The organism is Arthrobacter sp. alpha11c (genome assembly GCF_054149985.1).
The window spans coordinates 858,979-914,583 of sequence record NZ_CP196747.1 but is presented as its reverse complement, the minus strand read 5'-3'; the positions used below and the strand labels follow the sequence as shown (position 1 = coordinate 914,583).

General features: G+C 62.5%; 53 protein-coding genes (1 of these 53 only partly in view). 17 read left to right on the top strand and 36 right to left on the bottom strand.

What is annotated here, in order from left to right; all coding sequences use genetic code 11:
- Positions 1–7: 7 nt before the first annotated feature.
- The 7 genes from ACTAQJ_RS04235 to ACTAQJ_RS04205 form a co-directional block, all read right to left on the bottom strand.
- Entirely contained in the window at positions 8–1,684 is a 1,677-nt protein-coding gene (locus ACTAQJ_RS04235) for a thiamine pyrophosphate-binding protein (protein ID WP_498700944.1), read from the bottom strand.
- Complete coding sequence (locus ACTAQJ_RS04230) at positions 1,681–2,502, bottom strand: cyclase family protein (protein ID WP_498700942.1); 822 nt, start codon at positions 2,500–2,502, stop codon at positions 1,681–1,683. The genes ACTAQJ_RS04235 and ACTAQJ_RS04230 overlap by 4 nt, the downstream gene beginning before the upstream one ends.
- Positions 2,503–2,535: 33 nt before the next feature.
- The gene (locus ACTAQJ_RS04225; protein ID WP_498700940.1) at positions 2,536–4,107 is read right to left on the bottom strand and encodes a phytoene desaturase family protein; all 1,572 of its coding nucleotides are present in this window, start codon (positions 4,105–4,107) and stop codon (positions 2,536–2,538) included.
- Between the two features lie 16 nt (positions 4,108–4,123).
- A complete protein-coding gene (locus tag ACTAQJ_RS04220; protein WP_498700939.1) occupies positions 4,124–4,852 on the bottom strand; it encodes a flavin reductase family protein in 729 nt (242 codons plus the stop codon).
- Positions 4,801–5,898, bottom strand: coding sequence for a styrene monooxygenase/indole monooxygenase family protein (locus tag ACTAQJ_RS04215; RefSeq protein WP_498700936.1), 1,098 nt, complete (start codon positions 5,896–5,898; stop codon positions 4,801–4,803). Before ACTAQJ_RS04215 ends, ACTAQJ_RS04220 begins: the two co-directional genes overlap by 52 nt.
- Before the next feature lie 50 nt (positions 5,899–5,948).
- Entirely contained in the window at positions 5,949–7,226 is a 1,278-nt protein-coding gene (locus ACTAQJ_RS04210; protein ID WP_498700934.1) for a styrene monooxygenase/indole monooxygenase family protein, read from the bottom strand.
- A gap of 110 nt (positions 7,227–7,336) precedes the next feature.
- The gene (locus ACTAQJ_RS04205) at positions 7,337–8,131 is read right to left on the bottom strand and encodes an SDR family oxidoreductase (RefSeq protein ID WP_498700932.1); all 795 of its coding nucleotides are present in this window, start codon (positions 8,129–8,131) and stop codon (positions 7,337–7,339) included.
- Positions 8,132–8,536: 405 nt separating this feature from the next.
- On the opposite strand from ACTAQJ_RS04205, the gene ACTAQJ_RS04200 reads away from it, so the two are divergent.
- Complete coding sequence (locus ACTAQJ_RS04200) at positions 8,537–9,487, top strand: AraC family transcriptional regulator (RefSeq protein WP_498700930.1); 951 nt, start codon at positions 8,537–8,539, stop codon at positions 9,485–9,487.
- Between the two features lie 145 nt (positions 9,488–9,632).
- Here ACTAQJ_RS04200 and ACTAQJ_RS04195 read toward each other — a convergent pair whose 3' ends face one another.
- The 6 genes from ACTAQJ_RS04195 to ACTAQJ_RS04170 form a co-directional block, all read right to left on the bottom strand.
- Positions 9,633–9,824 (bottom strand): hypothetical protein, encoded by a 192-nt coding sequence (locus ACTAQJ_RS04195; protein ID WP_431115115.1) that lies wholly within the window; start codon positions 9,822–9,824, stop codon positions 9,633–9,635.
- Between the two features lie 143 nt (positions 9,825–9,967).
- Complete coding sequence (locus tag ACTAQJ_RS04190) at positions 9,968–10,942, bottom strand: LysR substrate-binding domain-containing protein (protein WP_431115116.1); 975 nt, start codon at positions 10,940–10,942, stop codon at positions 9,968–9,970.
- 60 nt (positions 10,943–11,002) lie between these two features.
- Entirely contained in the window at positions 11,003–12,619 is a 1,617-nt protein-coding gene (locus ACTAQJ_RS04185) for an ATP-dependent acyl-CoA ligase (protein WP_498700928.1), read from the bottom strand.
- Positions 12,616–12,933, bottom strand: coding sequence for a zinc ribbon domain-containing protein (locus ACTAQJ_RS04180; RefSeq protein WP_498700926.1), 318 nt, complete (start codon positions 12,931–12,933; stop codon positions 12,616–12,618). Before ACTAQJ_RS04180 ends, ACTAQJ_RS04185 begins: the two co-directional genes overlap by 4 nt.
- A complete protein-coding gene (locus tag ACTAQJ_RS04175) occupies positions 12,930–14,069 on the bottom strand; it encodes a thiolase family protein (protein WP_498700924.1) in 1,140 nt (379 codons plus the stop codon). The genes ACTAQJ_RS04180 and ACTAQJ_RS04175 overlap by 4 nt, the downstream gene beginning before the upstream one ends.
- Before the next feature lie 49 nt (positions 14,070–14,118).
- Entirely contained in the window at positions 14,119–15,447 is a 1,329-nt protein-coding gene (locus ACTAQJ_RS04170) for an MFS transporter (protein ID WP_498700922.1), read from the bottom strand.
- Positions 15,448–15,787: 340 nt separating this feature from the next.
- Here ACTAQJ_RS04170 and ACTAQJ_RS04165 point away from each other — a divergent pair, with 340 nt between their 5' ends.
- From ACTAQJ_RS04165 to ACTAQJ_RS04155, 3 genes are all read left to right on the top strand, one after another.
- A complete protein-coding gene (locus ACTAQJ_RS04165; RefSeq protein WP_477513279.1) occupies positions 15,788–16,600 on the top strand; it encodes a cyclase family protein in 813 nt (270 codons plus the stop codon).
- Positions 16,597–18,312: a thiamine pyrophosphate-binding protein gene (locus ACTAQJ_RS04160; RefSeq protein WP_498700920.1), complete on the top strand. Its 1,716-nt coding sequence runs from the start codon at positions 16,597–16,599 to the stop codon at positions 18,310–18,312. Before ACTAQJ_RS04165 ends, ACTAQJ_RS04160 begins: the two co-directional genes overlap by 4 nt.
- 124 nt (positions 18,313–18,436) lie before the next feature.
- Positions 18,437–19,048, top strand: a complete 612-nt coding sequence (locus ACTAQJ_RS04155; protein ID WP_431115123.1) for a dihydrofolate reductase family protein — start codon at positions 18,437–18,439, stop codon at positions 19,046–19,048.
- Here the strand turns inward: ACTAQJ_RS04155 and ligD are convergent, their stop codons facing one another.
- A complete protein-coding gene (gene ligD / locus ACTAQJ_RS04150) occupies positions 19,049–20,293 on the bottom strand; it encodes a non-homologous end-joining DNA ligase (RefSeq protein WP_431115124.1) in 1,245 nt (414 codons plus the stop codon).
- 103 nt (positions 20,294–20,396) lie between these two features.
- On the opposite strand from ligD, the gene ACTAQJ_RS04145 reads away from it, so the two are divergent.
- Positions 20,397–22,145 carry a pyruvate dehydrogenase gene (locus ACTAQJ_RS04145; protein WP_498700916.1) on the top strand — a complete coding sequence of 583 codons (1,749 nt, stop codon included), beginning with the start codon at positions 20,397–20,399 and terminating at the stop codon, positions 22,143–22,145.
- A gap of 54 nt (positions 22,146–22,199) precedes the next feature.
- Here the strand turns inward: ACTAQJ_RS04145 and pdxR are convergent, their stop codons facing one another.
- Entirely contained in the window at positions 22,200–23,597 is a 1,398-nt protein-coding gene (pdxR, locus tag ACTAQJ_RS04140; RefSeq protein WP_498700912.1) for a MocR-like pyridoxine biosynthesis transcription factor PdxR, read from the bottom strand.
- Positions 23,598–23,757: 160 nt separating this feature from the next.
- On the opposite strand from pdxR, the gene ACTAQJ_RS04135 reads away from it, so the two are divergent.
- Together ACTAQJ_RS04135 and ACTAQJ_RS04130 are read left to right on the top strand one after the other, a co-directional pair.
- Complete coding sequence (locus ACTAQJ_RS04135; RefSeq protein WP_498700910.1) at positions 23,758–24,612, top strand: dihydrodipicolinate synthase family protein; 855 nt, start codon at positions 23,758–23,760, stop codon at positions 24,610–24,612.
- Entirely contained in the window at positions 24,609–25,880 is a 1,272-nt protein-coding gene (locus ACTAQJ_RS04130; protein ID WP_498700908.1) for an MFS transporter, read from the top strand. Before ACTAQJ_RS04135 ends, ACTAQJ_RS04130 begins: the two co-directional genes overlap by 4 nt.
- On the opposite strand, the gene ACTAQJ_RS04125 is transcribed toward ACTAQJ_RS04130, so the two are convergent.
- The 3 genes from ACTAQJ_RS04125 to ACTAQJ_RS04115 are packed head-to-tail and all read right to left on the bottom strand — an operon-like array spanning position 25,846 to position 28,436.
- Entirely contained in the window at positions 25,846–27,063 is a 1,218-nt protein-coding gene (locus ACTAQJ_RS04125) for a trans-sulfuration enzyme family protein (protein WP_498700907.1), read from the bottom strand. The genes ACTAQJ_RS04130 and ACTAQJ_RS04125 overlap by 35 nt on opposite strands.
- A 46-nt stretch (positions 27,064–27,109) precedes the next feature.
- Positions 27,110–27,841 (bottom strand): B3/B4 domain-containing protein, encoded by a 732-nt coding sequence (locus ACTAQJ_RS04120; protein ID WP_498700905.1) that lies wholly within the window; start codon positions 27,839–27,841, stop codon positions 27,110–27,112.
- Positions 27,834–28,436, bottom strand: coding sequence for a helix-turn-helix domain-containing protein (locus ACTAQJ_RS04115; protein WP_498700903.1), 603 nt, complete (start codon positions 28,434–28,436; stop codon positions 27,834–27,836). The genes ACTAQJ_RS04120 and ACTAQJ_RS04115 overlap by 8 nt, the downstream gene beginning before the upstream one ends.
- A gap of 199 nt (positions 28,437–28,635) precedes the next feature.
- On the opposite strand from ACTAQJ_RS04115, the gene ACTAQJ_RS04110 reads away from it, so the two are divergent.
- Entirely contained in the window at positions 28,636–29,091 is a 456-nt protein-coding gene (locus tag ACTAQJ_RS04110) for an Lrp/AsnC family transcriptional regulator (RefSeq protein WP_498700902.1), read from the top strand.
- 124 nt (positions 29,092–29,215) lie between these two features.
- On the opposite strand, the gene ACTAQJ_RS04105 is transcribed toward ACTAQJ_RS04110, so the two are convergent.
- From ACTAQJ_RS04105 to ACTAQJ_RS04080, 6 genes are all read right to left on the bottom strand, one after another.
- Positions 29,216–30,631 carry an aldehyde dehydrogenase family protein gene (locus tag ACTAQJ_RS04105; RefSeq protein ID WP_498700901.1) on the bottom strand — a complete coding sequence of 472 codons (1,416 nt, stop codon included), beginning with the start codon at positions 30,629–30,631 and terminating at the stop codon, positions 29,216–29,218.
- The gene (locus ACTAQJ_RS04100) at positions 30,624–31,670 is read right to left on the bottom strand and encodes a homoserine dehydrogenase (protein ID WP_498700898.1); all 1,047 of its coding nucleotides are present in this window, start codon (positions 31,668–31,670) and stop codon (positions 30,624–30,626) included. Before ACTAQJ_RS04100 ends, ACTAQJ_RS04105 begins: the two co-directional genes overlap by 8 nt.
- A 121-nt stretch (positions 31,671–31,791) precedes the next feature.
- Positions 31,792–32,691, bottom strand: coding sequence for an EamA family transporter (locus tag ACTAQJ_RS04095; protein WP_498700896.1), 900 nt, complete (start codon positions 32,689–32,691; stop codon positions 31,792–31,794).
- A 37-nt stretch (positions 32,692–32,728) separates the two neighbouring features.
- On the bottom strand, positions 32,729–33,130 hold the full coding sequence (locus ACTAQJ_RS04090) for a RidA family protein (RefSeq protein ID WP_498700894.1): 402 nt from the start codon (positions 33,128–33,130) through the stop codon (positions 32,729–32,731).
- Between the two features lie 116 nt (positions 33,131–33,246).
- Positions 33,247–33,666, bottom strand: coding sequence for an alternative ribosome rescue aminoacyl-tRNA hydrolase ArfB (gene arfB / locus ACTAQJ_RS04085; RefSeq protein ID WP_431115136.1), 420 nt, complete (start codon positions 33,664–33,666; stop codon positions 33,247–33,249).
- 98 nt (positions 33,667–33,764) lie between these two features.
- Positions 33,765–34,427 (bottom strand): TetR/AcrR family transcriptional regulator, encoded by a 663-nt coding sequence (locus tag ACTAQJ_RS04080; RefSeq protein WP_498700892.1) that lies wholly within the window; start codon positions 34,425–34,427, stop codon positions 33,765–33,767.
- Between the two features lie 100 nt (positions 34,428–34,527).
- On the opposite strand from ACTAQJ_RS04080, the gene ACTAQJ_RS04075 reads away from it, so the two are divergent.
- From ACTAQJ_RS04075 to ACTAQJ_RS04065, 3 genes are all read left to right on the top strand, one after another.
- The gene (locus tag ACTAQJ_RS04075; protein WP_498700890.1) at positions 34,528–35,019 is read left to right on the top strand and encodes a nuclear transport factor 2 family protein; all 492 of its coding nucleotides are present in this window, start codon (positions 34,528–34,530) and stop codon (positions 35,017–35,019) included.
- A complete protein-coding gene (locus tag ACTAQJ_RS04070) occupies positions 35,016–35,897 on the top strand; it encodes an NAD(P)H-binding protein (protein WP_498700888.1) in 882 nt (293 codons plus the stop codon). Before ACTAQJ_RS04075 ends, ACTAQJ_RS04070 begins: the two co-directional genes overlap by 4 nt.
- Positions 35,898–35,964: 67 nt before the next feature.
- Positions 35,965–36,597 (top strand): dihydrofolate reductase family protein, encoded by a 633-nt coding sequence (locus tag ACTAQJ_RS04065; protein WP_498700887.1) that lies wholly within the window; start codon positions 35,965–35,967, stop codon positions 36,595–36,597.
- Here ACTAQJ_RS04065 and ACTAQJ_RS04060 read toward each other — a convergent pair.
- Together ACTAQJ_RS04060 and ACTAQJ_RS04055 are read right to left on the bottom strand one after the other, a co-directional pair.
- Positions 36,569–36,958 (bottom strand): hypothetical protein, encoded by a 390-nt coding sequence (locus ACTAQJ_RS04060; RefSeq protein WP_498700884.1) that lies wholly within the window; start codon positions 36,956–36,958, stop codon positions 36,569–36,571. The two genes, ACTAQJ_RS04065 and ACTAQJ_RS04060, sit on opposite strands and share 29 nt — an antisense overlap.
- A 2-nt stretch (positions 36,959–36,960) precedes the next feature.
- Entirely contained in the window at positions 36,961–37,383 is a 423-nt protein-coding gene (locus ACTAQJ_RS04055) for a DUF1801 domain-containing protein (RefSeq protein ID WP_498700881.1), read from the bottom strand.
- A 90-nt stretch (positions 37,384–37,473) separates the two neighbouring features.
- Here ACTAQJ_RS04055 and ACTAQJ_RS04050 point away from each other — a divergent pair, with 90 nt between their 5' ends.
- Positions 37,474–37,827: a TraR/DksA family transcriptional regulator gene (locus ACTAQJ_RS04050; RefSeq protein WP_498700880.1), complete on the top strand. Its 354-nt coding sequence runs from the start codon at positions 37,474–37,476 to the stop codon at positions 37,825–37,827.
- 52 nt (positions 37,828–37,879) lie between these two features.
- On the opposite strand, the gene ACTAQJ_RS04045 is transcribed toward ACTAQJ_RS04050, so the two are convergent.
- Positions 37,880–38,137 carry a hypothetical protein gene (locus ACTAQJ_RS04045; RefSeq protein WP_498700878.1) on the bottom strand — a complete coding sequence of 86 codons (258 nt, stop codon included), beginning with the start codon at positions 38,135–38,137 and terminating at the stop codon, positions 37,880–37,882.
- Positions 38,138–38,258: 121 nt separating this feature from the next.
- Here ACTAQJ_RS04045 and ACTAQJ_RS04040 point away from each other — a divergent pair, with 121 nt between their 5' ends.
- A complete protein-coding gene (locus ACTAQJ_RS04040; protein ID WP_431115144.1) occupies positions 38,259–38,843 on the top strand; it encodes a carboxymuconolactone decarboxylase family protein in 585 nt (194 codons plus the stop codon).
- Here the strand turns inward: ACTAQJ_RS04040 and ACTAQJ_RS04035 are convergent.
- The 7 genes from ACTAQJ_RS04035 to ACTAQJ_RS04005 all read right to left on the bottom strand — a co-directional run bounded on the left by ACTAQJ_RS04035 (position 38,831) and on the right by ACTAQJ_RS04005 (position 49,548).
- The gene (locus ACTAQJ_RS04035) at positions 38,831–40,087 is read right to left on the bottom strand and encodes an MFS transporter (RefSeq protein ID WP_431120226.1); all 1,257 of its coding nucleotides are present in this window, start codon (positions 40,085–40,087) and stop codon (positions 38,831–38,833) included. The genes ACTAQJ_RS04040 and ACTAQJ_RS04035 overlap by 13 nt on opposite strands.
- Before the next feature lie 116 nt (positions 40,088–40,203).
- Positions 40,204–41,400, bottom strand: a complete 1,197-nt coding sequence (locus ACTAQJ_RS04030; protein ID WP_431115145.1) for a VWA domain-containing protein — start codon at positions 41,398–41,400, stop codon at positions 40,204–40,206.
- Positions 41,397–43,646, bottom strand: coding sequence for a DUF5682 family protein (locus ACTAQJ_RS04025; RefSeq protein ID WP_498700875.1), 2,250 nt, complete (start codon positions 43,644–43,646; stop codon positions 41,397–41,399). The genes ACTAQJ_RS04030 and ACTAQJ_RS04025 overlap by 4 nt, the downstream gene beginning before the upstream one ends.
- Before the next feature lie 3 nt (positions 43,647–43,649).
- Positions 43,650–44,756, bottom strand: coding sequence for an ATP-binding protein (locus tag ACTAQJ_RS04020; RefSeq protein WP_431115147.1), 1,107 nt, complete (start codon positions 44,754–44,756; stop codon positions 43,650–43,652).
- On the bottom strand, positions 44,753–46,195 hold the full coding sequence (locus ACTAQJ_RS04015) for a DUF5691 domain-containing protein (RefSeq protein ID WP_498700872.1): 1,443 nt from the start codon (positions 46,193–46,195) through the stop codon (positions 44,753–44,755). Before ACTAQJ_RS04015 ends, ACTAQJ_RS04020 begins: the two co-directional genes overlap by 4 nt.
- Positions 46,192–47,490, bottom strand: a complete 1,299-nt coding sequence (locus ACTAQJ_RS04010) for an SWIM zinc finger family protein (protein ID WP_498700870.1) — start codon at positions 47,488–47,490, stop codon at positions 46,192–46,194. The genes ACTAQJ_RS04015 and ACTAQJ_RS04010 overlap by 4 nt, the downstream gene beginning before the upstream one ends.
- Before the next feature lie 105 nt (positions 47,491–47,595).
- A complete protein-coding gene (locus ACTAQJ_RS04005; protein ID WP_498700869.1) occupies positions 47,596–49,548 on the bottom strand; it encodes an FAD-binding monooxygenase in 1,953 nt (650 codons plus the stop codon).
- Positions 49,549–49,730: 182 nt separating this feature from the next.
- On the opposite strand from ACTAQJ_RS04005, the gene ACTAQJ_RS04000 reads away from it, so the two are divergent.
- Both ACTAQJ_RS04000 and ACTAQJ_RS03995 read left to right on the top strand, forming a co-directional pair.
- The gene (locus ACTAQJ_RS04000) at positions 49,731–50,678 is read left to right on the top strand and encodes a 5'-3' exonuclease (protein ID WP_498700867.1); all 948 of its coding nucleotides are present in this window, start codon (positions 49,731–49,733) and stop codon (positions 50,676–50,678) included.
- Between the two features lie 139 nt (positions 50,679–50,817).
- A complete protein-coding gene (locus ACTAQJ_RS03995) occupies positions 50,818–51,375 on the top strand; it encodes a hypothetical protein (protein WP_477513248.1) in 558 nt (185 codons plus the stop codon).
- Positions 51,376–51,498: 123 nt separating this feature from the next.
- Here the strand turns inward: ACTAQJ_RS03995 and ACTAQJ_RS03990 are convergent, their stop codons facing one another.
- Positions 51,499–52,587 (bottom strand): fatty acid desaturase family protein, encoded by a 1,089-nt coding sequence (locus tag ACTAQJ_RS03990; protein WP_498700865.1) that lies wholly within the window; start codon positions 52,585–52,587, stop codon positions 51,499–51,501.
- Positions 52,588–52,771: 184 nt separating this feature from the next.
- On the opposite strand from ACTAQJ_RS03990, the gene ACTAQJ_RS03985 reads away from it, so the two are divergent.
- Together ACTAQJ_RS03985 and ACTAQJ_RS03980 are read left to right on the top strand one after the other, a co-directional pair.
- Complete coding sequence (locus ACTAQJ_RS03985) at positions 52,772–53,191, top strand: YciI family protein (RefSeq protein WP_477513246.1); 420 nt, start codon at positions 52,772–52,774, stop codon at positions 53,189–53,191.
- 64 nt (positions 53,192–53,255) lie between these two features.
- The gene (locus ACTAQJ_RS03980; protein ID WP_498700862.1) at positions 53,256–54,518 is read left to right on the top strand and encodes an RNA polymerase sigma factor; all 1,263 of its coding nucleotides are present in this window, start codon (positions 53,256–53,258) and stop codon (positions 54,516–54,518) included.
- Positions 54,519–54,571: 53 nt separating this feature from the next.
- Here the strand turns inward: ACTAQJ_RS03980 and ACTAQJ_RS03975 are convergent, their stop codons facing one another.
- Positions 54,572–55,605, bottom strand: the 3' portion of a protein-coding gene (locus ACTAQJ_RS03975) for a DUF222 domain-containing protein (RefSeq protein WP_498700861.1). It continues 841 nt past the right edge of the window; only the last 1,034 of its 1,875 coding nucleotides appear in the window; the start codon falls outside the window, past its right edge; its stop codon occupies positions 54,572–54,574.

Below are 55,605 nucleotides of genomic sequence, written 5' to 3'. Positions count from 1 at the left end.
CCCGGGCTCAGTGTCCTTGGAAGGCCTCCGCCAGCCACCAGGAGCCACCGTCCGAGGCGATCTTGGCATCGATCACCAAGGGCCTGTCCTGTCCGCCATCTCTGAACGCCGCAACCCATTCCCGCACTGGTTGAAGGTCATCCAGCGTCCGGACGGTCACGCCGTCGGCTCCGTATCCCCGGGCGATCGCAGCAATATCCGTCTCCGGGAAGGACACGCTGCCCAATTCCTCTTGCGGGTGGTGCTCGGCGAAGTGGTGGACCTCAGCGCCGTACGCGGCATCGTTGTAGACGATGCAGACCAGCGGCAACTTCAGCCGGACGGCGGTCTCCAGTTCGCTGATACCCATCAGGAACCCGCCGTCGCCGGCGCCCAGCACCGGCAGCCGCTGTGGTTGGGCTATCGCAGCTCCGATTGCCGTGTACAGGCCAATGCCAATCGCCTGGAACGCTTGGGTAAAACAGAATCCGAATTCGTCCGGCACCGCCAGGTACTGGCTGGGATAGCCCATGAAGTTGCCCGAATCCACTGCGACGATCCTGTCTGCGGGAAGGATTGTATCCAGTTCCCGGCTGATCACCCGGGGGTCGATCGACGTCGCAGTGCCAAGGTCCGGAGTCTCCACGTCCCGCCACCGTGCACTCTGTTTGATGGCGAGGGCGTTCTGCTCGGTGCGGTACTTTTCCGCCGCTGCGGGCTGGATCGTCCTGAGGACGCCCAAAGCGTCCTCGGCGGTGAGGGCGGAATCACCCAGCACGCCCAGTGTGATCTGCCTGTTGGCGCCCAACGAGGAATCTTCGACGTCGATCTGGACTACTTTTGTTCCCGCCGAGATCAGCCGGCCGTGACGCATGGTCCACATATTCAGGGTGCAACCCCACCCGATAATGAGGTCCGCTGAGGTGATGAGTTCCGCGGTCAACGGCGAGGAGAACCCGCCGGAGATGCCCAAATTATGCGAATCGCCGTTGAACAGCCCATTGGCCACGGCCGAGGTCGCCACGAGCGCCCCCGTATGCCGGGCCAGGGCCAGGATGGAATCCCGCGCGCCCCTGCCACCGCGGCCCGCGACGAACACGGGACGTTTCGCGTTCGAGATCAGCTCCACCAGCTGGTTCACTGCGCTGGTATCCGGACGAAGCCGCGCCGGTACAGGCACGACGACGGTACTCACCGTGTCTGCGGCGGTTCCGCTTTGGACGTCCAGGGGCAAGCTGAGGACCACGGTCCTGCGCTCGTTCACCGCTGTTCGGAAGGCCCGGACGGTATCCGCTACAGCCGTTTCGGGGGAGTGGATCCGTTCCGCCACGGCCCCGACGCTGCGCGCCAGGGCATCCTGGTCGATCTTGAAGTTGGACCGGATGGCTGCTGCTTGCGTATCGGCCGTCAACACGATCATGGGTGTGCGGCTCTTGGCAGCTTCTCCGACGCCGGTGATCGCGTTTGTCAGGCCACATCCTTGGTGCGTGGTCACCACGCCGACTTTGCCGGACATCCTGGTGTAGGCATCGGCCATGGTGGCAGCGCCGCCTTCATGGCGGGCCGCGGTGTACGGAACTCCGGCGTTCATCAGGGTGCTCGTGACGTCAAAGTTGCCGCTGCCCACCACGCCGAAGACGTGGCCGACTCCCAGCTTTGCCAGTGTCTGGCCCACCAGGGTAGAGACCCTTACCTGCTCGCTCATGCGCCCGGCTCCGACGCTGAACTTGCTGAGCTTGCTGAACTTGCTGAGCTGTCAACCAGAGCATAAACGCGGCTGGGGCTTCCCGTCCCGCCAACGATTGGCAGGGGTGCAACCACCAGCGTCGCGCCGGTGACCGGGAGGCGATCAACGTTCCGCAACGACGTCACACCATATTTGTCAGCGCCGAGCAGGAACGAATGGACGGGGAACATAGGGTCCAGTGTTGCGGCCTGGCCGGCGTCGATGCCGACCGTTTCCACGCCGAAGCCGCTGATCGAGGCGTTTCCCGCAAGCCATTTGGCACCAGCCGCGGAGACACCCGGAGTGTGGGGGCCGGCGTCGTCAGCGTTCATGAAGTCCACAGCGTTACCGCCACGGGCGGACCAGCCGGTGCGGAAGATGACCCAGCAGTTTTCCGGGAAAGGGCCATGCTCCTGCTGCCACTGCTCAAAGTGTTCGGGCTCCAGCAGGAAATCGGCGTCTTGGGCGGCTTCGGCGGTCTTGTCAATCACCACGGCCGGCCCCACCAGGCGGTGCGGCTCGATCCGGTCAACAGACTTCCCGTCCTTGCCCGTGATCCAGTGGACGGGAGCGTCCAGGTGCGTCCCGGCGTGTTCGCCCACCGTGACGTCGTTCCACGCCCAGGCCGGTCCGGCGTCGTCGAAATTGCTGACGGGAGTCAGCGAAAGCCCAACAGTGTTGGCCAGGGGTTGGGGAAGATTCAGAATCGGGGTATCACCGCTGAGCGGCGTGGTGAGGTCGACGACGTCGATGGCGCCGGATGACAAGCCTGCGGTGAGCTCATTTAGAACAGACATTGTTCTCCTGTCGGGTTGATGTGTGGGTTCATTTCAATTTCTGAGCAACCAAATGCCCCGATCCGCCGGATAACCCGGGGCCGGGATGGGTGGACGCGCCGATGTGCCACAATCCCTTGACGGAGGTTTTGTGGTTTGCGGCCTGGGGAAGGGCCGCCAAAGAAGGTTCTGGAAGAGTTCGGCGGATCCACCGTACGGATCGCCGTTGACGGCATTGGGGTTTTCCGCGGCCAGATCGGTCGGTGCCAGGATGTCCCAGGCCAGGACGGACGCCCTGGTGCCCGGCGCGAATTGTTCGAGCCTGGTCAGGACGCGTTCCATGTATTGTTCCTTAAGTTCCTGTGTCCAGCCGCCCTCCACGGCGAGCGCCCCTGCGGCATCCGCCACCGGCGAGAAGGGCACTTCCTGTAACTGCAGCCATAGTGTCGCTTTGCCTGCGGGTGCCCGGGAAGGATCCAGCACGCACTGTTGACCGACGACGACGGTAGGTTCCGTGGGCAACAGCCCCGCCTCCGCTTGGGCGCAAGCAATTGCAGTGCTGTCCGAACCGTTGCTCACGTGAACCAGGGGCACGGAATCCAATCGGGGATCGAGCCATTGCACCGGCTTGTCCAGGGCCAGGTGGATCTGCATGGCTCCGCGGCCGTTCTGGTAACGCGCGGCGGCTTCGGCCAACCCGGCTGGTGGCTTGCGCAACAATCTGGAATACAGGGCCTGGGGTGACACGTTTGCCAGGACGGTCGGTGCGCTGACCAGTCCGTTGGAGGTTTTCACTCCCGTTGCACCTTTGGAGTCGACGAGGATTTCCTCGGCTTCTGTGTCCAGCATGATCCGGACGCCTTTGTCCCTCAGGAGGGCCTCAAAAGCAGCGATGAAGTTCCTGGCTCCGCCTTTCACCACAGGGAGGCCAAAGCTGTGCATGCTCAAGGCCATGACCGGAAGCATGACGCCGCCGGTCGCTTGGTCGGGGCCGAGGCCGGCGTGAAGGAGCCAAGGGGACCACAGCTGGTCGGTTTGCCATCCGTTGAAGCGGCTGCGGAGGTAGTTGCGGCCACTCATGACTGAATCGCGGACGAAAGCCTCGGTACCCTTGACTTTTCCTCGCCTCAAAGCGCCGGCGGCGATCGTCAGCACGTCCCTGAAGGATCGGAGTTCAGCACCGAACGCACCGAAAATGGTCCCTGCATTGCGGCCGAGGTCCTCCAGCATGGCCAGGTAGGCGCCTTCGTCTCCGTTCTCCTGCAAAGCCGCTGCAGTGAGTGCCGGGTCGCGATGGGCCACGACAACCCTGTGTTGCCCTGTCCTTGGGTCGGCTGCCACGCTGGCCGTCACGGCGCCGTCGGAATTGCAGTATTCCAATCCCCTCGCATGCAGTTCACTTCCCAAAGCCTGGTATGCGCCTCCGGAAACGAACAGGGGATGCCAGGAAGAGAAGGAATCGTGGGTGAAGCCAGGCAGCGTGCGTTCCCCTGAATGGATGAAGCCGCCCAGCCTGCCGGCCCGTTCAATAAGGCAGACGCGCTTCCCGGCCATGGCAAGCTCCGCGGCGGCTACCAGGGAGTTGATCCCCGAACCAATGATGGCGATATCGGTCGAGTGCGTCATAGAGGGCACCGTCATCTCAGAAATCCGGGTGGTTGGTTGCGGCGTGGTATTTGCCGCTGTGGAACAGGAGGGGTTCCCCTCCAGCATTCTCGTACCTCTCCACCTCGCCTACGTAGATGACATGGTCGCCGGCATCGTGTCGTGAGACGGTCCGGCACTGGAACGTGGCAACTGCGCCGTCCAGCAATGGAATTCCGGCGATTCCCTCGGTGGTTTCCGCGCCGGCGAATTTGTCTGTGGCCGGCGTTGCGAACTGGCGCGAGAGGACGTGCTGGTCACTGGCAAGGATGTTGATGGCGAAATGCGTAGCGTCTTCGAAGTCCACCAGGCTCGGAGCCCGCTTGCTGGGGCACCACAACACCAGCGGAGGTTCCATGGAAACGGACGTGAAGGAGTTGGCGGTCATGCCCACCTTCCGCCCGTCGACTCCGAGGGTGGTGACCACCGTGACGCCCGTGGCGAATTGTCCCAGGGCGCCGCGGAAGTCCCTCAGGTCAAAAGCTGACGCATCTTCGTCCTTGCGTGCCTGCACGAACTCGGCGGCAGCTGCGGGATCGAACCACCATGGGTAGAACGTGCGGGGATCATCGAACCCTCCGGTGATGCTTGCGGCCAGCGCCGGGTGGTCAGCTGCTTCGGCCAGGACGGCCTGTTGGTGTTCCCGCCGGGGTTTGAGCATGTCGTTTGTCCACGTCACTGCCCACTGGCCCCAGCCGCGCCAGAACTCGTCAAAGGTGCGTTCCATCCACTGCTTGTCGAAAGGCTGCTGCCCCCGCCGGATGATGGAATCCAGGTAGTACTTGGCGGCCAGCGTCGCGTTGTTGGACCCCTGACCGGTGAGGGGATCGTTGAGCAGGACGGCATCGCCGAGGCCGAAGACAAGGTTGCCATTGCCCAGTTCGCCCACTGCTGAGCGGACGGTCGGGGTGATCCGGCCCAGAAGTGTGGCTCCCTCATCGGTGAGCGTTGCATTGGCGAAGTTCTTTGCCTCGTGGGAAAATGCTCTTCAAGGATTTCAAGTGATCGACTCAGCTGTTCTTCCGGATTTGTAACATCGGTCCACTTGTCCATGGGGCCGCCCACGACGCCTTCAAAGACCATCATCTGGCAAGGCCCGGAAACGCTGAGCCCGGGAAAGGTGAAGAACTCCCCGACGCCGGGGACTACAGACATGCGGATGCTGGCACTGGGCTGCTCGGCCGGCCCTGTGGCTGAATCCGGTGCAACGGCATCGAATGACACCGTATCGAGTGACACATAGTTCAGGGCGAGGACTCTTTGCGGCCGGTCGAATGGGGACTTGGACCTGTCCTTGGGGAAGATCTGGGCGATCTCTCCCTTTCCGGCGCTGACGATAACCAGTTCGTAGTCCCGTGCGAGCTCCTCCAGCATGCGAGGCGTAACTTTCTCTATACGGAAATCGCCGCCGCCAGCCACAAAAGCCTCGATCCAGGCCGCACTCTTGATCCGCTGATCCACCGAGCGGGCAGTCCCCTCAAGGGGCGCCTCCCACTCGATGGCGCCCGAGCCGGATTCGCCTTCCACACGTAATCGGATGGAACTGATCCCGGGCACGGCTTCATCGTCGTAAAGCTTGGTCAGGGCGGAACTCAGTTGCGCTTCGGCGGCCAGCGCGGTGGGGAACATGCATTGGCTGGACATGACCTTGCCAGTTCGGATTTGAGCGGCCGAACGGTCCGAGAACAGGGTGACGTCATACCCCTCCCGCTGCAGGCCCAAGGCCAGTTGGGCGCCGGATTCGCCGGCTCCGATGATTGCGATCTTTCGCATGTCTGGTTTTCCTTCGAGGAACGTTGTTGCCAGGGGAAGTGGAGCGACTATCAGGTCGCAGGTACGGCGGAGCCCACGCTTGCAAGGTACGCGGCTGCCTTATCCGGGTCCATGAACCATTCCTGGAAGTCCGGCGGGTTGTTGAATCCGTTGGCGAAGCGGTGCGCGATTTCGGCCGACTGCCCGGCAGCTCCCAGAAGCGAAAGGACATGCGGTGGGGGCGGAGCCAGCAACGCGTTCGTCCACTGTGCTACGTGCTGTGCATAGTTCCAATACCTTTCGAAAGTGGCCTGCATGAACGCTGCGTCGAAGGCACCTTCGCCGTGCGCCGCGATGCTCTGCAAATAGGAAGCCGCGCATTTGCTGGCGTTGTTCGAGCCCTGGCCGGTGATGGGGTCATTCAGGACCACGACGTCGGCGAGTCCCAGGACCTTCTTCCCGCTGGGAAGCGTGGCGATGGGATGGCGCACAGTGGGTGCGAAACGGCCCTGCAGGAACCCGTTGGGATCGGTCAGCTCGACGTCGGCGGCCCGGCTGGCTTCCCACGGCAAGTACTGCTTCAGGATGTTTTTGGACGTCTCCAGGTGTTCCCCGGGAGTCAGGCCCTTCCAGCAATCCATGGGCCCGCCCGGGATGCCCTCGAAAACCATGATTTCGCACGGACCGGTGGTTGTGAGCGCGGGGAAGGCAAAATACTCGCCCACCGCTGGAATCAGGTTGAAGGAAACGGCCGAGTGTTCTGCCCTGGGCTCCATTCCCGTGACGTACGTCAAAGCCAAAGCCCGTTGCGGTGCGTCGTAGGCGCTGCGCTGGGCATCGCGGGTGAAGAGCTGCGCAATTTCCCCCTTGCCGGCAGCCACAATCACCAGATCGGAGTTCAGGGAGTACCGCTCGAGTTCATCAACGCCGGCATCCTCGAACACGAGCTCGCCTCCCTGGGCCACGAACTCTTCCATGAACCTCGGGAATTTGACCCGCTGGTCAATGGACTTGGCCGGGTTATCCAGACGCGATGCCCAGCTGATGGCCTTCTCACCAGCAACCTCAGGATGGGGGATGGTAAACGATATGCCGTCCACGGTGGGAGCGTCAGGCCAGAAGTCCAGGCCGAGCGCCCTCTCGTGCTCAAGGGCATCGTGGAAGATGCACTGGCTGGAGGAGACTTTTCCCTCATGGATTTCTTCGGCGGTGCGGTTGGAGATCGTGGTGACCGCGAATCCGGCCTTGAGCAAACCGATCCCAAGTTGCAGGCCCGATTGCCCTGCTCCGACGATGGTGATGTGGCGCTGTGTCATAGTGTTGACCTTGTCTTTCTGCTGTCTCTGCATCCGTAAATGATGGGGGAGGATATTTGGCCGGGCCTCGGTGTTGGCTCACGGTGGGTTTGTTCCCAGCCAGGAAGACCGATGTGTACGAGCTTGATGTCATTCATGTGTCGTCACCTCTTTTCGGCGGCGAGTAGTGGGATGGCTTCTTCGGCGCGCTCGGGTCCCAAAGCGGAGTAGCCGCCGTCGACGGCCCAATCCGCTCCCGTCACGAAGCTGGCGGCGTCGCTGGCAAGGAAGGCGACCACGGCTCCGATCTCCTCTGGCCGTCCCACCCTCTTCAAGGCGTGGAACGGGGCTGCCACGGAATCTGTTTTGTCAATGTCGCCGCCGGACAGGGTGTCCATGATGTTGCTCCACACCCATCCGGGGCTCACCGAATTGACGCGGATACCGTCGTCGGCGAGATCCACTGCCATGCTCCGGGTCAGCTGGACCAGGGCGGCCTTGCCCGCGGGGTAGAGCCAGCGGCCGGTCTGGGCAACGGAACTGGAAATCGAGGTGAAGTTGATGATGGCTCCGTGCCGGGATGCCTTCAGGTAGGGGCGCGCTGCGTTGCTTGCCATGACGGCGCTCACCACGTTGACGTTCAGTGCCTGAAGCCAATCGTTCCTGTCCGAAGCCGCGCCATCGTCCCTGTAGGTGCAGGCCAGGTTGACGAGGATGTCGATACCTCCGTGCGTGGCTGCCGTGTCGTCCATGAGTCGCGCTACGGCTGCGTCATCTGTGATGTCGGTGAGTGAAAAGCTGATGTCGCTTCCCAACGTGTGGAGCTGGGCGCCGCCGTCGGCGTCGATGTCGGCGACCACAACGGTGGCACCGGCATCCCGCAACGCCATGGCGACGCCTTGGCCGATCTTGGTGACGCCGCCTGTGACGACTGCGGTCCTGCCCGAGAGTGCTGACATGGCCAAACCTTTCGTAGTGAATCCATGGGGTGGGAAGTCTTGTGTATGCATGACGCTCATCGTTGCCGACGGACTGGCTGCTTCACTGCCTACTTGACAGTGGTGCTGCCTGACGGTGGGCCTACTTGACGGTGGGCCTGGGCGCGGGCTTCGGATGAGTCCGCTCCCACTCGATTCGGCGGTCATGCACCAGCTTGACGTTCTTCATCTCTGCTCACCCCTTCCGTCGGTTTCGTTGCTGCGTTTCTATGACGTGCGTCATACTTGTTCTAAGAGCGACTCTATTCACAGGCGAAAAACGGGTCTATCCGCTTGGCGCAGGGCTCATCCGAAAAACGAAAACCGGGGAAGGAACGCGCAATGGTGAGGATCCTTCCCCGTGACGTCCTCAGGGGCCTCCCAACAGTGAGCACGACCGACGTGGACGATGCGCACCAGAAAATCGCCGATCTGTTCTGCGGTCACGATCTCGTTCCGCAGACCCGTGGTACTTCCGTGGACATGAAGCTGCGCTCTCTGCACCGCGGCGATGTTGGCATCGAATTCCTGGACTATGGTGCGGACGTCCGGATCAGTCCGGAAGGGCTGGAGAACTTCCATCTGATCCAGATTCCCCTCGCGGGCCACGCACACATGGAAGTGGGCTCATCCTCGGTGGAGTCCAGCCCCAAAACCGCCACAGTTCCGCCAATCGACCGCCCATTCACCATGACGTGGGATCGCGGAACCCCGCATTTGATTGTCTACGTGAGCCGCCTCGCCCTTGCTTCCGTAGCGGCGCAAATCTATGGCGAGGATCCGCACGGCGACGATCCGGAGAAGAGCGTGAAGCTCGGCTACGCAATGGACCTCACCGGCTCTTCCGGCCGGGCGTTCCTGAGGTCGGTAGTCGAACTCCACGACGACATGATCAGCCAGAAGCAGAGCACGGCTCCTGGCTTCGTCCAGAAGCTTCTCGCGGACACGATGGTTTCACGGCTGCTCCTGGCAATGAATCCTGTGACGGAGGCTGACCACTCAAGTCCAGCTTCCGAAAGCCGGTTGATACGACAATTCCGGGAACTGCTGGAACGGCACGCCTCTGAGGAATTGGCGGTTCCGGACATCGCAGAGAATCTGGGAGTGTCGGTGCGGACCCTGCAACTGGCTCTTCGCTCCGAAGTGGGGGCAACGCCGTCGGAGTTGTTGAGGAGGGTGCGCCTGGACCGGGCCCGGGAACTGCTTCTTGCTGCTGCCCCCGGACAGGAGACCATTGTTTCGATCGCCGAGCGCTGCGGTTTCTCCCATCAAGGGCGCTTCTCGGCCCTCTACCTCGACACGTTCGGCGAGCTGCCATCGGAGAGCCTTCGCCGCTAGCCTTGCTATCCGATATCCCGCCGCCCAAGTCCGCGTTTGTGGCGTTGAAATCTACCCCGATGCTGGCAGCAGAGGGTGCATCCAGCCAAATGTCCGAGCGTCCCACGCCGGATCCAGCCGGGGAAAGTACGAGGCGGCGTTTCTATTACTGGAACGCGCCCAGCTGGATGTTGACGGCGAGCACGACGGACGCCAGGGCGAGGACTCCCGCGCCGAGCTGCAGGAGGAAGCCGTCCTTGGAACGCCGCAGCCCTCCTGGCGTGGACAGTGGCATGAGGGAGACTGCACTGAAGCTGGTCACCAGTGCCGCGGCGATGATGACGCTCAAGCTCAGCATGGCGGCAGAACTTTCCCTGGCTTGGGTAGTTTCCAGGGCAATACACGACGACGTTGTCGCATGGTGGCTGCCTTTCGCAGACGGATGCAACAACAGTATCGTCAATTGTTGACAATGAACAGGGGCTTGTCGCTGGTCTTCGCTCAGCCTTCTCTGGGGGCGTCGGAGGAAGGCAACGCTCGTTCGGCAAGTTCGCGCGCCATCTCGTCTCCGACTTCCCTGAGCTTTTCTGCCAGGAGTGCTGCACTGGGGGCAATTGGCCTATCTGGATGGAGCAACAGGCCCACTTGTTGAGCCAGCCCGTTCAGATGAAGGCTGAGGATCTTTACATCCGGTTCAGCCAAGGCCATGGACTCCGGCATGAGGGCCAGGAACCCGGCCTCCACCACGAGCGTACGAACGGTGGCCGGAGCGCCGGATTCGACCTGTTGCGCAGGAGGGGCCAGTCCAGCATTCCGGAAGTTCTGTTCGAGCTCATCCCGAAGCGGCGTGTTGGCAAGTGGTACCACCCATCGGAAATCTGCCAGGTCCTGCAGGGAGACTTCGGGCATGGCGTGGGCGGGGTGCCACGGAGCGGCGACGATGCGAAAGTCCTCGCGATACAGCGGGACGAGCCGCAGCCGGGCAGTACTGGGATGGTCGGTAACCCGCCCTACCAACAGGTCCAGGTCACCGTTGCCCAGTTCCTGAATCAGCGTTTCGGGAGGTGCTTCGCGCAGTCGAACTTCCACCCGTGGCTTTTCGGCGGTGAGCCGGGCAACGGCCCGCGGCAACAGGAGATTGGCCCCTGTGACATGCGCGCCCACCTTGACAAGGCCCGACGCCGGATCGGCCAGTTCGTCCACCCGTCGCCGCAAAGTGCTGAGATGGCCGACGATCGCCTTTGCATGCTCAAGGCATGCCTCCCCGGCCAACGTAGGCACCATCCCACGCGCTGTTCTCTCGAAAAGAGGCGCGCCGATGGCATGCTCGGCTTCCCGTAAAGCCCGGCTCAACGCCGGCTGTGTCAGATAGAGTTCTTCGGCGGCCCGGACAAGGCTGCCTTGCTCCGCGACGGTGAGCACAATAACAAGGTGGCGCAGCTTTACGTGGGTTGTCAGCAGCGCCCGCAGGTCCATGTCTTCATCCTACGGGTCCTGCTCCTGCGGACTGCTGCACCGACAGCGGGCCGTGATCAATCAGCGGGCAGCAACAGCAGCCGCCCGGCGCGGGGAGGCGACATCCTTGTCCCACTGCGCTGCCTCCCTACCAGCGGCTTTAAGCACCTGCTTGCGCACTTTGCCATTCTCGGTCTGGGGCAGTTCATCCACCACCCGCAGGAAGCGGGGGATGGCGAAGGAAGCGAGCCGGGGAACACAGAACTGGCACAACTCGGCAAAATCCACAGGCTCACGGAGGACCAGTGCGGCCATCACCTCATCTTCACCGAGTTCGGAATCCACTGCGTACACGGCAGCCTCCTGGACGGCCGGATGCTGCCGCAGAACCTGCTCAACCTCCACTGAGGAGATGTTTTCCCCGCGGCGCCGGATGACATCCTTAATCCGGTCAACAAACCGAACCCACCCGTCCTCTTCCAGGACAACCCTGTCCCCGGAATGGAACCAGAGATCCTGCCACGCCTTCGTTGTCGCTTCAGGCATTGCATGGTAACCCGTGGCCAGAGCATGGGGCTGGTCACTGCGGATGAGCAGCTCACCCGGCTGCCCGTTGGGAACGGGCACTCCGTGGGCGTCCACAACGCGTATGGAGAATCCGGGCCGCACCCGGCCAACGTACCCTGGGCGCCACTGATGGGGCGTGGACCCGATCACCGAGTTCGTCTCGGTGGATCCGTAGCCATCCAGGAGGAGCACTCCGAACCGCTCCTGGAAGGGTTCTACCAGCCGTGCAGGTGTGGCCGGGGACAGGGCCAGGCGAATGTGGTGGTTCCGATCACCCGGTCCCGGCTCCTTGCCAGCGAGTATTCCAACCATGGCGCCGAGAAGGTAGGTCACCGTCGCTCCCGCCGAGGACGCATCTGCCCAGAACCGCGAGGCCGAAAACCGTGGGCCGAGTACGTACTCACCGCCGCAAGCGACGGCCTGCATGAAGGCATTGAGGGCGTTCGTGTGAAAGAGCGGCAAACAGGTGTAGAGCACGTCATCGGGCCTCAGGCCCAGCTGGTCTGACATATTTTCGGCCCACCAATAGAACTGCCCTTGCGGGCACAGCACACCCTTGGATACCCCGGTGGTGCCGGAGGTGTAAAGGATGGCAGCCGTGTCTGCCGGTCCTGCTTCCACTGGTTCCACTCCGGGAACGGGTTCAGGGACAGGCATAACCTCAAAAGCGGGGGTGACCTCGAAAGCGGTGGTGACGCCCGCCGTCGGACCATCAAGTACCCACACCTTCTGGAGGTCCGGTATGGGACCAACTGCGGCGATATGTGGCAGCAGTTCAGCTTCAGCTACCATCAGTGCCGGCCGGGAGTTGGTCAGGACGTGCCGCAACTGTTCGCCCCTGCTCGCTGTGTTCACGGGGACAGCGATGGCGCCGATCCATGCGCAGCCCAGGATGAAGTCCAGCAGCTCTGTCCTGTTGGAGGACATCAGGGCCACTGTTTGACCAGCCTCGATCCCGGCACTGCGCAACAACCCGCCGGCGCGGGCAGCGGCATCGGCCATCATCTGGCTGTCCCGGCGAATTTCACCGCAGCGGAACAGAGGCGTTGCACGAGCTTTCCGGGCTCGTTCAAGGAGCATTTCCGGGATGGTCAAGGGACGGAGGTTTGGGTCTGTTACCTGAGGGTTCATGGCTGATTCTCATTTACGTTTGAGCGGACAGGGATGAAGGCGTGGACGCCGGGGCCGGCGTTTGGGTTGTTGGTGAGCGGCAGGCTTTCACCGGGCATTGTTGTGCCGCCGGTCACGCGGGCAATGACATGAGGCCCGTTCGGGATCCTCAACGTGGCCAGAAGCGTGCCGTCGGCCAGTTGCGTTGTCTGCTGGACGTCTGCGTGCTCGGCCTGGACCGTTGAAAAGTCATCCTGTCCGCAGCGGGGACAGATGAGACGTGCCGGAAAGAGGAGGCTCCCGCATCCAAGGCAGGCTTGGATGGCGGCGCTCATTGGGCTGCCTCCAGCACCGACATCGTGGCGCAAGCCCCGTAACGGTAAAGGACCATCCCGTAACCACTGACGACTGCGTGACGTGCCGTGACCTGGCGGGCCCCAGCCCGCCCCATCAGCTGGGCGGCGGCTTCAACAAGTCCGTGCATTCCGCCCGCAGCCCCAGCCTGCCCGGCCGAAAGCTGGCCTCCGGAGGTGTTGACCGGCAACAGGCCCGTGGCAATTCGGTGTTCGAGGAAGTCGGCCGGGTTGTCCTGGTCTGAAAGTAGGCCCAGATCCGCCAATTGCGCCACCACCATGGCCGGGTAGTCGTCATAGACGCAGGCGAGGCCGATGTCGCTCGGACCGATCCCGGCCTGCTCCCAGCCGCTGCTTGCGCAGGCCTGCAGGCCCGTTGCCAGGCCGTCGTCGGACTGTTGGTCGGAGTTGTACGAGGCCTTTACGGAAAGCACTTTGGCGCGGGGAGTTCCCTTGCTCCGATCTGCCACCAGGACAACGGCGTCCGCCCCGGTAACGGGAGGTACACAGTCGTACCGGCCCAAGGGGGTGGCAACCATCGGGGCATTAAGGTATTCGTCCATGCTCAGCGATTTGCGGTAGACAGCAGCTGGGTTATCCATGGCCCATTGGCGCTGCGCCACTGCGATGCGGCCGTAATCTTCACGGCAGAGCCCGAGGCGCTCCATCTGGCGGGAAGTGAGCATCGCAAAGAGTGCATTCGGTCCATTCATCGGCAGGGGTGCCAGATGGTCTTCAGTCGCCTTGTTGTAACTGGCAACAAGACGGGAGAACGCGGCCTGGTCCATGAGGTCGCCTGCGGCCAGGACGATGACGTTTGCGTCGCCTGCTTCAATGGCACGGACGGCATGCTGGAGCATCCCGCCTGCGCTGGCGCCCCCGTTCGTGTCCTGCATCAGCCAGGAGAGTCGAAGGCCCATGCGCCAGGCCAGATCGATGGCGTGATCGGGTGCGAGCGTGAAGCTGGATACGGCAAACCCATCCACGTCACTGGTTTGGAGGCCAGCATCATGCAATGCCTTGCTCACAGCCCGGGCAATAAGCTGGGACGTCGTTGTCCCTGCTGAAGGGTGCCGGGTGTAGGGGGACTGTCCAGTCCCGATGATGGAGACCGTCATGGCCATCCTTTCTAAATGACGACAGCAGAGCAGAAGAACTTTCAGGTGCCTACGAGAGAACTTCTGCCTCGTGGCCGGCCCGTTCGTTCTGGTCGGCTTTGACGCCATGGCGGGAGAAAACGAGTGCTATGAGCGTGACCAGGACCAGGCCAATCACATAAAGGGATACCGGGATGGAGGAGCCGTATTGCAGCAGCAAGGCTGTGGCGATCAACGGGGCGAATCCGCCGGCAAAGACCGCTGCGAGCTCGTGGGCGATCGCCATCGCGGAATAACGGACCTCGGCGGAGAACAGTTCGTGGAAGAATGCCGGTTGCGTTCCAATCATTGCGCCGTGGCAGAGACCATTGCCCAGGAGGAAGGCCAGGATGACGATGGCGGGAGTGTTGGAATCAATCATGGAAAAGAACGGGAAAGCCATGGCGCCCATGCCAACTGCACCAAGGGCGTAGACAGGACGCCGTCCAATCCTGTCTGAGAGATGGCCGAAGAAGATGTAGGTGCCAAATGAGACAAGCATCGATACTGCCACTGCCATCAGCAGCAGGCCCTTGTCCACGCCCACGTGAACTCCATAGGCGATGGAGAAGGAGAGGAAAATGTACGAGCCGCCGTTCTCTGCCACACGAAGTCCCATGGCGACGAGGATTTCGCGGGGGTGGGTTTTGATGGCCGCAAGCACGGGGAGGCGGTGTTGCTTGCTGTGGCTGGCGGCGGTGAACTCCTTGCTTTCCGGTAGCCGGAAGCGGATGTAGGCACCCACTGCCAGCAGCACCACGCTCAGGAGGAACGGGACGCGCCAGCCCCACGCCAGGAACTGGGTGTCCGGCATCAACTGGACCAGGAAGAAGACCAACGAGGACAATACGAAACCAAGCGAAATTCCTCCTTGGCTGAAGGCGGAGAGCATGCCCCTGCGGGTAGTGGAGGAGTTCTCGCTGATCAGCAGGACGCCTCCGCCCCACTCACCACCGGCCGCGATGCCCTGGACGACCCTGAGCAGGATCAACAAGGCAGGGGCCCACAGTCCTACTTGCGCATAGGTGGGCAGCAAGCCCATGAGGGCTGTGCTGATTCCCATGATGGATAGCGTCATGACCAATGCGCGCTTGCGCCCCAGCCTGTCGCCGATGTGTCCGAAAATGATGCCGCCCAGAGGACGGGCTGCAAACCCGACGGCGAAACCGGCGAAGGCGGCCATGGTACCAACCAGGGGGTCGACGTCGGAGGGGAAAAACAACCGACCAAAGACGACTGCCGATGCAGTGGCGTAGAGGAAGAAGTCATACCACTCCAGCGCATTGCCCACGAGCGAGGCAACAACGTACCGACGGACGCCGGGACGTTGTCCCGGCAAGGTGTGCTGTGGATGGGACATTGTTGCTCCTTTGTGCGAAAAGCTCTGGCAATCGTCCGGCCAATTCGACGTATCGTTATGGCTGAAACTCTGCGATCAGGTTGTCCGCTTCATGATCGAAACGGTCAATTGTGATGGGCGTTACAGCTGCTGATTTCAGTTTCCCCCGGGCTCAGGGGAACGTCGAATGCCGGTTTTGCCAGGGGCTATGCCTTTCCGGGTAACCCTTGCGATTTGCACAAAAACGCTGTTCCGGTGCGTATGAATGTCCTGCTAATGTCGCAGCCACAAGTCCTGTTGCGCACCGCCACGGGACCCTCCACGCCCTCATCGACGGCGAACCCATCCCCAAGGAACTCTTATGGATACCAGCAGCAATATTGACGTACGCCAAGGCAGCGTAGCCCAGGTGCTTGCCGGGCTCGCCACGGGCCGGATTGATGTCATTGACCTGACCACCAGGCTCTCGATCAACACTCCAACTCTCGAACTGCCGGAACCCTTCGCAAACCTCATTGACTTCAGCCTCGAAGAGGTCTCCGCCTACAACAGCGCCGGACCCTTCTGGAAGCATCACAACATCCACACCGGCGAACACATAGGCACCCATCTGGACGCGCCCGTGCACTGGTTCACCGGGCGTGACGGCAAAGACGTCGCCCGGATCGAACCCGCCCGGCTCGTGGGCCCGGCCATCGTCCTTGATGTGACCGAGGAGGCTACTGCGGACCCGGACTTTCTCCTGGACCTTCACCACATCCGCCGATGGGAGGAAAGCTACGGACCACTGCCCGACGGCGGCTGGCTCCTCATTCGAACGGGGTGGGACAAGCGCTCCCAAGACCGACAGCGCTTCCTGAACAAGGACGAGCACGGCCCACATTCTCCCGGGCTCACGGTCGAATGCGCCCGATGGATTGCCGAGGAGTCTGCGCTGTCCGGCATTGGCGTGGAAACCGTTGGCATCGATGCCGGGGCCGCCGGAGGACAGGAACCCCCGTTTCCGGCCCATCACTTCCTGCTGGGGAATGACAAGTACGGAATCACCTCATTGCAAAACCTGGACCAACTGCCCCCAATCGGAGCAGCCCTCATCGTTGCGCCCTTGCCAATAGATGGCGGAACCGGAAGCCCAGCCCGCGTGTTCGCGCTCAAAGAAGGAGAAACACGATGACCGTCACCACCAGCAGCCCGGTACTCAAGGAGGACTCCACCGCGCTGGCCCCCGCGTCCCGCTCTGGGAATGTTGCCGAACTCGTGGGGAACACCCTCGCCCGGCTTGGCGTCGGCCACGTCTTCGGAGTGGTGGGCAGCGGGAATTTCGTGGTGACAAACGCGCTGCGCCGGGCGGGAGTGCCCTATACCGCAGCAAGGCACGAAGGGGGCGCCGCCACCATGGCTGATGCCTACGGGAGGATGTCAGGGAAGGTCGGAATCGTCACTACGCATCAGGGTTGCGGGCTGACCAACGCTGTAACAGGAATCGGCGAGGCCGCGAAAAGCCGAACCCCCATGATCGTCCTCACCGCGGACACGGCTGCATCCGCCGTCAGGTCCAACTTCACCATCGATCAGGATGCACTTGCCCGAAGTGTCGGTGCAGTGGCTGAGCGGGTCCACTCGCCGCAAAGCGCAGTAGCAGACACCCTCCGCGCCTACCGGACGGCAGTAAACGAACGCCGCACTGTGGTCCTTTCCCTGCCGACAGACATCCAAAGTGCAGAGGCGCCGGCAGAAATCGGCCTCTTGGAGCCTTTGGAACCCCGGCAGCGGACCAGGCCCTCAGCCGCGGCAGTCAGCAAACTGGCAGAACTCATCAAAGGTGCGAGGCAGCCCGTATTTGTGGCGGGCCGTGGAGGCCGCGAGGCAGGACCGGACATCGCAGCCCTCGCCGAAACCGCGGGCGCGCTCGTGGCGACCTCCGCAGTCGCTCACGGACTCTTCACCGGCGACGCATTCAACCTCGGTATTTCCGGTGGATTCTCCTCGCCGTTCACCGCGGACACTGTGCGGGAAGCGGACTTGATCGTCGGGTGGGGCTGTGCGCTGAACATGTGGACGATGCGCCATGGTTCGCTCATTGGCCCGGCAACAAAAGTGGTGCAAGTGGACCTCGAGGACTCGGCACTGGGGGCAAACCGGCCCATCGATCTCGGCGTACTGGGGGATTGCAGCGAGACAGCCCTTGCTGTGCTCAATGAACTGCGTTCTGCCGGACACCAGGCGGTTGGTCTGCGTACCCCACAGATGGCTGACCGGATAGCTTTGCACGCACGCTGGAACTCGGTGGACACGGAAGACCTGTCCACTGCGGGGACCATCGATCCCCGGGTGCTCAGCCGCGAGCTTGACCGGATCCTGCCCGACAATCGCATTGTTTCCGTTGATTCAGGCAATTTCATGGGGTACCCGAGCGCCTACCTGTCCGTTCCTGATGAGTATGGCTTTTGCTTCACGCAGGCTTTTCAGTCGATTGGGCTGGGGTTGTCCACTGCGATCGGCGCGGCGAAAGCCCAACCGGAACGCGTGCCGGTCCTGGGCACTGGCGATGGTGGCTTCCTCATGGCCATTTCGGAATTGGAGACGCTGGTCCGTGAGCGGATTCCCATGGCGGTGATTGTCTACAACGATTCCGCGTACGGCGCCGAGGTCCATCACTTCGATGCAGATGATGAAGAACTGGAAGTGGTTCGATTCCCCACCACAGATATCGCCTCCATCGCCGCGGGCTACGGTGCTGCAACCGTAACAGTCCGGTGCGTGGCGGATCTGGCCCCGGTGGAGGAGTGGGTTGCGGGTCCTCGGAATATCCCGCTGGTCATTGACGCCCGGATCGCTTCCGATGGTGGCGCGTGGTGGCTGGCCGAGGCCTTTAGGGGCCATTGAGGGCCATTGAGGCTGAACGGCGGAGTCGCTAGTCTGGCTCGCAGTGATGTCGATTCCGGGTCATCCCGATCGGCGTACGGTTGGAGGCGGCATCCGGGTTGCCTCCCATGCGAAGGAGTACATTATGGGAATCCTCTCCGTCGACCTTTTCATCACCCTTGATGGCGTGTATCAAGGCCCGGGTGGACCTGATGAGGACCGTGAGGGCGGCTTCGAATTCGGCGGCTGGCAGGCGGCCTATTCCGATGAGGAAACCGGCCAGGCGATCGTCGCAGGAATCAACCGCATGGATGCGCTGCTCTTGGGGCGCAAGACCTACGACATCTTCGCGGGATACTGGCCGAACCGGGCCGATGACCCGATTGCCGATACGTTCAACGCCCTGCCGAAGTTCGTCGTCTCCCGTTCACTGACCGACCCTGGATGGGCGGGCACTACGGCGTTGTCCGAGGTGGCGGAAGTGGCTGCCCTGAAGGATCGGTTCGAGGACATCCATGTCATAGGCAGCGGCGAGCTGGTGCGGTCCTTGCTGAAGGCCGACGTCGTTGATCGACTGAACCTCTTCCTCTACCCCATCACGCTTGGAGCGGGAAAGAAGTTGTTCCCCGACGGTGCCGGTGTGCCGGCAGCGTTCCGGTTCGCGCAACCACCGCAGGGGTTCCCGACGGGCGCGGTGGCCCTTGCTTACGAGCGCGCGGGTGTGCCGGTTACTGGCATTGACATCGCAGAAGGGTAGTCAGGATCCTGGACGGCCGGGCCATTCCTTGCCGGCCCAGGGGTCGTAGTCGGCGATGAGCTCCTCCTGCGGTGGGCGCTTTTCTTCGGGGATGTGTTGGAGGTTCACCCGGACCCTGTACCAGAGCGAACTCGAGCCGCGCATCCCGTCGATGAGTACATCCGCCGGGTGCAGCTCCGGCACCACGTCAGCATGCCGGGCTTTCCATTCATCGAGGGCGGCCACCGCTTCGGGCTTTGTCTTAGTGCGGGCCACCTCAATGAGTGGCATCGTTGAGACCCGGCGGCCTGACCCGTCACCGGCGCGCGGTGCCTTCTCGGCGGGACCAAGTTCCTTGGCCAAGGCCAGCAGGCGCTCAAGGGACCCCACGGCGTCATCGATGCCAGCATGGGGATCGCCCAGCTCCGCGAAGCGTTCGGGCACGGAGCGGACGGTGAATTGTTCGGGCCTCGTGGAAGTGACCTCGGCCCACGTCAGGGGAGTGGAAACCCGGGCATCGGGCCGGGGCCGGACGGAGTAAGCCGAGGCAACAGTCCGGTCCTTCGCATTCTGGTTGAAGTCGACGAAGACGCTCTCGCCGCGTTCTTCCTTCCACCACCGTGCCGTGGCGAGCCCGGGGGCGCGGTTCTCGACCTCCCGTGCAAGGGTCTCTGCGGCGAGCCGCAGCTCGCTGTAAGACCACTCCGGGGCGATTCGCACCAAAATGTGCAGTCCCCGGGACCCGCTCGTCTTGGGCCACCCCACCAACCCGACGTCGTCAAGCACCTCGCGCGCCACATAGGCGACGTCGACGATTTGCGACCAATCCACACCGGGCATGGGATCGAGGTCGATTCGGAGCTCATCGGGATGATCAAGATCCTCGGCACGGACGGGGTGGGGGTTCAGGTCGAGGCAGCCAAGATTCACCACCCACGCCAAACCGGCAGCGTCCCGGATGACAGTTTCTTCTGCTGAGGTCCCCGATGAGTAGTGCAACGTCGCCGTATCAATGAACTCCGGATGGTTTTCGGGAACGCGTTTCTGAAAGAACGGCTCAGCGTCGATGCCCTTGGGAAAGCGCTTGAGCACCATGGGGCGGCCGCCGGCGCCCCGCAACGCACCCTCCGCAACTGAAAGGTAGTAACGGACTAAATCCAGCTTCGTTAGCCCGGGTTCGGGGAAAACCACCTTGTCCGGATTGGAGACGCGAACTTCGGCGTCGCCTATATCCAGAATCTCTGCCGGAGTCTTCGACGGGTTCATGCCGCCACGCTAGCAACGATCGGCGGTCCCAGCCAGACCACGGGCGAGGACGACTATATTGACCATGTCAGTCCACCACCACAATCGCGGGAGTCTGCACACTATGGCCAAGGAACTTGCCACCCAGCTCATCGAACAACTCCAGGCTGCCGGCGTGCAGCGTATATATGGAATCGTCGGAGACAGCCTCAATCCAATAGTGGACGCTGTGCGTCAAACGGGAGGCTCGGCCAAAGGCGGTATCGATTGGATCCATGTCCGCCACGAGGAAGCGGCCGCCTTTGCTGCAGCGGCCGAGGCGCAACTGACCGGGAAGCTTGCTGTCTGTGCCGGCTCCTGTGGTCCTGGCAACCTCCATTTGATCAACGGACTCTACGACGCCAACCGCACTGGGGCGCCCGTGCTTGCCATCGCTTCGCACATCCCCAGCAAGCAGATCGGCAGCGGATTCTTCCAGGAAACCCATCCTGACCGGATCTTCACTGAGTGCTCGGTGTATTCGGAACTGGTCAGCACGGCCGAGCAGGCGCCCCGCGTGATGCACAGCGCGATCCAGAACGCTGTAGCCCTTGGGGGAGTCGCCGTCGTGACTCTTCCCGGCGATATCGCCGGACTTGAGGCCACCGCGCCGACGCCGTTGCCCGCTACGTTTCGGCCCGCGCGCCTGATCCCGGACCCTTCCAGCGTCCAGGAACTGGCTGACGCCATCAACGACGCCGGAAAGGTCGCCATTTTCGCGGGGGCGGGCGTTCAGGGAGCCCACGACGAACTCATTGCCTTGGCGGAACTGGTCAACGCCCCGATTGGCCACTCACTGCGGGGCAAGGACTTCGTCCAGTACGATAACCCGTTCGACATCGGCATGACCGGCCTCCTCGGCTACGGTGCGGCAGCGGAGGGGATCGAGGACGCCGATCTGCTGATCCTTCTTGGTACCGATTTTCCCTACGACCAGTTCCTTCCGGAGACCCGGACGGCACAGGTTGACCGAGCGGCGCAGCGGCTGGGGAGGAGGACCGACGTCGACATTGCCGTTCATGGCGAGGTCCTTCCTACTCTGACCGCCCTTCTGCCTTTGGTGAATCCAAAGAAGAACCGCCGATTCCTGGACCAAATGCTGAAGAAGCACGACCGCCTGATGAACAAGGCCGTGGGCGCGTACACACGGAAGGTCGAAAAGAAGCAGCCCATTCATCCTGAGTATGCTGCTTCCCTGCTGGACCAAGTAGCGGCGGATGACGCCATCTTCACCGCGGATACCGGAATGTGCAACGTCTGGACGGCTCGCTATATCAACCCGCTGGGCACGCGCCGGCTGATCGGCTCCTTCCTTCACGGATCAATGGCCAACGCCCTTCCGCACGCCATCCGTGCACAGGTGGCCTATCCCGGGCGCCAGGTGGTTTCAGTCTCCGGCGACGGTGGCTTGTCCATGCTGCTTGGTGAGCTCATTACCGTGGCCGCACATCAACTGCCGGTAAACGTCGTGGTCTTCAACAACTCAACACTGGGCATGGTCAAGCTCGAAATGTTGGTGGACGGGCTGCCCGATTTCGGCGTCGACGTTCCTGACGCAAACTACGCCGCCGTTGCGAAGGCCTTGGGCTTCCATGCTGTCCGGGTGACAGATCCCGCGAATATCGAGGAAGCGTATCGGGAAGCGTTCGCCCACCCGGGTCCTTCGCTGGTGGAACTCATCACTGATCCGAATGCGCTGTCCATCCCGCCGAAGATTTCCGGGCAACAAGTCATTGGTTTCGCGACCGCGATGTCCAAAGTGGTCTTGAACCGCGGAGCCGGTGAAGCTGTGAGCATGGCCCGGAGCAACCTGCGCAATATTCCGCGGCGCTGAGAGGAGTCTTTGCCTGCAACAGCTTCAAACCGATAGCAGGCAAAATCCGCTGGCTTACGGATGCTCGTCGAGCAGGGCACCAAGGATAGTGAGGGCTTTGGACAGTTGGAGGTCGGACACTGCGCCATACCCCATGACCAAGCCGTTCACAGGTGGGCGCTCGGCGTAATATCCGGCCAGGGGAATCACCCGCAGGCCCTGTTCCAGTGCCTTTGCAGCCAGGTCCGCCGCGTCAGGCTGTTCGAAGCGGATCACTGCATGCAATCCGCCGTCGAGGGCCCCAAGCTCCACATCTGTCCGCGAGCCCAACCGCTCAATGAGCAGGGACCGGCGGTGCGAATATTCCCTCCGGGCACGGGCAATGTGCCGGGACAGGCCGCCGCCCTGTAGGTAATACGCGATGGCCGACTGCAGGACCCCGGCCACCGGAGTGTCCAAGGCTTCACGTACAGCCTTGAGGCGTTGGCCGGCATCGCCCCGGACCACCAGATATCCGCAGCGCAGCCAAGGACTCAGGTTCTTTGAGAACGTTCCGAGAAGTACGACGTCGGCAGCTGTCGGTAGGGATGCGACGGCAGGCAGGGGCATCCTGCTGTGACGAAATTCGCTGTCGTAGTCGTCCTCCAACACGAGCACGCCATGGCGGTCCGCCCACTTCAGCAGGCCAAGCCGTTCCTGGACTGCCATCCTGCCCCCAAGGGGGTACTGGTGGCTGGGGGTGATGAGGACGGCGTCGGGAATGGCGTTGAGTCCGGCGAGTTGGGAGCTCTTCAGGCCGTCCTCGTCCACGGGAAGCAGCTGAAGTTGGGCACCAGCGGCGCTCATCACGCGTCGCGCCGTGGGGTAACCCGGGTCCTCAACCAGGATGCGCGGATTGTTCCGCTTGCCGCGAAGCATGGCCACCACCAGGTGCAGCGCATCACTGGTGCCGGCCGTAATGATGACGTCCTCCGGGTCTACGGCCAGACCCCTCGACACCGCCAGGTGACCGGCCACGGCTTCCCGAAGGTCCAACGTTCCAAGGGCTGGTGGCAGATGGGTGTTTCCTTGCTCCGCCAAGGCCCTTTTCCACGCGTTGCGCCACTCCCTGTCTTGGAACGGCGATCCCGAGGGGCGGCCGGGTGTCAGGTCAATCACCTCGGCGATAGCAGGGCTGCTGGAATGCGCCTTCGCTTCGTTCGGGCGCTGTTGGATGTCCGGCCGGACAGCCACTTTGGTCCCACCAGTGCCGCTGCTTTCCAGGAAACCTTCCCCGGAGAGCTGCTCGAAGGCCCGCACCACCACGCCACGGGATATCCCTAAGTCCGTGGCCAGCCGGCGGGTGGCGGGGAGCGTGTGCTCAGGCTGGAGGAGTCCGCTGAGGATGGCGCTACGGAGCTGGCTTGCAACTTGGGCGGACAGGGACGTCGGACTATTCCTGTCGAGCTCGATGGGTATTTCCGATTCGCTCATTGGACCTCCAGAGTTGCTCATTCTTGGATCTAGTGTAGGACCAAGCTCTTTGGCAGCATGAGACGCGTAGTCACCCATTTGCTGTGTTCGCACCCGGCCACAGCCACAAGAAAGCAGGACTGTAGTGTTCAACGGCCTCAGCGCATTCCCCCTGACACCCATGAGCGGTGAAAGTGTCGATCTCGACGCCGTTGCCCGGCTGGTGGCGCGCGCGGCGGAGTCAGGTGCGGATTCACTCGGTGTTCTTGGCTCGACGGGAAACTACGCTTATCTCTCCCGTAAAGAACGCCGCATGGTTCTTGAAACGTCCGTTGAAGCTGCGGGTGGCGTGCCGGTTTTGGCCGGTGTTGGGGCATTGCGTACCCGCGACGTCCTGAGGCTTGCCGGCGATGCTCAAACCGCTGGCGCCTCGGCATTGCTCTTGGCCCCGGTGTCCTATCAACGCTTGTCGGAAGCGGAGGTTTTCGGGCTGTATGAGGACGTTGCGTCGGAGTCGGACCTTCCGATCATTGTGTACGACAACCCCGGCACCACAGGCTTCACCTTCACCGACGAGCTGCATGCCCGGATCGCCCGGATCCCGGGAATCGCATCCATCAAGATTCCGCCGCCGGCTGCAACTGACATTGGCACCAGGCTCGACAAGCTCCGCGCAGCTTTGCCCGGGCAAACGTTTGTGGGTATCAGCGGAGATTGGATGGCCGCCGAAGCACTGCTTGCTGGTTGCGATCTTTGGTACTCGGTGATCGCCGGAATCCTTCCCCGCCAGGCCCGGCAAATCGTTGATCACGCTTTCGCTGGTCGGCGCGAAGATGCAATGGCGGCTTCCGCCGCATTGGAACCACTCTGGTCCCTGTTCCGAACCTACGGGAGCCTGCGGGTCACCGTGACACTGGCTGAAGACCTGGGGCTCATTCCATCCTCAGCCTTGCCCTTGCCGCTGCGTGGCTTGGATCCCGAAGGACGCAGCAGAGTTGCCGAGGCCATCCGCCAGTGTGGATTGGAGGCGACATGAGCCTCATCGACGGGCGCAAAGCCAGCAGCGCAGCTATTGGTGAGCAGACATCGCCGGGTGGGTTGGCCCGCTATGTCTTTGCAGCCACCCTGGCCCGCAGCGCCGACGGGGGTGCCGTCGTAGCCATTGTCCTGCTGGTGACAACCAGTGGGGCGCCGGGTTGGCTGGCCGGAATACTGGGTGCCTGCATCACGGCACCGCACCTTTTCGGTCCGTTCGTTGCCAGAACACTGGACACTGCCCGGGACGGCAGGACGGTGATCGCTTGGGCGTGCCTCATGCACGGCATTACCCTGGCCGCCGCCGTCCTACTGTACCCGCTGACTCCTCCAATCGTGCCGGGTCTACTGCTCATTGCCTCCGGACTGGTTGGTCCATTATTGACAGGCGGCATCAGCAGCAGGCTCTCGGCGATCGCTGGGGGCAGCAGAACCAGCCAGCGACGAGCACATGGATGGGATGTAGCAACGTATGGCATCAGCGGAACCATTGGCCCCTCTTTGGTCGCAGCTGTTTCGGCCTGGGCGAGTCCGGCATTGGCGGCATTGATCCTTGCCGGATTAACGTTTGTCGCCGCCGCCCTCGTCAGGCTTTTGCCGTCCTCTCCTCGAGCATCCGTTCCGTCCGAGGTACCGCGCCCGGGCCGCACATTGCTGATGATGCTATCCACTGGGCCTTTGCGCCGCACTCTCTACATGACGGTCATCGTCGCCTTGTCGGTCGCGGCGTTGCCTATCACCGCGGTGGCGTCGACTACAGAACTGGGGGTCGGACCAGCTGCGGCCGGGGTCCTGACGGCCGCATATGGTCTTGGCGGGCTTCTAGGATCCGCAGGTGTCATGATCCGGCCTTTGCGAAGCGAAGCGGACCACCTCATGACCTGGTTGGGAGCTGCTGTTGGGGTTGCGCTGTGTGGGGCAGCGTTCGCCGGGATGTTCCCAGTAGCGGTGGTGGTCTACTCTCTCGCCGGAGTGCTCAACTCCTGCTTTTTCGCCGCAACATTGGCCGCGCGCAGCGAATATGCACCGGCTGGCGCGCGAGGTCAGGTCTTCGTGTGGATTGGAGCCTTGAAGATCACTGCAGGTTCTGCCGGCACAGCGTTGGCCGGGGCCATGGTTGTACCAATGACACACCTGCCATTGCTATTGGCGTCGGCCCTCATCGCCGTAGCCGTGAGCGCTTCCCTGGTTGACCGCCGTCGTGAGCGTTCCCAAACCGCGGGATCCCGTTTGGCTACTGCTTCCCGAACGTTTTGTCCAAGGCATTGAGGATGTCGTCAATAAGGTCTTCCGGGTCCTCAAGGCCGATGGAAAGGCGCAGGTGTCCGTACTTGTGGAACGACGCCGGGTAGTTTTCCGAGCCACCACGTGCGTCCGGGCCAACGTGGACGATCAGCGTTTCATCGTGGCCCAGCGAGACTGCCGAAGTGATGACCTGCAGGTTTTTCACAAAGGTGTTCTGGGTGCGTGAGTCGCCCTCAACGGCGAACGCCATGACGCCGCCATATCCCCGGCCTCCGAACTGTTTGCCGGCAAGTTCATGCTGCGGATGGGACGCCAGGCCAGGGTAGAGGACATAAGCGATCCGTGGTTCGGATTCCAGGACGGCGGCCACCTTTTCAGCACTGGAGAATTGCTGCTTGATGCGCAGCGGCAAGGTGACCGAGCCGCGCATGATCATCCACGCGTTGAAGGGCGAAATAACGCCGCCAGCGTCCACGATCGCATCGTGCCTGATGTGCTGGACGAGCTCACGGCGCCCGACGACGACTCCACCCATGGCGTCACCGTGGCCGTTGATGTACTTGGTCAGCGAGTGGATGACCAGGTCCGCGCCGTCGTCGAGGGCGCGGTAGAACGGTGCCGGCGTGAACGTGGCGTCGACCGTCAGCAGGACGCCGGCGTCTTTGGCTATGCGGGCAAGCTCCGCCACATTGGCGACCTTGGTTGTTGGGTTGGCGATGGTTTCGGCGTGGATCAGCTTTGTGCCGGGACGAATGGCTGCCCTTACTGCCTCAAGGTCATCCGCATCCACGAAAGTGGCCTCGATACCGTACTTTTGCGGAAGAAGTTCCCCGAACAGGCGGTAAACCGCCTCGTAGGTCACGTTGGAAACCACCACGTGATCGCCGGATTTCAGGAGGCTGAAGAAAACACCGTGCAGCGCAGCCACCCCGGTGGCGAAGGCAGCTGCTGCTTCGGCGCCCTCCATGGCTGCAAGCTTTGTTTCCAGGGCCACCTGGTTGGCGCCCGCGTTCCGGGTGTAGACCAACCCTTCGTCAACGCTGGACCAGTCCATGTCCGACGGGTCCTCCGGAAGGAGATAGGAGTTGGCCATGACCAAGGGAGTCCGGAGCGCACCGGTTCCTTTGTCGATGCTGTTTCCGCCGTGGACGGCCCAGGTGGAGTCATGGACGGAGGCGCGGTTGTGTTTGTCGGGAGCTCGGTTCATTTTGGTTCCTTTGGATGAAGCTGTGGCGTGGTTGAAGCAACAGAGGTCAGTGCCCGAGTGTGCTGGCGTCAATCAGCCGCTGGGCGGATACGACCTGCGGTCCCAGGAGGCGCAGGTGCGTGGTGAGGTCCTCGCCCGCGGCGAGGAGATCTTCGGTGGTCACGGGTGCGAGGGCGTCAAGAATGAACAACGCCGAGGTTGTATCGTCCCGTAGTTGCGTGCGTCGGCCCTGGCGCCAGTTCCAGCGTCGGCACGTGACGCCGTCGTCGTCGCACCATACAACTTCCCCTTCATCGGGGTGTTCGACAATGGGCTCTCCACTGGCAACCGTGTCGAACGGCTCCTGGCCCGTTGCACGGATCAGCCGTGGCGCCCCACTGTAACTGGAAAGGTCTTCGCCGCCGAGCGGAATCTGGTGCAGTACAGATACGGCGTTGTAGAGGTCCGTGAGCCTGTTGACCCTGGGCAGGCCGGCATCAGCGCGTCGAAGCAGTGCCTCAAGGCTGTTGCGGGTGCGGTTGGGCTTTGCTCCGAAGGATTGGTATGCCTCCCGCCACGCGGCAACATGCGGGAGGTGTTCAACCTTCTGCTCGCTGAGCGCCGTCCGGGCTGCCGCTTCCGCCTGATCCAACAGTGCATCGCTGGCATCATCACTGGGACCCGGAACGAGACCATCGACGGCGATCAAGAGGGCCTGGTAGTCCGGTTGAAGTTCGAAGACGGCAGGTTCAACGTGGGCTGCGAGGAGAATTTCCTGGAGGGATTCAACTCTAAGCATTGTTCGTCTCCCGATGCGCCGATCCCACTCCGCGTTCAAAAACAGCGAGTGAGAACCTTGCTGCGTCAGTGCCGTTGTTGCTGTAGGAATGGGCTACGTCTCCCGGGAAAGACAGCGAGTCGCCGGTCTCCAGGACGACCATCTGCTCTGCAGCAACGACTGTAACGGTGCCTTGCAGAACCTGCAGGAGTTCCTTGGTACCAGGCGTATGCGGCTCACTGGCGTGCTGGTCTCCGGGGGCGAGGGTCCAATCCCAAAGCTCCATCACTTCCGGCGGTTCCGTTCCGGCCACGAGCACTCCGCGTCCACCTGCTGCACTGCTCCACAGCAGAGCACCTTCACCTTTTCGTGTCACCTTGACGCCCTTGGGCTCGGGTGACTGGACCAGGTCCGGCAGGCCTACACCGAGCGCGGCGCTGATCCTCAGAAGAGTGCCGACACTGGGGTTCATGGTTGCTTGTTCCACGTTGATGAGCATGCGTCGGCTGACGCCGGCAGCTTCGGCCAGTTGGTCCAGGGTCCAGTGACGTGCCTGGCGCTCCTGCTTAACCCGTCCCCCGATGGCGGAGGCAAGCGATGCGATGTTTTCTTCCATTAATGCAGCATAATGCACTCCAAGTGCACACGGCAAGATTCTTGCCAACTATTCTCAATGAAGCAACAGCCCAAAAGAGGCCGTACACCAATGGGATATGTTTGTACCGGCCAATTTGCTGGACACGGTAGCCGCGGCGGCATTCCTGCATCGAAGGACGCCCAAACACATGTTCACATCCCCTCAGACAGGAGCGTCCGTGCCGAAGAGTCCACGTGATGAGATAGATGCGCAGATTCTGGCCGAGCTGCGACGCAATGCCCGTATCAGCCTTGCCCAGCTGGGCGAGAAGGTGCTGCTCTCCCGCAACGCCGTCCGGCAACGGATTGAGCGGCTCGAACGGGACGGGTTCATCCACGGGTACACCATCAAGGAATCCGCCGGAGAAGGTTCGCCCACGGTCAATGCGGTGCTTTTGATCCAGCGACATGACAGGATGCGGGGCGGGGATGTGATTGCCGGGCTAAAGGCAATTCCTGAAATCGCCACTTGCGATGTTGTCAGCGGCGAACTGGATATCGTGGTCAGGGTTGAGGCCCCCGACGCTGCTCGCATCCAGGAAATCTGGAGGCAGGTCTCCGAGTTTCCTGGAGTCCGCGACATCACCACAGCCTTGTCCCTCTCCACGGTCATCGACAGGCAGGCGCCTCGCTGAGACAGCGTACTGAGGCCGCGTGAACCATGCTGGGCTTTAAATGGTTCCGGCGCTGCGGAACCAGGTGGTTACGCAACGCCGGATCGGCTCAGCTTGATTGATTGACGGTAACGTCAGACGATCATCATGAAGTGATCGCTATGACCTTGGGCTGCGTCATTTCCTCGTAGGCGAAGCGGACGCCTTCCCGGCCCATGCTGCCGTATTTCGAGCCGCCAAAGGGCATCGCATCGAGGCGGTAGTCCGAAGAATCGTTGATCATCACTCCGCCTGCGTCAATGGCCTTGGCGGTGGCCAGCGCACGGGCCAAGTCCTTCGTGAATACCCCGGCCTGCAATGCGTAGTCGCTGTCGTTGGCCAGTTCGATGGCTTCCTCGGCGGAGTCGAACGGTTCCACCAGGACCACGGGGGCAAAGAGTTCTTCGCTCCATGCCTCGCAAGTGCGCGGGACTCCGGCAAGGACAGCAGGTGTCAGGAGCGCGCCATCCAAGATGCCGCCAGTCAGCAGTCGCGCACCGGCGGTCACTGCCTCGTCGATCTTACGCTTCGCTTCTGCGGCAGACGCGGCGCTGATCATGGGTCCGACGTCGGTCTGCTCCCTGCGGGGATCGCCAGTCGTCAAGGCAGCTGTTTGGGCGACAAAGGCGTGAAGGAAGGTGTCGAAGACGGACCGCTGAACGAGGATGCGCTGCGCGCCGATGCAGTTCTGTCCGGCGGCCCAGAAGGAACCGGAAACACTGGCCTCGACGGCGGCAGGAAGGTCGGCGTCGTCGAACACGATGAGGGGAGCGTTGCCGCCAAGTTCCATGGACAGGCGCTTTATGCCGGCGTTGGCGGCGATGGCCCGGCCCGTGGAAAAGCCGCCCGTGAAGGAGACCATTCGAACCAGTTTGGACGAAATGATGGTTTGCGCGATGGTGCGATCACCCAGGACAACGGTGACGAACTCCGCCGGCAGGCCAGCCTCGCGCAACAGGTCTACGAGGAGAATGGCCGTCAAGGGTGTCAGCTGGGACGGCTTGAGGATGACGGTGTTCCCTCCGGCAATTGCCGGCCCGAGCTTGTGTGCCACCAGGTTCAGGGCGTCGTTGTAAGGGGTGATGGCAGCGATAAGCCCCAACGGCTCTCGGGTGAACCATCCTTGGCGGTTTTCGGAGCCAGCGAAGGAGTCGAAGGGAACAACTTCCCCGACATTGCGGCGGGTTTCCGCAGCGGACAGCTTGAGCGTGTTCACCGCACGGGAGACTTCCTTGCGTGCCTGTTTGATGGTCTTGCCGGCCTCGGCAACGATCAGCTCGGCGACCTTCTGGGAGCGCTCCTGAAGAAGGTCCGCGGCCGTGTCCAGAATCCTGCCGCGCTCATGACGCGGCATCGCTGCGGCGTTCGGAACGGAGGCCGCGGCGCGGATGAGTTCCACGCGGACGTCTGCCTCGGTGCACTGGGGAAGGGTCGCCAGGACGGAGCCGTCAAATTTGTCGTATACCGTCAGTTCAGATGTAGCGGCTGCCGTAGTGGTTTCGGCGATGGCTGACTCAGGCACGGACCGCTCCTTTGGCGAATTCGTCGACGGCGATGATGTCCGAGATGAGGGCATAAGCAGTTTCCACGCGGCCAGCTCCAGGGCCCGATACTGTGACGGCTCCCAGCATATCCGTGCTGAACGATACTGCGTTGGTGGCGCCGGAAATTCCGGCCAGCGGGTGTTCACCCGGAAGGGCGATGGGTTGGACGGTAGCTACGATGCGACCATCATGTTCCCGGCGGGCTTCGCCAATCAGCTTCCACCGGTAGCCGCTTGCCAAGGCCTGTGCCACGTCTTCGCTCTTGATGTCCTGAATGCCAGTGGTTTCCACGTCATTGGGGTGGATGTTGGCACCGAGCAGCTCGTTGGCCAGGATTGCGACCTTCAACCGGACGTCCGAGCCGCCGATGTCTGCAGTCGGGTCCGCTTCGGCGTATCCGCGGTCCTGGGCTTCGGCAATGGCTTCATCCAGGCCCAGCCCGGCCTCCATCCGGCCCAGGACGTAATTGCTGGTTCCGTTCAGGATGCCTTGAACGGAGTTCAATTCAAGGCCGCCCAGCATTTTGTGTGCGAGTCGAATGACGGGAGTGCCACTCATGACTGAACCCTCGTACTCGAAACGCACACCATTGTTGGCAGCAAGCTGGCCCAGTTCCCGGCCATGCAAGGCCACAGGACCCTTGTTGGTGGTCACCACATGCTTGCCGGACTCGATGGCCCATTTGACGTGCGAGACTGCCGGTTCGCCGTCGATCGGACTGGTGAAGGTAGCCTCAACGACGATGTCGGCCGGGCTGTTCTTGATGACGTCTTCGTTGCGGGGATCCGGGCTGCCACCTGGCAGTCCCTCGAACGAGGACCCGCGTTGCATCGCCAGCACGGCGGCCAGATCGATGCCGTCTCCCTGGACGAGCGAGCCGAAGGCAAGATCGGTGATGGCCACCACACGAAGCTCGAATCCGAGTGTGGCAAATCGCCGGGGTTCGTCACGGATGAGTTCGGCCAAAGCGCGGTTGACGCCTCCGAAACCGATGAGGGCGAGGTTGTAGGTAGTCACGTGATCTCCTTGGTAGGGCGGTGGTGCTGTCCTCTAAGCCTCGGTTCCAGGAGTGTCACTTCCCTAGACGCGAATCGCCCGCCAAGGATGACGAAACGCCCAAAAAAGCTGCCAACCATGCTCAAACGCCCGCGGTACGTCCCCTCTTTGGAAGAGGAGCCGGTACGACGGGTTGCTGTTGCCGCCGCCCGCCGCGCTGCGCCGCAGCACCTGCGACAATGACGAGCAAGAGGCCTGCGAGTTGCAGCATCGATGGCAACTGATGCAGGATGATCGCACCGAGCAGCACGCCGATGGCTGGTTCCATAGCCAGGAGAGTCCCGAATGCTGTGTGTGTCATGCGGCGAAGGGCAAACATTTCCAGAATGTAGGGCAGAACCGGTATCAGCACTGCCAAGACGGCGGCAACGGCCAAGGTTTCCAACGTGATGTGGCCGATGGCTTGCGGCAGTCCAAACGGTGCCGCGGCGACAGCAGCAATCGGAATGGTCAGGGCGAGGGCACCAATTCCATTGAAACGATCACCCACCCTTTGGGTCAGAAGGATGTAGATTGCCCAACCAACCGCCCCCATCACCGCAAAGCCGACTCCGAGCAGGTCCACCTCGCCCGCCCACGGTTCGGTGAGGAGCACGACGCCTGCCAGTGCCATTGCAGGCAGGATTAAGGAACGGGCCCCGCGGCCGCGCCAGGCTGCAACCGTAAGCGGGCCGAGGAATTCAATGGCAACCGCCGTCCCCATGGGAATGCGTTCCATGGCGGCAAGGAACGTCACTGACATTACTGCGGTGGCAACGCCCAGGCCAACCACCACCGGAGCGTCACTAAGACGCAGGTTCTTCAGGGGTGGACGGGCCAGTGCCAGCAGGATGAGCGCTCCCATACTCAGGCGCAGCCAGGCCGTCCCAAGGGGACCCAATGTTGGCATCAACCCCAGTGAAAGGGCGGAGCCCAGTTGGATGGAGAACATTGCTGCGACGGTCAGGAGCCATGGGGGGATTGGGCCTTTGAAAGTGGTCATAAGGCATAATACTGCACTTATAGTGCAGCCTGTTTCTTTACCGCTCGACGGCGGCTACCGCACTGATCTCCACCAGCGCCCCGGGAACGCCCAAACGGGAGACAAATGCTGCTGTCACGAGGGGCGGCTCGTCGGCGGCGAGGTCGGACGCAATGGCCCCATACCCCGCGGCGAGGTCGGCACCGTCCACGAAGAGAACCGTCCACTGCACAACGTCGCGGAGGGTTGCCCCAGCAGCCGCGAGCGCGGTATTTGCGTTCGCCAGGGCGCGGGCAGATTGCGCTCCAACATCACCCTCGCCGACGAGCGAACCGTCACTGTCGACTGAGTTCTGACCGCCGACGTAGATGGTGGTGGCGTTTGGAGGGACGATGGCTACGTGGCTGAATGCCGGGCTGGAGACAAGTCCCTCGGGCCGGATGCGCTGGATGGATGACATGACTGTATGCTGCCATCCCCAGGCAATTGCCAAAAGGGGGTACGCCCCAATGCCCCGGTTGGTCCCGCCTCGTCACCCACGGGCTCGTCACTCACGTGCTCTCACTCAGGCACCCGTCATTCAGGCGAGGGCCGCCGTCGTTGCTGTTTGGTTGCCGCCCTCTGTACTTTTGCTGCGCGATGCCGCTGCGCGGACCCGCGGGTGGGTTTCGTTGCCCTGCGCACAGTCCTTGGCGCAAGGCCCGCCACCACAATGTCAGCGAGCTTGGTCAAGGCGCTCTCGCGATTGCGCAATTGCGAGCGCTGCTCGGAGGCTGTAACAGTGATAACTCCGTCGACGAGTCGCTTCTCCAATCGACGCAGCAAGATCTCCCGCTGGCTTTCTGTCAACGCCTCCGAAGTGGCTACGTTCCAGGACAGCTCAGCCCTGCTGTCGGTCGTGTTGACGTGTTGTCCGCCGGGTCCTGATGAACGCGAGAACCGCCAGCCGAGTTCCGAGGCCGGAATCGTGAGGGTGGGCGAGATTTCCAGGTCCATGGGACAAGCGTTGCACGTCGGGGGCGGTCTTCCCAGCCGGGCGGTCCCTCGGCATGACGTGTCAGAGCAGGTTTGCAAGGTCGGAGTAGGTTTGCGAGTCAGAGCAGGTTTGCAGTCAGCGTTGAGGCGATGAACCGGCCGTACTGCTCTGCGCTCCACCTTCGTTTCAGGACGAGGCTCTCGAACAGTTCGGGGGTGGTGCACGCGAACATGATGTCAGCGGCCTCTTCCGGGGACATGCCGGGATGGAGCAGGCCGCGGGCCACCAGTTGATGCGCGTTGTGCAGCATCCGCCGATGGCGGGCGTCGTCGACATCCTTCATGAGACTGGCCATGTCGGCATCCCCTGTTGCGGCGGCGTCGCGGATGAGCCGGCTGATCGGCGCCGCAAGGGGGCTGACTTCTGCGGTGAACCGCCCGAACTGCTCCATTAGTGCTCGCGGATCGTCTGCCGCTTCCTGGGCGAGGTCTGAGCGCTGTTCGGCTGGCGGCCCGCCTTTGCCTAGGAGACTCTGCTCGTGGAGGGCACGGACGAGGCCAGCCTTGCCGCCGAAGTTCTTGTAGATGGACTCCGCCGACACCCCGGACGAAGCGGCAATTTCGGCGATGGTGGTTGTGCCGAAGCCTTGCAGGAGAAATAGTTCCCTGGCGCGCGCGAGGATAGTGCGACGGGATGTCTCGGCCGCTTGGCGGCGACGGCTTGCGTCGTAGGTGCGTTGACTCCGGGATGTTCCATCGGGGCTCTTGATTCCGGTTGCCATGACTTCTAGACTCCAATCAATACAGATAACTGTATTGAATTCAAGATACCAGCCCTGCCCGCCCAGTGAGGGGAAAATCGCGGGGCACCAAGGAGTCACCATGGCAACCGTGGAGGGCCTTGAGCGCCTTCCGGAAGGACCCGTTCGCCGGATGTTCGCCGCTTCCGGACGCCACGACCTTGACGCCTTAGTCGCCGAATTCGCCGACGACTATGTCAACATCACGCCGATTCATCCCGAACGGAATTTCACCGGCAGCGCCCAGGTCCGCGCCAACTGGACCAGCCTTTTCGCTGGCATCCCTGATCTCACACCGGCTATCGCCGACGCCGCCGAAGGCAGGCACGGAACCGTTTGGGTTGAATGGGGCGCCCGGGGCACAAGGCTCGATGCCACGCCGGTGGAACTTGCCGGCGTCGCGATCTTTACAGTGCGCCAGGAGCGGATCGCCTCCGTCCGTTTCTATCTCGAACCTGTGGAACGTTCTTCAGGTGACATCGACGACGCCGTCCGGGCCACTGCGGGCGCGGGCCTTCAGGCTGGGGCGGGTTTTCAGGCTGGGGCCGTACTTCCGACATCGCAGGGGTCATGATCCTCGTAGTGGGCGGTACGGGCCGCCTGGGTTCGCGCCTGACCGGGGAGCTGGTTCGGCGCGGCACTTCCGTGCGGGTCATGGCCAGGGGCCAATCCCAGCCGTTCCCCGGGAACCCGATCGACGGCGTCGAGCTTGTCCGCGGAACCCTCGCCTCAGGCACGGACTGCGGGCGGGCCGTTGCCGGATGCAGCCAAGTGGTGTTCGCGGCGTCAGGCTTTGGGCTGAAAAGGGGCGGCAACCCACGCAGTGTGGACCGCGACGGCGCACTCAGGCTCATCGATGCCGCATCCCGGGCGGGCGTGGAGCACATGGTCATGATGTCGATGCATGGCGCCGCTCCCGATGCCCCTCTGGATTTCCTGCGCATGAAGTACGCAGCGGAGGAGGCGTTGAAGGCCTCGGGCATGGCGTGGACGGCGATCCGAATTGGGGCAAACCTTGAGCAGTTCCTCGATTCAATGAGCCAGCCCCTCCATACGAAGGGCAGGGTGCTTGTCTTCGGTTCGGGACGCGCACCTGTGACATTTACCTCGACGCCGGATGCTGCTGCCGCTGTTTTGTTGGCTCTTTCCGACCCTTCCTTGCGTGGAAGGACAATTGAGTGGGGGTCCGAAACGCACCCCTTCAACACGCTCGCAGAAGCTATCCTCGCGGACGCTGGAAAGGGCTCGATCCAGCGGATACCAGTGGCAGCCCTACGGGTGATGGCCGCCGTTGCACGTCCGACTTCGCCGTTCATGGCCCGGATGGCGAGAGCGGCGCTGTGGATGGAATCAGGCGCTGCAGCCTTCGATCCGGCCGTGGTACGCGCCGCCTTCCCTGAAATTCCTGTGATCGGACTGCGTGAGAGTTTGGACCAGATCAGGAGCACATGAGCCGTGGTGCAAACCGGCCTTCGGGAGGACAATGCTAGGCACAACCCAAATCTCTTGAGGAGCAGCCATGGGCGAGCCAACTACAGAAGCGACATCAGCGCAGTTGATGGTGGACTTGATCATTTCCCTGGATGGATATGCCTCAGCGGAGGGCTGGCCCGGTTGGTGGGGACTTGAATCCCCGGAATACCTTGCCTGGCTCGAGGAAGAAGGGAAGAAGGATTTCACCACACTTATGGGGGCCAACACCTATCGGGTGATGTCCAGCATGTCGGAGCAGGCCGCGGGCGAAGACTCGGGGTTCTCCGAGGAAGAGGGAGCGGCGCTGACCGGACTGGCGGCCCTGCCAAAGGTCGTTTTCTCGTCCACTCTCCAAGAACCTCTGGCTTGGCCGAATTCCGAGCTGGTAAGCGGGGATGCTGTGGAAGCTGTCAAGGAGCTGAAGCGGACCCGGACCGGCACCCTGACCACACTGGGAAGCCTCAGCCTTTGCCGCTCTTTGTTAAGTGCCGGACTGGTGGACCGATACAGGATTGTGGTTTTTCCGGTGATCACAGGCCGCACCGGCAGGGAGCGGATTTATGACGGCTATCCTGATGTCTCGCTTGAAATGGTGAACAGCAGGACTTTCGATGGTCAGCTGCAGCTGCTGGAGTACATACCCACGCTGATCAGCGGTCCGCCTGTCCGGCAGCCCTGAAAAGAGGCTCCAGCGAATCCGAGTAGCTGGACAGTATTTCGGCAAACGTGAGCAGCTGGAATCCTTCAGCGCGGCAGAGGAGTGGTTCGCGGGTAGTTCCGTAGGCGGTGAGCGTCGCGATTCCCCATGGATGCGTTGGCTCGCCGACCGAGATGCCGGCTGAGTCGAAGGTGTCACGGAGCACGTAACGCGTGACCGTCCGCCACGACTGCAGGAATGGTGACCGCAACTGCTCAACGAGTTCGTCGTCGTTTGCCTGGTAGGCCGCCCACAGGTTCGTGGACAGCTCGTCCCACTCCTTGGCGTCGCGGACCATGAGGTGGGCCGCCCGGAGGCGGGCAATCGTTTCGTTCAACGTCATGGTCAGTCCCCAAACTTCCTGTCGTTTTGCATACCTGCTTTGATCTTCCGCCACCCACCGGCACGATTGTTGGCGGCAATCTGTCGCAGCATAGCGATGAGGGGTTCCGTTGGTATGTCTTCGTTGATGTAAAAACTGATCATTCGGCCGGTCTTGTTATCGTGCCCGGCCGTGATGATCCCGGCAGGGTCAGGAACGATAGCGCCATCGTAGAGAAAGAGGTTGACGTGGTTCTTGGCCGCGAGCAACGCACAGACGTTTCCATCCAGGACAAAGTAGGGCTGAACCCGTCTTTTGATTGTCTCCACGATGTCCGGTTCGGCCTCGTGGATCACGTCCCGCGGTTCCGAACAAAGTGCTTGTTGCCAGTCCGGAAGGGCGTTGATGTAGCTATCGACTCCGGGATGGCGCGCGTACTTCCCCATGACGTTATTAGGGCACCACGCCCCACGGCTTGTCCAGACCATGGTCTTGTACAGACCAGCGTCTTGAAGGCGATGAGTAGGCTTGCTCACATGATCGACGTCGAGCGGTTCCGGGTTCTGCTGGAGGAGGAGCGCGGCCGGAAGCTTGCCCTGTTGAAGGCGCTGCGTAGCGACATCACATCGGTCAGCCTTGCCCGTCAGGACTCGAACGTCGACGACGAGCATGATCCTGAAGGCACCACCATCGCCTTCGAGCTCTCACAGGCCTCCGCGCTTCTTGACCAGAGTCGTGCGGGCCTGGAGCAGATTGAGGCCGCATTGCAGCGGATTTCGGATGGAACGTACGGTGTATGCGCGATTTGTGGTGTCGCCATTCCGGACGGTCGGCTCGAAGCAAGGCCGTGGACGCCCTATTGCGTCAGTCACGCCTCAGGTAAACAGTAACCCCCGGCAAAAAGTAAAACCTGGGCGGATATGAAACACGCCCAGGCGCACCTTAAGCCATGTCAGGGCTGATGGGCACGAAATCGATGCCCTGCTGGACCTTCTTTTTTGGTCCGCGGTCGAAGCCCTTGGCGTCGAGGTTGTTTCCTGCGCGGAACGCGGCCAAAGCGTCGTCGAAGATCTCGTTGAGCCGCTGGCCCGGGAAAACCTTCTGGGTGCCGTCGGTAAAGGTGATGGACACAGAGGCGCTGGCGGGAAAATGCCTACTCATTCGGATGAAGCCTTGGGAATCCTGCCGTAGGGAGATCATTGCTTGTCCACGCTTTCAGTATCTGGGTTCCACCACAATTCACGGTGAAGTCCCACTCTGTCATTCTGACGGACCTGCCGCCTCATTTACATTCCCCTGACCGGGGACCAGAATAGCGCCCATGTCCATTCTCAAGGTGCAATCCGAGTCCGAGGCCACAGGTCTGACCGCCGAAATCTACCAAGCCGATCTGAAGTCGATGGGCTACGTTCCGAGTCATACAAAGGCAATGAGCATAAACCCGGAGGCATACAAGGCCTGGCAGGCGCTGATTAAGGCAATCGTCTCATCGCTGGGTCTGCGACGATACGAACTTGTAACGCTCGCGGCCGCCCAGGCCATTGGGTCCTCCCATTGCAGATTGGCCCATGGGAAGAAAACATTAGCCATCATTGATGAGGAGCAGCTGCTCGCTGTTGCCCGGGACTACAGGGATGCCGGGCTGCCCCCTGAGGAAGTCGCGATGATGGACTACGCGGTCAAGCTCAGCACCGATGCGGCTGCAATGAACGACGACGACACGCAGCGCCTTCGCGATGTGGGCTTCAGCGACAGGGAGATTGCCGACATCACCCTGGCTGCCACCGCCAGGAACTACTTCAGCCGCGCGCTTCTTGCCCTGGCCGTAGACCTGGACGTACCTCCAGGGGTGACCACGGAGCTTCAGGACGCCTTGTTAACGCCACTGCCGGCTCAAGGTGACTGAACGGCTTCGGTGTTGGCACGGTCTGCGGATGCCCCCTGCCTACGGCTGGCCAGCAGGAACGGCACCGAAATGAGCTCAATAATGCCCGCCATGGCCAGCGAGGCAGGGTAGCCGTAAAGGTCAGCGCCACGCCCAAGGAGTGGCTGTACCACCACTCCGCCGCTGGATCCCATGAGCGAATCGAAGCTCAGGACCGTAGCCCGCTGCTTCGAGGGGATCATGTCATTGACGTACGCCTGCCGGACTGGAGTTGCCGCAGATCCGACCACACCCCAGACTGCCAGCAGCACCAGGGCCACCCAAAAGACACGGGTGAAGCCCAGGACCACCAAGATCACGAATCCTGCCATGCCCCCAAGGATCAGTACCGAGGTACGTTTATGGAACAGACGCCGGGCATGTGGAGCGAGCCAGCCGCCCAGGATTTGCGAGCCAGCCACGATTGCCGCGGCGAGGCCCGCAATGGAATAGGCCCTCGGGTCCCCATACAGGTCAAGAAGAAATGGCTGCAGGGCGTAAAAGACATAGATCCCGACGCCGGCACTAAAGGGAGCGGCCAGCATGACGTACCGGACGGGCGGGTTTTTCAGACCGTTCTCGATCGAGGCTGAGAGTACTGCACGGGTGGCCCGGAGGGGGTGAGTGGACCGCTCAGGTGAGAACCCGACGTCGTGCATTAATCCAAACGCAACGGCGAACATGGCAACCAAAACGAAAACCCGAATGAGGAACGGGACGCCAAGGTTGGTGGCTTGGGCGATCACCCCACCTGCCACGGAACCCAGCAGCATCGCCACACCCTGCACCATCTGGCCGCGGCCCAGAACGCTTTCAAGGCCGCCCTCATAGCCGGAGAAGCGCAAGGCATCCACCAGCCAGGCTTCCACGGCTCCGGAGAAGAACGTAAACCCGAGGCCAAGGAGCACCGAGACGACTGCCCACATCCAAAATGGCGCGGAGATCTGCCAGAGCACGTAGTACAAGTACGTAGACGCTGCCAGCGTGATCGTGCCAAGCAGGAAAGACGTGCGGCGACCCCAGCCGTCGGCGATGACGCCCGTGGGTACTTCGAAAAGGACCATGCCCGCTGTGAAGAAGGCGTTGGCCGCGAAGGCCTCGAGGTTGCTCAAGCCTGCATCAAGCAGGAAAAGCGTGTTGATACCCCAGATAAAGGAAGCCGCCACCGTGTTGCCCAGCGTCAGCGTGAGATAGACACGTTGAATCTTTCTGGCGGCGTCGTTCATCGTGTCGCCGCCGGCGCTGGGAGGGGTGACCACAAGCTCATTCTCGTCTCGATACCCGGCCTCCGCCAGAGCGCGAGGGACCAGATCCCAGGAAGAGTTTGCTACGTCCCGATTTGCTAAGTCCCGTGTGTCGTTGGAATATCCTGGGACGCCGCCCACTCGCCGACGTCCCGCCGTTCGATGGCAGCCGCCATCATGTCCGGAAACAGGTCCGGCGTGCAAGCAAAAGCAGGCACACCAATGCCGGCCAGGGCTGCGGCGTGGCTCGAGTCAAAGGAAGGATGACCACTGTCGCTCAGGGCCAGCAGGGCGATCATGGTGGTTCCCGCCCCAACGATCGAAGCGGCACGGCGCAGCATCTCCTCAGCTATCCCACCTTCGTAAAGGTCACTGATCAGCACCAGGATGGTCTCGGTCGGCTTGGTGATCTGATCCTGGCAATAGGCGAGAGCGCGGTTGATGTCGGTACCACCACCGAGTTGCACCCCAAACAGCACATCCACGGGATCTTCCAGGTCCTCGGTCAGATCAACCACTTCGGTATCGAAGACCACCAAACGGGTGCTCACGGACCTCAGTGAACTGAGCACCGCACCGAAAACGCTTGAGTACACCACGGATTCCGCCATGGATCCTGATTGGTCAATGCACAGGATGATCTCGCGCTGGATCTCCGTGCTGCGCCGGGCATGCCCGTGGAGTTGTTCGGGCACAACGGTCCTGTACTCGGGCTGGTAATGCTTAAGGTTGGCCGCAATGGTCCGGTTCCAGTCAATATCCCTGTGCCGTGGACGCCTGGTCCGGGCGGACCGGTTCAGCGCCCCGGAAACAGCCTGGACGGTCTTGGCGCGCAAACGATCCTCAAGATCCTTCGTCACCTGGCGAACCACAGACCTTGCTGTCTCGCGCGACTGCTCGGGGATGACCCTGCCCAGGCCCACCAGCGTACTTACCAGGCCGATATCCGCTTGGACGGTGCGCAACATTTCGGGTTCAAGGAGCAATTGCCTCAGCCCCAGGCGGTCCATGGCGTCAGCCTGCATCACCTGGACCACGGAAGAGGGGAAGTATCCGCGAATGTCTCCGAGCCACCGTGCCACACGTGGATTGGACGCCCCGAGCCCGCCGCGGCGAGCAGATCCCTCGCCATACAGCTCCTCAAGAGCTTGGTCGCGCTTTGCATCATCGGCCGCGAGCTGGACGCGCTCGCCGTCGGCTGTTGAGATGCCGTCTGCTTCGTTACCGCCCAGCACCAGACGCCAGCGGCCCAGCCGGTCCCGCGCCCGATCCTCCTCGGAGTTGGCATCTGTCATGCGATGTTCTCCCATCCGAGGATTCGGGCCATCGTTCTAACGGCCGGACCTGCAACAGCCAGGTCAACGCTTGCAGCTGCTGTGGTGTCCCGCGCCGCCGCATGGCTCAGCTGCTCGCCGATCTCGCGGCGCTCAGGGCCGCTGAAGGCCGAGAACGTCCTGCGCAGGAGCGGCAGCACGTCCTCGAAAACCTCATCCTGGACGCCATCCACCCACTCATCCACAATCTGAAGGAGGCGGCGGTCATGGATCAGCAGTGTGGCATCGCCGGACAGAAGTCCATCCAACCAGGCGGCGGCCTCGGGAGCCGGAGCAGCGACAGACAAGCGGCGGCTCAGCTTGGCCGCAACGTCGTCGGCGTCCACCAGTCCGGCATCAAGCAGGAGCCGTAGGGCACGACCCGCCACGGAGCCGTGGATCCGGTCCGAGTGAGCCACTGCAGCCAGCGCCGCATGCCAATCGTCCAATGGCAAGTCCGGTAACAGGGACAGCCCGTCCTGGGCTGAGTCGATTGCCTGGCGCATGACGGAGGCAGCGTCATCATCCAGGCCTGCACAAGCTGTCGGCAGGCCAACGCAGGCGCGCACCACAGTGGCCTCCAGGATCTTTCGAACATCGCTCACGTCCACTCCGCGCACGTTTCCGTACCGGCATGTGCGGGCAAGAGGAGCAATGGTTTCCAGAAGGGGCGGAACGTCCTGCTGCAGCGCCGTTCGCTCGGCAAGGGCAGCGACAACGCCGGCAATACCGTCCGGGAGGTCCGCGAGCAGGCAGTTTGCCAGCAGTTCGGACAGGACAGGAAGGCTATCGGCGGCCTGGGCTTCTTCGGTCACAAACGCCGACGCGGCGGAGGCAACTGTCGTGCCGTAGCGGCTGGCTTCCACCAAGGACAGGGCGAGTTCTGGCCTCCAGAGAAGGGTCCATGCCTCCTTGAAGGTACCCGTGGTGCGGCCGGTGTCTGTGGGCACGCCCCAGTCCACTCCCAGCAGTGCCAGGCGATGGAGCAGCACGGACCGCGCCAGCTGGTTGGGTTTGCGGAGGTCCAGGACCATGACCTCCTCCATGGCGCTGGCCCTCATTCTCAACGTGCGCTGCGTAGCGGCGAGGTCAGCAGCCAGCGGGAGCGTGGGTACGGAGTCGGGCACACTGCCCAAATCCTGCCCAACAGTTAGTTCCCGATGAATCAAGGCCAACGGCAGGGGAGAGCCATCGCAGAGTACGGACTGTGCGGCGTCATCCAATTCGGGCAATCCGGGGCTTGGCCTCCCGCGGATGGCGGCGAGGGTCTTTGCCATCCGGCTCGCGTCCACCACCGAGGCTGTCGAGGCGTCCAGGTTTTCCTTGCGCAAAGCCCTGGCAACCCGAACCAGCCACGTAGTAGACACATCAACGCCTGGATCCTGGGCCATCCAGTGCGCGAATAAATGCTGATACCAGCCCGGTGCCGTGACACCTGCACCGTATCCGCTGCTCAGGCTCAGCCGGTCCGAGGTCCATGGCACCCATGTGGCGGCCACCTTTGCCTTGGGCAAGCCAGCGAGTACTTTGTTATCCGTCGAAACGGACGGAAAGCCAGCGGGCACCAGTGCTGGTGCATGGTAGGCACCGCAAACTACGGCGATACTCCCATGTCCTTCACGAATGGCTGCCCTCAGGATCCGCCGCATTGCCGCTTCCCGGCGGTGGTTCTCCACGACGTCCGGATGATCGGGGGATCGATCATCCAGTGCCCGGATTTCGGCGATGGCATCAATCAAGGCCTCGAAGCGCTCCACGGGGCTTGAGTTGCGGTGCTCTACCGCATCCTCCCACCAGCGCTCGGCATCGCTGTACCCGGCAGCTTCCGCCAGGATGCCGATTGCGTCCGGGCGGTACGGCTGATCAGACGGAGTGGAAATCGACTCAGCGGCTTCGGCAGCTACCTTGAGTCCGAACGTGTTCGCAGCTGGCAGATCGATGGCCTGCACCGGGGTCCCCGTGGACAGCGCCCAACGGATGGCCACCCATTCGGGTGAGAAGCTGGCCATGGGGTAGAAAGAAGCCAACCGCGGCTCGTCCACTGCGTAGATGAGTCCAGCAACGGGAGGAACCATCCCTGGATCGGTGATGAGCGCAATGACTTGGTCGAGCTCAGGCGGGCCCTCCACGAGCACCAGATCTGGGCGCAGGGTAGCCAACGCTTCGGCCACCGAGTGTGCCGAGCCGGGTCCGTGGTGCCGGATCCCCAGGATGTGAACGTCAGTCATCGCCTAGTTCGTCGACTCAAGGTCACGGCAAGCCCGGTAGAGGTCCTTCCACTCCGGTCGATTCCGCACCACCGTCTCCAGGTACTCCTGCCAGATCACCCTGTCCTGCACCGGGTCCTTGATCACCGCACCCACCAAGCTCGCCGCGACGTCGTCCGCCCGGACAGTTCCGTCGCCGAAGTGGGCTGCGAGGGACAGCCCATTGGTCATCACGGAAATGGCCTCGGCTGTGGAAAGGGTGGCTGACGGGGATTTGATGGTGGTGCGCTGATCCTGCGTGACCCCTGCACGCAGTTCCCGCATGACGGTCACTACCCTGCGGATTTCGGAGAGGGCCGCCAAGTCCGCCGGAAGCTCCAGAGCCTCGCCCAAGCTGCGCACACGGGTTGTCACGATCTCCACCTCCTGATCGATGGTGTCCGGAAGCGGCAAGACCACGGTATTAAAGCGGCGGCGGAGTGCGGAGGAGAGCTCGTTGACGCCTTTGTCGCGGTTGTTCGCGGTGGCGATCACGTTGAATCCTTTGCGGGCCTGCACTTCGTCGTTGAGTTCCGGGATGGGCAGGGTCTTCTCGCTGAGGATGGTGATGAGGGAATCCTGGACATCGGAGGGGATGCGAGTGAGTTCTTCCACGCGCACCAGGCTTCCCGCCTCCATTGCACGCATCACAGGTCCCGGAACCATGGCTGCCCGTGAGGGACCTTCGGCGAGTAGCCGTGCGTAATTCCACCCGTACCGAAGCGCTTCTTCAGGGGTTCCCGCCGTGCCCTGGACCACCAAGGTGGACGCGCCCGAAATAGCCGCGGCCAAGTGCTCGCCAAGCCATGTCTTCGCAGTTCCCGGCACACCCAACAGCAGCAGGGCCCGGTCCGTAGCAAGGGAAGCTACAGCGATTTCCACCAAGCGCTCCTGGCCCAGGTATTTCGGCGTGATCACGGCGCCGTTGGGCAGGGTGCCGCCCAGGATGTAGGTGGTGACCGCCCATGGCGAGAGCCTCCAACTGGGTGGCCGGGGCCGGTCGTCAACCGCCGCCAGCACGCTGAGTTCATCGGCGTACGCATTTTCGGCGTGGGCCCGGAGAACATCGGTTCCGTTTGGGGCATCTGTCATTGGAAGGCCTCCGTGAGGGATTGTCGGAATGCTTGGTATTGAACAGCGTCGCGGAGCACCCGGCGCCGGGCAGCGTCCTCGTCTGAACGCTCCAGAAGGCGTCTGCACCGTTCGACGGCCTCCGGTGGCAGCGCAGTTGGCAACACCTGCGCCAGCATGGCCGCCAATTGGCCGCCATTCTTGCCGGCAATGAGCCCGAGCAGCGCATCAGCCAACCCCAAACCCCACGGCTGGGGCAGATCCCGCAACAGCGGAACCAAGGTCAGGGGCTGGTCAATGCCATTGCGGATGTACGCTTCCAGCCACTGCTCCCGCTCACCAGGGGGAAGGCAACCCAGCAGCCGCACGTCGGTCCGGACGGTCAGCAGCGCGCGGATCCACTCAAGGTCTTTCCGGATCACGGCAGTTGTGATGAGGCCCTCCAGGACCCGCGGCTCTGGTTTCAGGAGCTCCACAGTTGTGGCCGGGCTGCGGCCGGACACGGACGTCCAGACCTCCAGCGGTGCACCCCTGATGATGGTGTCCAATCTCGCCAGTCTGTCAGGTTCACCACCGCGTTGGTTGGACGGGATGCCGTCGCGTAAAGCTTGCTCATCCGGGTCCCGCGGAAGGTCGATTTCGATCCGCTTGGTCAACAGCCCCTTCAAGTGCACCAGGGAAAGCAGCCGGGCAGCCATGCGCCCGGCACGGAGACTGCCAGGGAGTCGGTCCAACAATCCGATTGCTACCTCGCGCACGCTCTTCGCTTTGTCGTCCAAGGCCCGTTCCAACAGCTCTTCGTCGTCACTGCCCAGGTTCGTGGCCAACAGAGCCAGACGATTTGCGCGTTCCCGGGCACTGAGGGCATTCCAGTGGGTCGCCAGCGTTTCGCGTGCAGTTGCAGGATCGCTGCTTCGGAGACGTTCGAGTTCGGCCGCGGCGAGGTCGCTTCTGAGCTCTGACGATTCATCGGCCGGCTTCGGAACCGATGTTTTCGAGAGACTTTGAAGCCAGCGGCCGCGGGTTCCGATGGCTGGCTCCAGGCGCCTGAACACCGCTGATTTAGTTTCAGCCAACGCGAACAGCGCCGGAAGGAGGCGGTGCGGGACCCGGCGTCGTGATTCTTCTGCCAACTGCAGCCAGTCCACCACCAGTTGGTTCCTCAACTCCAGTCCGACCGGCGGTTGGGTGAGCAAGAGTTCCAGCAGCCGGGCAGCTTCGCCGGCGGCCTCCGGTTCTGGATCAGGCGGCGCCGGCATCGACAGAGTGGTGGCGGGCGCGTGGGCGGGACTGCGCGATGCGCGGATGACCACATCCGCCATGGCAGCCTGGTCCAGCAGCTCTTCCTCACGGGACAAGCCCTCAGGAGGGCGCACGCCCAGATCAACTGGGGGAGACGGCGCGGCATGCCGGCCTGTGCCTACCAACGCAGCAGTGCGTAGCTCGTCCAACCACGTCATGGAGTCACCACCGCATCACCGACGACGACGGTCAGCGGCCGCACGCGGCCATCCTCGAGTTCGCCGAAAACATCTACCGGACGGCCGCCTGTGAGTGCCAGCAGCGAATCGAGGGGAGCATCCATCAAGGGAAGTGCATTGCCGTTCTCCTCCACAAGCCAACCGTAGTCTTCAGACAGGATGGTGACACGGGCCAACAGCACAGGCTGCCGGTCGCGCCACGGTGAGCGGGCAACAGCGGCTGACTGCTGCTCGAGGGCCTGGGCGATGGTGCAGCCAGGACCAAGGCTGGTGGCCAGTCCCTGGGATGCGACGGGACTGGTGAACATGGCACGCTGCGGCGCGGAGCCGGGGTAGCGGGCAACCGTGACCCCCAACAGGGCGCCCGCGAGTTGCGGTGTCGCGAGCCCTTGACCTTGCCCGGCAAAATCCAGGATGACCACCACCCTGCCATCGGGACCCCGGAGCCAGGTCCGCTGCTGTTGGAGCCGACCGTCGTCGCTTCGGTGGGCTCCCAGTACCAGCCATGGGCCCGGCAATGCCTCGGTATCCTTGACGTCGGCTGATGCAGTGGCCCAACCGACGGCCGCTTTGACATCCGCAAATTCCTCGGCGGACAACGTGTCCCGCGCGGCCCAGGCTTTGGTCAGCGCCCACCAGCGGCCTGCATGGAGCAACAGATGGTCTGCCCAGTCGGTCCTGCCGTGGACCTCCGACGCCATGGTCCGCACTTGTTCGGCAAGGCCTGGCAACTGGGAATCAACCAATCGGGCCGCCACACCATCCCACCACGAATAGGGCTGGTTGCGGGCGGCGGCAAGCCCGGTCCGGATCAAGTCGGTCAGCCAGCGGGCGAAGTCTGCGATTCCCGCATCCATGAGTGCTTGGCGCTCAGCGAGCCGCTTGGCCTGCGCTTCGGGATCCGGTGCCTCCCCTGACTGCCAGCGATCCTTGGCCGTGGCACGTTCTGCGCGTTGCCCTGCCCATTCCTGCGCGAAGTCCGCCGTCTCGGTGGAAGCCTCTGCTGCCTCGCCCCGGGCCCAGAGAAGAAGCAGTGCAAGGGCGTGTTTGCAGGGAAATTTGCGGCTGGGACATGAGCATCGGTAGGCGGGCGCTACGATGTCCACGCTTACTTGATAGGGCGTTTTTCCGCTGCCTTGGCATTTACCCCAAACCAGGACGTCGTTGCTCCCCGAGTCCGACCACGGGCCGGGATGTGCCAGCTTCCGTGCCGCTGCCAAAGACGATGCGTCGGGGGCGGCGTTGATGACTCTCTCTTCGCTCCAACGCCCCATGAGGGCTATTCTGCCTGACACCTACGACGCTTTGGGAGAGGACCGCGACAGGGCGGCGATTTGCTGCCGGGAACCTGGTCCGGCTCCCGGCAGCTGCCTCCGTTGTTACGCCTGGTGGCTTACCAGATCGGCGTCTGTTGTGGTCGACGTTTCCCGCTGCCCGGAATGCACTGTGTCCCCGGAATGCACGGTAGCAAAGAACTCTCCTAGTTCCGCCGTAGCTGTCAGTGGGAGCACGTTCGCGACGTACTGGTCTGGGCGGACCACTACAACCACACCGTCCCGGCTGAGGCCGCGCAGTTCGAAAATGTCCTTGTTGGGGTCGGTGCCGAAGACCTTCTCGAGGTAGGTGAGCTTGAACGGTCCGACGGTGGGTTTGAACGCTGCGGGGACGGCGTTGATGTCCACGTTGGTGTGGTCCTGCTGGTAGATCACCTTCACGTCGAACCAGGCGTCACGGTCAGCGTCCGACGGCGTCGCGGCCAGCGGCGAGTCAGGCGAGGTCGCGATCCACTCGGCAAAGTCCGCCACCGGGCCTTCGGCGCCTGCCGGTGCGGCGTCGGCGAAGACGTAGATCCGCCAGCGCCCGTCTGCCTTCGCGTGATGGCCCAGGTGCATCGGGTTCGTGTCACAGACCCGCTGGACCGGGGCCGACTTGAAACGCTTGCCGATCGGGAAACCCGTGGCCAACTCCTGGTGTTTGGGCTCGGCGACCAGCATCGAGGGGGCGTACTGCGTCATGAAACCGGCAGGGAACTCCGCGGTGCTGGTGTAGAAAGTCTCCAGCTCTGCCGGGTCTTCGAACTCTTCGGGCTTCTTGGCCATCAGCGTGGACCACTGCTTGTCAAAGTCGATCAGGTTCTTCGCCACCACTTGGCGCTCAGCGGAGTAGGTGTCCAGCAGGGACTCGGGGCTGCGGCCTTCCAGGACGTGTCCGAGTTTCCAGCCGATGTTGAAGCCGTCCTGCATGGAAACGTTCATGCCCTGCCCGGCTTTCGCGGAGTGGGTGTGGCAGGCATCGCCGGTGATGAATACCCGTGGAGTGCGTGTGCCGCGGTCCTCCGGCAGGACGTCGTCGAACCTGTCCGTGAGCCTGTGGCCTACCTCGTACACGCTGTGCCAGGCGACGTTGCGGACATCCAGCGTGTACGGGTGCAGGATGTCGTTGGCTTTTTGGATGATCTGCTCAATGGTCGTTTTCCGCACGGCGCCGTGATCCTCGGGTTTCACCTCGCCCAGGTCCACGTACATGCGGAACAGGTGCCCGCCCTCGCGGGGGATCAGCAGGATACTGCCGCCCGCGCCGGACTGGATAGCGCATTTGGTGCGGATGTCCGGGAAGTCCGTGACGGCCAGGACGTCCATGACACCCCAGGCATGGTTGGCCTGATCCCCGGCCAGGTGGCACCCGATGGACTCGCGGACTTTACTGCGCGCACCATCGGCACCGACGACGTACTTGGCACGGATAACCCGTTCCTGTCCTTCGTTGGGTCCGGAGGTGTGCCCAAGGGTCACCTCCACCGGGTAGTCACCAACACCAGTGACCTCGAGGCTGCGGAATTCGTAGCCATAATCGGGCGTCATGCGCGTCGGGGAGTTGGCCATGAACTCCGCGAAGTAATCCAGCACACGGGCCTGGTTGACGATCAGGTGCGGGAATTCGCTGATACCCGTGGGGTCATCCACCGCCCGGGCAGCCCGGACGATGCGCGAGTGATCAGCAGGGTCCGGCTTCCAGAACGCCATCTCCGTGATGCGGTAGGCCTCCGCGGTGATGCGTTCGGCGAACCCGAAAGCCTGGAAAGTCTCAACGCTGCGCGCCTGGATCCCGTCGGCCTGACCAATGGCGAGCCGCCCGGGGCGGCGCTCGATGATACGCGTCGTGATGTCCGGGAACTGGGCCAGCTGCGCCGCGGTCAGCATTCCCGCAGGACCGGTGCCCACGATCAGAACGTCAACTTCATCGGGAAGCTCGGCCGGGCGGTCGATTCCGACGCCGGCGGCTGGCTCGACTCGCGGGTCACCGGATACGTAACCGTGGTGGTGGAACTGCACGGGCTTTCCTCACTTCTTTGTGGGTCTCAATTTTGTGTTGTTCTATAGTTGAACAGCTTGTTCTATTATCGCTCACACAATCGTAATGCGGCTCACAGTGGGGATCAAGTCTTTGTGTGGGCGGCCGACGAGGTTTGGCTCAGGTTCACGGTGATTCCGGGCAGGACGTGTCAGGATCAGGTATGCCTCGACTCATGCTCCTGGACACTGCCTCCTTGTATTTCCGCGCCTTCTACGGTGTTCCGGACTCCATCCGCCGCTCCGATGGCACACCCGTCAACGCCGTACGTGGCCTGATGGACATGATTGCCCGCCTCACCACGGAGTACGAAGCGACCCACGTCGTCGCTTGCTGGGACAATGACTGGCGCCCGAAATGGCGGGTTGAGCTGATCCCCAGCTACAAGGCCCACAGGGTGGCCGAAATCGTGCCGGCGGGCCCCGACGTCGAAATCGTTCCCGATCCTCTCGAAGCGCAGATCCCGCTGATCCGCCACGTGCTGGACCTTGCAGGCATTGCCGTGGTGGGCGTCGATGAGCATGAAGCTGACGATGTTGTGGGGACGTATGCCAGCCAGGCGCAGCTGCCCACTGATGTGGTCACGGGTGACCGGGACCTTTTCCAACTCGTCGATGATGATCGGGACGTCCGCGTCATTTACACCGCCCGTGGCATGAGGAACCTTGAAGTGGTCACCGACGTCGTCGTGGTTGGAAAGTACCGCGTGCTGCCGCAACAGTACGCCGACTACGCCACGCTGCGCGGCGATTCATCCGACGGACTGCCGGGCGTTGGCGGCATCGGCGAGAAAACGGCCGCGTCTTTACTCGCGGAATATGGCTCGCTGGAGGGCCTCCTTGAGGCAGCAGAGGATCCCGACGGCGGACTGTCCAGTTCCGTACGCGCCAAACTTGCCACGGCGGCCGAGTACCTCAAGGTGGCGCCCGCCGTCGTCAATGTGGTTCGCGACTTGAAGGTGCCCACCCTTGAGGAGGCAGGCGCCCAGCTGCGCCCCGTGACAGGCGAGGCGCGCGCTGAGCTTGAGCGCTTGGCTACTGAGTGGAACCTGGGCGGTTCAGTCAAGCGATTGCTTGCGGCCTTGGACACCCAACCGCACCTTCACAGCTGATTGACAGCTTCAGAACAGCGTGGGCTTGGGTGATCGACTCATTGTAGTAACAGGACGGTGTTACAGATCGTCTGGAAGTTACCAGCCGTTCGGACGGCTCAGCAGCCGTTACGGCGGCGGCAGATTGAGGAGAGGCACCATGTCAAAGACCAAGAGAATCACGCTGGGCATTACAGCCGGAGCGTTGGCGCTAGGTGCGGGGCTGGGTGTTACCAGCGTTGCTTCAGCCACCACGACGCCGACGCCGACGCCGAGCGCAACGTCGTCAGCCGATGCCACCACGCCCCCACAGGGCCACGGAAGGCCTGGAGGCCACGGCCCCGATCGTGGTCAGCTCGCAGCGGACCTTGCCGCCAAGTTGGGAGTGGACGAAGCCAAGGTCACCGACGCGTTGAAGGCCTTCAGAGAAGCGAATAAGCCCACCACTCCACCAACTCAAGGCACCGAAGGAACCAAGCCGGACCGGACGGCGCAGGAAGCAGCCTTGGCCAAGTCCCTGGCCGCAGCACTGGGCATCGATGAATCCAAGGTCACTGCCGCCTTGGAAGAAATCCGCACTGCCGCCCAGGAGGAGCGAGCCGCTGCCCTTAAGACCAGGCTGGACAAGGCCGTCACGGACGGCAAACTCACACAGGCCGAGGCAGACGCCGTCACCAAAGCTGTTGAAGCCGGAGTTATCGGAGGCGGCGGCCACTAAGGCCCTGTAAGCGCAGTAAGGAAATTACGACGCCGATACTTGGCAGCGAAGGATCCCCCGGACAGTTCGAGTAACAGTTCCGGGGGATCCTTCGTGTGGCCGCCCTTGTCACCAGCGGCGACCCTATCCGGGCCTGAACCTGTCCACGACAGGACACTCAAAGGGTTCGCCAGCGAAGAGTCCCACGTCGTTCAAGTACCTGACAACGATTGCGTAGGAAGCCGCCAGTGAGGTCTCCGTGTAAGGGATGTCCAGTTCCCGGCAACATTCCTTGACGATTCCGGAGGCACGCTGCAGGTAAGGCCTGGGCATGTCCGGGAAGAGGTGGTGTTCGATCTGCCGGTTCAGTCCGCCCATGAGTGCGTCAAGGAACCGTCCCCCGGAGATGTTCCGGGCAGTAAGGACCTGGCGTTTCAGGAAATCCGCCCTGCTGGACGCGGGCAGGATGGGCATGCCTTTGTGATTGGGTGCGAATGCGGCGCCCATATAGAAGCCGAAGACGCCTAATTGGACGCCAAGGAAGGCGAAGGCCATGCCCAGCGGCAGCAAAGAGAACACCAATACCGGCACCACGAGCAGACGCAGCAATATCACAGGGATTTCCACCCAGCGGTGATCCGCCTTTCGTTGGCGTAGCAAGTACTTCAACGAATCAACGTGCAGGCTCGCACCGAGGAAGAACAACAGGGGGAACAGCAGCCATCCCTGCTTCCGCGTAACACGCACCATGACTCCGCGCCGCGACGCCGCAGCCTCGGGATGGAAGGCGATGGCGCCCGTGTGGATATCAGGGTCCTTATCGATGACATTGGGGAAGTTGTGGTGGCGGGTATGCTTTTGGGCCCACATCGCATAACTGATTCCCACCAACCCTGTGCCAATGAGGCGTGCGGACCATTCATTCATGCTCTTGGATTTGAACACCTGGCGGTGGGCAGCCTCGTGTGCGAGAAACGCGAATTGAGTGAGGACAATGCCCATGCCGGCCGCGATCAGGAGCTGGAACCAGGTGTCCCGCAAGAGAAGAAAGCCACTCCATGTTCCGGCCCACGCGAGCATCAGAATCACGAAAACCGTGATGTAGAAACCCCGGCGCCGCTTCAGCAAGCCCGCACTCCGGACGGATTTCAGGAGGGCTGCATAAGAGTTGACCATCCGGGCGGCGGCACCGCGTTCCGGAAAAAAGTCATCGGAAGAGCGTGATGATGCCATGATGCCTCGAACCAGTCCGGTGGGAAAACACATCGTTTTCCCACTGTCCCCTCAGGATACGCCGGGGGTCTCTGGAAGGCCCCGGAAAATTCTTTTGAATGGTTGTCGATTTCGCCTCGCACTGTTCGACCCATGGATGAGAAGGTCGAAGGGCGACCTTCCACAACACAGGAGATTGAGTGCAATGGCCAAGTACATGCTGATCATGCGGGCAACCGACGAATCATTCGCCAAGTTCGAGAACATCGACTTCAACGAAATCCTCGAAGCGATGGGCAAGTTCAACGACGAACTGATCCGCGCTGGGGTGCTGCTGGCTGCTGAAGGACTGGACGATGCAAAGGAAAGCGTCGTGGTCGACTTCACCGGTGACACCCCGGTGGTCACTGATGGCCCGTACGGTGAAACGAAGGAACTGTTTGCCGGTTACTACATCCTGGATGTTGCATCCAAGCAGGAAGCAATCGAGTGGGCCAAGCGTGCTCCGATGACGGAGGGCACCAAGACCGAGATCCGACGGGTGACCAGCATCGACGAATTCCCCCAAGACAACGAATGGATCCAGAAGGAGCGGGCTTGGCGCGAGCAGACCGGACAGCTCTAGACCGGGCGCCACTGCTTTGGGGAGCACCTGCAGTGAGCAGCACCTGACGTGAGCAGCAACTGACGTGAGCAGCAACGAGGCAAGAGCCGCCGTCGAAGCGGTGTGGCGCAGCGAATCCGCCCGCATCGTCGGCGCCCTTGCCCGCTATACAGGAGACTTTCCACTGGCAGAGGACCTGGCACAGGAAGCACTCGCAGAGGCCCTCGTGTCGTGGTCCGTCAATGGCGCACCTGCCGAGCCCGTGGGATGGCTCCTCACAGCGGGTCGTCGTCGTGCCATCGATGCTTTCCGGCGGCGGGCAGCCTTGGACGACAAATACGCGCTTCTGGCACGTGATCTCACAGAGGAAGAAGCCGGTGTGGATGCGCTGTTCAGCCCCCAGGCCATAGATGACGACGTCCTGGCCCTGATGTTCATTTCCTGCCACCCAGTGGTGTCCAAGGAGGCTCGGATTGCCATGACACTGCGCGTTGTGGGCGGCATGACCACGGATGAGATCGCGAAGGCATTCCTGGTCCCGGTGCCAACCATCCAAGCCCGGATTACCAGGGCCAAGAAGACTCTCGCCGCTGCCCGCATCCCGTTCGCAGTGCCCGAGGCCGATCAGGTTCCTGAGCGGCTTGGTTCGGTGCTGAATGTCCTCTACCTGATCTTCACTGAGGGGGCCTACGCTTCCGGAGGAGAAAACTGGATGCGCACCGAGCTGGCCAGTGAAGCACGACGACTTGCCCGGGTGCTGGTCCGCGTCGCGCCCGAACCCGAAGCATTCGGGCTGCTGGCACTGATGGAACTCACAGCCGCGCGATTCCCGGCGAGGCTCGACGCAGATGGCCAGCCGGTCCTGCTGGAAGACCAGGATCGACGTCGATGGGATCAGTCAGCAATCCGGCGCGGACGCGCAGCACTTTCGACGGCGGTGGGTTCCGGCCGTGGACTCGGCGCCTACGGTCTCCAGGCTTCCATAGCCGAATGCCACGCTGTGGCGCATTCGGTGGCGGACACAGACTGGGATCGAATCGTGGTTCTGTACGAGGCGCTCGGACGACTCACGCCGTCGCCCATCATTGATCTGAACCGTGCCGTCGCCGTGTCCATGGCCTCTGGCCCTGCCGCCGGACTGGACCTCGTTGACGAATTGGCTGCCCGGGGTGAACTCAAGGGCTCGCATCTCTTGCCGGCGGTCAAGGGCGAGCTGCTGTCGCGGCTTGGCCGCCATGAAGAAGCGAGCGAGGCATTTCACCAGGCTCTTGAACTGTGCTCAAACGGCGCGGAACGTTTGGCCCTTGAACGGAAAATCAAGGACTTGCAACCCAGGCACCGCCAGTAAGCGCGCAATCGGGGGCCCTGCTGTACTAGCCATCAATATGCACCGGGGCACTCTTATGTTCTGAGGGGTGTGTGGTGGTGGTTGCGTCGTGGTGTTTGGTGGGGGTCGATGTGGGGTGGGGGAATGAACCAGGGAACCCCTGTTGTGATGTCGATGCGCCAGTTTTCTTTGTGGATGAGGTGGTGGTGGTGGCTGCAGAGCAGGGTGCCGTTATCGGTGGAGGTGGTGCCGCCGTGTGACCAGTAGGTGATGTGGTGGGCTTCGCACCAGGGGGCGGGCATGGTGCAGTCGGGGAAGGCGCAGCCGCCGTCGCGGGCGGTGATGGCTTTGCGGATGTGGGGCGGGAAGATCCGGGTGGTGCGGCCGATGTCCAGGACGCGGGAGTCGCTGCCGAGCAGGACGGGGAGGATGTCCGCGTCGCAGGCGATTTTGCGGATGGTGTTCGGGTGCATCGGGCCGACGAAGGTGGCGGTACCGGAGCTGAGCCGGGACTGTTGCGGGTCAGGTGCAGTGGTCTGGATGGTCACTTCGCTGGGCTGGGACCGGTCCGGGTCAGTTCCAGTGGCTGCGGTGGCTGTCCTGGGGGTGGTGGCCGCGCCGGACGGGGTGGTGGCTGTGCGGGTTTGTTGGCAAAGGTCCCGCCAATCGATGGTGGCCGTGACTTGGGGGCGGAGTCCGCCGTTGGTTGGTAGTTTCCCGGTGGTCATGGCGACGGCACAGGCTCCGACGAGGCCGTCGAGGAGTTTCATGGGCCGGGACCGCCGGTCCAGGTCCACGCCCGCTGGTTTGTTCCCGCCGCTTTCGCCGGTGGCTTCGCTCGTCCCGGTGGTTTCGCTCGTCCCTGCGGCTGCGTTGGTTCCGGGGGTGAGTCGGGGGTTGGTGGCGGTGTTCATGGCGGTGGCCAGGGTTTCGTATTGTTCTGCGGTGGCGAAGATTTCGATGTGGTGCAGCCCGTGCCGGCGTCGGCGACGGAAGAATGCGCCTTGGAGGTGGCGGAGAACTTCTTCGGACGGTTCGGGACCGTCTTGGTCGATCGAATCGACCCAGCGTTTGGCCATTTTGGTGACGAAGTCCGGGTCGGACTCGA

Bases quoted from the DNA above. Each gene is read 5' to 3' on its own strand.
- ACTAQJ_RS04235 (WP_498700944.1), bottom strand. From the start codon at position 1,684: ATGAGCGAGCAGGTAAGGGTCTCTACCCTGGTGGGCCAGACACTGGCA.
- ACTAQJ_RS04230 (WP_498700942.1), bottom strand. From the start codon at position 2,502: ATGTCTGTTCTAAATGAGCTCACCGCAGGCTTGTCATCCGGCGCCATC.
- ACTAQJ_RS04225 (WP_498700940.1), bottom strand. From the start codon at position 4,107: ATGACGCACTCGACCGATATCGCCATCATTGGTTCGGGGATCAACTCC.
- ACTAQJ_RS04220 (WP_498700939.1), bottom strand. From the start codon at position 4,852: ATGGAACGCACCTTTGACGAGTTCTGGCGCGGCTGGGGCCAGTGGGCA.
- ACTAQJ_RS04215 (WP_498700936.1), bottom strand. From the start codon at position 5,898: ATGCGAAAGATCGCAATCATCGGAGCCGGCGAATCCGGCGCCCAACTG.
- ACTAQJ_RS04210 (WP_498700934.1), bottom strand. From the start codon at position 7,226: ATGCAGAGACAGCAGAAAGACAAGGTCAACACTATGACACAGCGCCAC.
- ACTAQJ_RS04205 (WP_498700932.1), bottom strand. From the start codon at position 8,131: ATGTCAGCACTCTCGGGCAGGACCGCAGTCGTCACAGGCGGCGTCACC.
- ACTAQJ_RS04195 (WP_431115115.1), bottom strand. From the start codon at position 9,824: ATGCTGAGCTTGAGCGTCATCATCGCCGCGGCACTGGTGACCAGCTTC.
- ACTAQJ_RS04190 (WP_431115116.1), bottom strand. From the start codon at position 10,942: ATGGACCTGCGGGCGCTGCTGACAACCCACGTAAAGCTGCGCCACCTT.
- ACTAQJ_RS04185 (WP_498700928.1), bottom strand. From the start codon at position 12,619: ATGAACCCTCAGGTAACAGACCCAAACCTCCGTCCCTTGACCATCCCG.
- ACTAQJ_RS04180 (WP_498700926.1), bottom strand. From the start codon at position 12,933: ATGAGCGCCGCCATCCAAGCCTGCCTTGGATGCGGGAGCCTCCTCTTT.
- ACTAQJ_RS04175 (WP_498700924.1), bottom strand. From the start codon at position 14,069: ATGACGGTCTCCATCATCGGGACTGGACAGTCCCCCTACACCCGGCAC.
- ACTAQJ_RS04170 (WP_498700922.1), bottom strand. From the start codon at position 15,447: ATGTCCCATCCACAGCACACCTTGCCGGGACAACGTCCCGGCGTCCGT.
- ACTAQJ_RS04165 (WP_477513279.1), top strand. From the start codon at position 15,788: ATGGATACCAGCAGCAATATTGACGTACGCCAAGGCAGCGTAGCCCAG.
- ACTAQJ_RS04160 (WP_498700920.1), top strand. From the start codon at position 16,597: ATGACCGTCACCACCAGCAGCCCGGTACTCAAGGAGGACTCCACCGCG.
- ACTAQJ_RS04155 (WP_431115123.1), top strand. From the start codon at position 18,437: ATGGGAATCCTCTCCGTCGACCTTTTCATCACCCTTGATGGCGTGTAT.
- ligD (WP_431115124.1), bottom strand. From the start codon at position 20,293: ATGAACCCGTCGAAGACTCCGGCAGAGATTCTGGATATAGGCGACGCC.
- ACTAQJ_RS04145 (WP_498700916.1), top strand. From the start codon at position 20,397: ATGGCCAAGGAACTTGCCACCCAGCTCATCGAACAACTCCAGGCTGCC.
- pdxR (WP_498700912.1), bottom strand. From the start codon at position 23,597: ATGAGCGAATCGGAAATACCCATCGAGCTCGACAGGAATAGTCCGACG.
- ACTAQJ_RS04135 (WP_498700910.1), top strand. From the start codon at position 23,758: ATGAGCGGTGAAAGTGTCGATCTCGACGCCGTTGCCCGGCTGGTGGCG.
- ACTAQJ_RS04130 (WP_498700908.1), top strand. From the start codon at position 24,609: ATGAGCCTCATCGACGGGCGCAAAGCCAGCAGCGCAGCTATTGGTGAG.
- ACTAQJ_RS04125 (WP_498700907.1), bottom strand. From the start codon at position 27,063: ATGAACCGAGCTCCCGACAAACACAACCGCGCCTCCGTCCATGACTCC.
- ACTAQJ_RS04120 (WP_498700905.1), bottom strand. From the start codon at position 27,841: ATGCTTAGAGTTGAATCCCTCCAGGAAATTCTCCTCGCAGCCCACGTT.
- ACTAQJ_RS04115 (WP_498700903.1), bottom strand. From the start codon at position 28,436: ATGGAAGAAAACATCGCATCGCTTGCCTCCGCCATCGGGGGACGGGTT.
- ACTAQJ_RS04095 (WP_498700896.1), bottom strand. From the start codon at position 32,691: ATGACCACTTTCAAAGGCCCAATCCCCCCATGGCTCCTGACCGTCGCA.
- ACTAQJ_RS04090 (WP_498700894.1), bottom strand. From the start codon at position 33,130: ATGTCATCCATCCAGCGCATCCGGCCCGAGGGACTTGTCTCCAGCCCG.
- arfB (WP_431115136.1), bottom strand. From the start codon at position 33,666: ATGGACCTGGAAATCTCGCCCACCCTCACGATTCCGGCCTCGGAACTC.
- ACTAQJ_RS04080 (WP_498700892.1), bottom strand. From the start codon at position 34,427: ATGGCAACCGGAATCAAGAGCCCCGATGGAACATCCCGGAGTCAACGC.
- ACTAQJ_RS04075 (WP_498700890.1), top strand. From the start codon at position 34,528: ATGGCAACCGTGGAGGGCCTTGAGCGCCTTCCGGAAGGACCCGTTCGC.
- ACTAQJ_RS04070 (WP_498700888.1), top strand. From the start codon at position 35,016: ATGATCCTCGTAGTGGGCGGTACGGGCCGCCTGGGTTCGCGCCTGACC.
- ACTAQJ_RS04065 (WP_498700887.1), top strand. From the start codon at position 35,965: ATGGGCGAGCCAACTACAGAAGCGACATCAGCGCAGTTGATGGTGGAC.
- ACTAQJ_RS04060 (WP_498700884.1), bottom strand. From the start codon at position 36,958: ATGACGTTGAACGAAACGATTGCCCGCCTCCGGGCGGCCCACCTCATG.
- ACTAQJ_RS04055 (WP_498700881.1), bottom strand. From the start codon at position 37,383: ATGGGGAAGTACGCGCGCCATCCCGGAGTCGATAGCTACATCAACGCC.
- ACTAQJ_RS04050 (WP_498700880.1), top strand. From the start codon at position 37,474: ATGATCGACGTCGAGCGGTTCCGGGTTCTGCTGGAGGAGGAGCGCGGC.
- ACTAQJ_RS04045 (WP_498700878.1), bottom strand. From the start codon at position 38,137: ATGATCTCCCTACGGCAGGATTCCCAAGGCTTCATCCGAATGAGTAGG.
- ACTAQJ_RS04040 (WP_431115144.1), top strand. From the start codon at position 38,259: ATGTCCATTCTCAAGGTGCAATCCGAGTCCGAGGCCACAGGTCTGACC.
- ACTAQJ_RS04035 (WP_431120226.1), bottom strand. From the start codon at position 40,087: ATGAACGACGCCGCCAGAAAGATTCAACGTGTCTATCTCACGCTGACG.
- ACTAQJ_RS04030 (WP_431115145.1), bottom strand. From the start codon at position 41,400: ATGACAGATGCCAACTCCGAGGAGGATCGGGCGCGGGACCGGCTGGGC.
- ACTAQJ_RS04025 (WP_498700875.1), bottom strand. From the start codon at position 43,646: ATGACTGACGTTCACATCCTGGGGATCCGGCACCACGGACCCGGCTCG.
- ACTAQJ_RS04020 (WP_431115147.1), bottom strand. From the start codon at position 44,756: ATGACAGATGCCCCAAACGGAACCGATGTTCTCCGGGCCCACGCCGAA.
- ACTAQJ_RS04015 (WP_498700872.1), bottom strand. From the start codon at position 46,195: ATGACGTGGTTGGACGAGCTACGCACTGCTGCGTTGGTAGGCACAGGC.
- ACTAQJ_RS04010 (WP_498700870.1), bottom strand. From the start codon at position 47,490: ATGGGGCGTTGGAGCGAAGAGAGAGTCATCAACGCCGCCCCCGACGCA.
- ACTAQJ_RS04000 (WP_498700867.1), top strand. From the start codon at position 49,731: ATGCCTCGACTCATGCTCCTGGACACTGCCTCCTTGTATTTCCGCGCC.
- ACTAQJ_RS03995 (WP_477513248.1), top strand. From the start codon at position 50,818: ATGTCAAAGACCAAGAGAATCACGCTGGGCATTACAGCCGGAGCGTTG.
- ACTAQJ_RS03990 (WP_498700865.1), bottom strand. From the start codon at position 52,587: ATGGCATCATCACGCTCTTCCGATGACTTTTTTCCGGAACGCGGTGCC.
- ACTAQJ_RS03985 (WP_477513246.1), top strand. From the start codon at position 52,772: ATGGCCAAGTACATGCTGATCATGCGGGCAACCGACGAATCATTCGCC.